Genomic DNA, 57,671 nt, shown 5'->3' with positions numbered 1-57,671 from the left:
AATACGGGTCCCGCAGATTCCGCCGCAGGATCTTGCCGGACGGATTGCGCGGGAGGGCGTCGAGAAAGTCGACGCTCTTCGGCGTCTTGAAGCCGGCGATGCGGGTGCGCGTGAAGTTGATGATGTCGGTCGCGGTCGCCTGCTTGCCGGGCTTCATCACCACGATTGCCTTCACCGCCTCGCCCCATTTGTCGTCGGGAATGCCGATCACGGCGGCCTCGGCGACATCGGGATGGTCGCAGATCGCGCTCTCGACCTCGGCCGGATAGATGTTCTCGCCGCCGGAGATGATCATGTCCTTGATGCGGTCGTGGATGTAGACGTAGCCGTCCTCATCCATGTAGCCGGCGTCACCCGTACGCAGCCAGCCGTCCTTGCCGAGCGTCCGCGCGGTCGCCTCCGGCAGATTCCAGTAGCCCGCCATGTTGGAGCCGGAGCGGGTGGCGATCTCGCCGACCTCGCGCGGCGGCAGCGGGTTGCCGAGCGGATCGATGATGGCGACCTCGACGCCGGGCAGCGGCTTGCCGGCGGAGCGCATCCGCTCGAGGCCCTCGACGTGATCCTCCGGCGGCAGTGCGATGATGGTGCCGGTGGTCTCGGTCATCCCGTACATCTGCACGAAGCCGCATTTGAAGACGTCGATGCATTCCTTCAGCAGCGCCGCGGGGATCGGCGAGGCGCCGTAGAGCATGTATTTCAATCGGGAAAAATCGACCTGCCGCGCACGCGGTTGCCGTACCACGAACTGCATCGCGGCGGGCACCATGAACAGCTTTGTGATCCCGGACTGCTCGAAGAAATCGAGAATCTTCGTCGGATCGAACTCGCGCGCGATGACGCCGCGGGCGCCGTGGTAGAGGCTCATCAGACCCCAGCCGGAGCCGCCGATATGGAAGATCGGCATCGCGATCAGCGAGACATCCTCGGTCGACCATTTGTTCCAGTCCGGCTTCTCATCCGGATTGCCGGTGTTGACCAGGTTGAGGAAGTTCGCGTGCGACAGCATCGCGCCCTTCGGCTTGCCCGTCGTGCCGGAGGTGTAGAGCTGCAGCGCGATGTCCTTCGGTGTGATCGCCACGCCCGGATCATGAGCGTCTTGGGCGTCGCGCCACGGCGTGTAGTCCTGCCATTCCGGTGCGCCGCCTTCGGTGGTGATGATGTGCCGCACGCTCGGCAGCTGGTCGCGGATCTGCCGGATCATCGTGATGAACTCCGGCCCGACGAACAGGGCGGGTGCCTTGCAATCCTCGACAATGAAGGCGACCTCGGGACCAGCCAGCCGCCAGTTCACCGGCGCCATCACGACGTTCGCCTTCATGGCGCCGACCAGCAGCTCGAAATAGCTGTCGCTGTTCTTGCCGAAATACGCGATCCGCTCGTGCGGCTTGAGGCCGAGCGCCTTCAGTGCGTTGGCGACCTGGTTGGTCTTGCGGTCGAACTCGGCGAAGCTGGTGATGCGGCCCTCGAATTCGTAGGCGGTGGCGGAGCCGAGTGCCTGCGCCTGCTTGCGCACGACGTCGACGAGCGTCGACGCTGCCGTCGTGACGGACATGTTTCCCCTCCGATTGTGCCGTATTCTTCGTTTCTATTCGGCTATCTCGCCCCGGATTGCGCCGGAGCGAGTATCGTTCAATCAATCTACAGGTCGCGCCCCGCCGATCAACAGCGCGGTTGCGCGTCAGCTCGTCCGCGTCGCGCGGTCCTTCTCGTTCTGCGCCTTGATCGACTCCTTGGCCTTGGTCCAGTCGTCGTCGCTCCAGTCGCGCAGCTGATAAAAATTGCCGCCCATCGCCAGTGCCTGGGCGCCGTCCATCGCGATGGTCTCGCCGTTGATCCAGTTGCAGCCGCCGGAGATCAGGAACACTGCAAGGTTCTGCAACTCCTCCATGGTGCCGACGCGGCCCATCGGGTTCATCGCCTTGGTCCGCGCGCCGGCCTCGTCGCCCGGCTTGATGCGCTTGCTCATGCCTTCGGTCGGGATCTCGCCGGGCGCGATGGTGTTGAGGCGGATGCCGTAGCGGCCCCATTCGGTGGCGAGCGACATCGTCATGGCGTGAATCGCCGACTTGCTCATCGCCGACGGCACGACGTAGGGCGAGCCGTTGCGTACCCAGGTCACCGTGATCGACACGACATTGCCAGGCTGCTTCGCCGCGATCCAGCGCTTGCCGACCGCATGCGTGACGTAGAACGTGCCGTGCATCACGATGTTGGCGACTGCGTCGAATCCGCGCGGGCTCAATTCCTCGGTGCGGGAAATGAAGTTGCCGGCGGCATTGTTGATGAGATCGGTGAGGCCGCCTTCCTGAAAGATCGCCTCGATCATCTCCTCCACCGCCATCGCATTGCGGATGTCGACGCCGTGGCTCGTGACGCGGCCGCCATAGAGGTCCATCAGTTCGGTCGCGGTCTCGTCGCAGACGATTTTCCGCCGTCCGCAAATATGCACTTCGGCGCCGAGCTGGAGGAAGCGGGCAGCCATCGCCTTGCCGAGGCCAGTGCCGCCGCCGGTCACCAGGATACGCCGACCCTCGAGGAGATTGTCCTTGAACATGGAAGTTTCCCGCCTGACATGTTGTGAGTTAATTGGTCGATTGACTAAACTGCTCCGGCAGCCTTCTGTAAAGACACAAAGACAATCGTGAGGAGACCGCCCGATGGACAACCGCATCGCGATCGAGATCAAGGACGGCGTCGCCGATGTCCGCCTGGTCCGCGCCGACAAGATGAATGCGCTCGATCAGGAGATGTTCGAGGCGCTGGTGGCGGCCACCGAACGGCTGTCGAACGAGAAGGGACTGCGCGCGGTGGTGCTGTCCGGCGAGGGCCGCGCGTTCTGCGCCGGGCTCGACATGGGCCGCTTCGCGGCGATGAAGGAGTCCGGCGGTAACGGTATCGCTGGCGGCGAGAAGCGTGACCTCACCGTTCGCACCCACGGCAAGGCCAATTTCGCCCAGCAGGCGGTGTGGGGCTGGCGGCAGCTTCCGGTGCCGGTGATTGCTGCGGTGCATGGCGTGGCCTATGGCGGCGGTTTCCAGCTCGCGCTCGGCGCCGACATGCGCTACGTCGCGCCCGACACCAAGATGTCGATCATGGAGATCAAATGGGGGCTCGTGCCGGATATGGCGGGCACACCGATCCTGGCGACGTTGATGCGCGACGACATCTTGCGTGAGCTGACCTACACCGGCCGGGTGTTCTCGCCGGAGGAGGGGCAGGCCTACGGTCTCGTGACCCGCATCTGCGCCGATCCGCGCGCGGCCGCGCTGGAGACGGCGCGCGAGATCGCGGGCAAGAATCCGGATGCCATTCGTGCGGCCAAGCGGATGTTGAACAACCTCTCCGTTGATCCGGGCCCGGCGCTGCTCGCCGAATCGGTCGAGCAGCAGAAGCTGATCGGCAGCCCGAACCAGCTGGAATCGGTGCGGGCGAATATTGAAAAGCGTGCGCCGAAGTTTGCCGACTAGCATCCTCCTCGCGGGATGTCCCGAAGGAGCCGAGCCAGACAATCTCGAGATTCCGGGTTCGATGCTGCGCATCGCCCCGGAATGACGGCGGAAACTCAAACCGACACCAGATCGGATACCAAGAAAATGGAAACGTCCTCCCTGTTCTGCGGCATCATCTCCGGCGATCGCCGGCGCAGCCATGCCGAGATCGCCGACCGCGCCGCGCGGATCGCCAATGGCCTCGCGCAGCTCGGCGTCCGCCAGGGCGATTGCGTTTGCATGCTGATGCGCAACGACATCGCCTTCATCGAGGCGGCCTACGGCGCGATGCGCCTCGGTGCGTATGGCGTGCCAGTGAACTGGCACTTCAAGCCGGAGGAGATCGACTACATCCTCAAGGATTCGGCGACGCGCGTGCTGATTGGCCATGCCGATCTGCTGCACCAGCTGCGGGGTCTCATTCCGCCCGATATCACCGTGATCAGCGTTCCGACGCCGCCGGAGATCTTGTCGAACTACAACATCAGTACGGACCTGCTGGAAACGCCGGACTTTGCGATCGAGCTGGAGGGCTGGCTTTCGCAGCACAGCCCTTACGAGGGTCCGCAGGTGCCGCAGCCGCAGAACATGATCTACACGTCGGGCACGACCGGCCACCCCAAGGGCGTCCGCCGCAGCGCGCCGACGATCGAGCAGGCCGCCTCGGCCGAGCGGATGCGGGCGCTGATCTACGGCCTGAAGCCGGGCTCGCGGGCGCTGCTGCCGGGGCCACTGTACCATTCCGCGCCGAATGCCTTCGGCCTCCGCGCCGGCCGCCTCGGCGGTGCGCTGGTGCTGATGCCGCGCTTCGAGCCGGAAGAGTTTCTGGCCGTCATTCAAGCCGAACGGATCGACACCATCTTCATGGTGCCGACGATGTTCATCCGCCTCATGAAGCTGCCGGAGGAGGTGCGCCGCCGCTACGATACGTCGTCGCTGCGCCACGTCATTCATGCCGCCGCGCCATGTCCGGCCGACGTCAAGCGCGCGATGATCGAATGGTGGGGGCCCGTGATCTACGAGTTCTACGGCTCGACCGAATCGGGCGCCGTGACCTTCGCGACCTCGGAAGACGCGCTGAAGAAGCCGGGCACCGTCGGCAAGGTCTCGCCGGGCGCCGAGCTGCGTTTCCTCGGCGAGGACGGCCGCATTTTGCCGCAAGGGGAGGTCGGCGAGATCTATTCGCGCATCGCGGGCAATCCGGACTTCACCTATCACAACAAGCCGGAGAAGCGGACCGAGATCGATCGCGACGGCTTCATCACCTCCGGCGACGTCGGCTACATGGACGCCGAAGGGTATGTCTTCCTCTGCGACCGCAAGCGCGACATGGTGATCTCGGGCGGCGTCAACATCTATCCGGCGGAGATCGAGGCCGTGCTGCACGCCGTCCCGGGCGTGCACGATTGCGCGGTGTTCGGCATCCCCGACGCCGAGTTCGGCGAGACGCTGATGGCGGTGGTCGAGCCGCAGCCCGGCGTGGTGCTGGACACCAACGCGGTCAAGGCGCGGCTGAAGGCGTCGCTGGCCGATTACAAGGTGCCGAGACACATCGAGATCCATGACAAGCTGCCGCGCGAGGATTCCGGCAAGATCTTCAAGCGGCGGCTCCGCGATCCCCATTGGGAGCGAGCGGGACGGAAGATCTGAGCGGAAGCTGCATCTGGGTTCGAGACGAGACGAGCGCCGCATCGAATAGGGCAGGCGACGCCTCTTTCTTGATCTTGCGCTGCAATACAGATACGGCAGACTGACCCGTAAATGGGCAGCTGCTGGAGAGCGCATCCATGTCGCCGCAAGCCATACCAGAGGAAATCCGTCCCAATCGCGCCGCCGAGGCGCAGGCCATGGAGGAGGATGCGCGGCTCCGGGACGATATCCGGCTGCTTGGTCGCATCCTCGGCGACACCGTCCGCGACCAGGAGGGCGCCGATGTGTTCGATCTCGTCGAGCGCATCCGCCAGACGTCGGTGCGCTTCCATCGCGACGAGGACCGCCAGGCGCGCCGCGAGCTGGAGCAGATCCTCGACGGCATGACGACCGCCGAGACTGTCCGCATCGTCCGCGCCTTCAGCTATTTCTCCCACCTCGCCAACATCGCCGAGGACCAGAACAACATCCGCCGCATGCGCGCCAAGAGCGATGGCAATGGCGGCGCCGGCATGCTGGCGGAGACGCTGGCCCACGCCAAGTCGGCCGGATTCGAGGCGGCCGAACTGCGCAAGTTCTTCTCGACCGCGCTCGTCAGTCCCGTCCTCACCGCCCACCCGACCGAGGTGCGGCGCAAGAGCACGATGGACCGCGAGATGGAGATCGCGACGCTGCTCGACCGCCGCGAGCGGATGCAACTGACGCCGGACGAGCGCGAGGCCAACGACGAGGCGCTGCGCCGCGCCGTGCTGACCCTGTGGCAGACCAATCTGCTGCGCCGGACCAAGCTGACGGTGCTCGACGAGGTCACCAATGGCCTGTCGTTCTACGATTACACCTTTCTCCGCGAGGTCCCGCGACTGCTGTGTTCGCTGGAGGACCGGCTCAATGACGGCGCCGAGGTCGCGGGCGATCTGGCGTCGTTCCTGCGCATGGGCAGCTGGATCGGTGGCGACCGCGACGGCAACCCGTTCGTCACCGCCGACGTGATGCGCGGCACGCTCAAGCTGCAGTCCAGCCTTGCTTTGCACTATTACCTCGAGGAGCTGCATCTGCTCGGCAGCGAGCTGTCGATCGCGGCGCATCTGGCCGATGTCTCGGAGGAGCTGCGCGCGCTCGCCGAGCGCTCGCCCGACACCTCGCCGCACCGCCGGGGTGAGCCGTATCGTCTGGCCGTGTCCGGCATCTATGCCCGCCTCGCCGCGACGGCGAAGAAGCTCGGCATCCAGATCAGCCGCCTGCCGGTGGCGGCGGTCGCGCCCTACGACAGCGTCAAGCAGCTGCAGGACGATCTCGACGTGCTGCATCGCTCGCTGATCGCCAACAATGCCGAGGTGATCGCGCGCGGCCGGCTGCGGATGCTGCGGCGTGCGGTCGACTGTTTCGGCTTCCATCTGGCGCGGCTCGACATCCGCCAGAACTCGGCGGTGCATGAGCGCACGGTGGCCGAGCTGATCGATACCGCGATGCCCGGCATGTCCTACATGGCGCTCAGCGAGGACGCGCGCGTCGGCCTGCTGGTCAGCGAGCTGCGCAACACCCGGCCGCTGGTGTCGCAATTCGTCAAATACAGCGACGAGACCGTCGGCGAGCTGGAGCTGTTCCGCGCCGCGGCCGAGGCGCATGCCACCTTCGGCGCCGACGTCATCACCCAGTGCATCATCTCGATGTGCAAGGGCATGTCGGACATGCTCGAGGTCGCGCTGCTCTTGAAGGAGGTCGGCCTGATCGACCCCTCCGGCCGCTGCGGCGTCAACATCGTGCCGCTGTTCGAGACCATCGAGGATCTGCAGGCCTCCAGCGGCATCATGGACCGGATGCTTGCGCTGCATGACTATCGCCGCCTGGTCGACAGCCGCGGCGCCGTTCAGGAGGTGATGCTCGGCTATTCCGACAGCAACAAGGATGGCGGCTTCGTCACCTCGGGCTGGGAGCTCTACAAGGCCGAGATCCATCTGGTCGAAATCTTCGAGCGCCATGGCATTCGGCTGCGCCTGTTTCACGGCCGTGGCGGCTCGGTCGGCCGCGGCGGCGGCCCGAGCTACGACGCTATCATTGCGCAGCCCGGCGGTGCCGTGAACGGCCAGATCCGCATCACTGAGCAGGGCGAGATCATCTCCAGCAAATATTCCAACGCCGAGGTCGGCCGCACCAATCTGGAGATCCTGGCCGCGGCGACGCTCGAGGCCAGCCTGCTGCATCCGCGCCAGCCGGCGCCGAAGCGCGAATACCTGACCGCGATGGACCGGCTTTCCGAGCTCGCCTTCAAGGCCTATCGTGGCCTGGTCTATGAGACCGACGGCTTTGTCGAGTATTTCTGGGCCTCGACCGTCATCAACGAGATCGCGACGCTCAACATCGGCAGCCGTCCGGCCTCGCGCAAGAAAACCCGCGCGATCGAGGACCTGCGCGCGATCCCTTGGGTGTTCTCCTGGGCCCAGTGCCGGCTGATGCTGCCGGGCTGGTACGGCTTCGGCAGCGCGGTCGAGACCTGGATCGCGGAGAATCCGCAGCAGGGCATGCCGTTCCTGCGCGAGCTCTATCAGGAGTGGCCGTTCTTCCGCATGCTGTTGTCCAACATGGACATGGTGCTCGCCAAGAGCTCGATCGCGATCGCCTCGCGCTACGCCGAGCTGGTGCCCGACGAGGCCCTGCGCGAACAGATCTTCGGCCGCATCCGGCGCGAATGGAATCTGGTGATCGAGACCCTGCTCGACATCACCGGCCAGGAGCGCCTTCTGCAGGGCAATCCGCTGCTGGAGCGCTCGGTGCGCAACCGGTTTCCGTATCTCGATCCGCTGAACCACGTGCAGGTCGAGCTGTTGAAGGCGCACCGCGCGCAGAACCCGGACGAGCAGGTGCTGCGCGGGATTCAGCTGACGATCAACGGCATCTCGGCCGGGCTGAGGAATACGGGGTAGCCCCTCTGATAGCAGTCGCAGCCTCGCTGTCGTCCCGGCGAACGCCGGGACCCATACCCCAGGGAGGAGTTTGGGGCAGGCGTGTGGTTGGCATCTCGCACATCACGTCTGCTGCGGCGTATGGGTCCCGGATCGGCGCCATGCCGCGCTGGCGCGCGGCACGGCTTGTCCGGGACGACGGCGGTGGATGCGACGGATTCACGGCTCAAACAGCGGTCGGAAAAAAACGGGACGTAAGCTGACGTTCTCGCGGCACATCATGCCCGAGCTCTTGCGATCAGTTCGTCCCTCGCAAACATGCAAGGGCGCGGGGAATGCCGGGTGAAGGCCTCACCCATGGCCCCCTGCAACACGAAAAGCAGGCGGCAGTCACCACAGGTTCAGCCGAACATCCGGCATTCCCCGCGCGATGTCTTCACGCTTATACGCGATCTCCCCGGTGTGCCGGCTCGTAGACACCGTCGCCCGTGGCATGCGCTGGCACCCTCACGGACTTGACGCCTGCTTCGGGGCGCCAGGACCACGCGATTTCACGTCCGCAACCAAGCCGTTCGTCCGCGCGTCCGTGAAGACACGCTGCGGCTCCATCGCGGTCATCGCATCCCCGCCTCGCGTGTCGTGACGATCGCGCGCTACGCCCCTTGCTTGAGGCGGGATGGGGAGAAGAAAGCATTGTTTCCGAAAAATAGCAAGATGATTTTAATTTTTAGAAAGCACGAGGTCGCATCGGCGACCGACGCTGCCGTCTGGTGGCGACCACCGTCATTCCGGGGCAAGGCCGCAGGCCTTGAACCCGGAATCTCGATGTGGGCTTGCGTCCGTTTTCAACAAGCTCGGGATTCCGGGTTCAATCGTGGAGGCGCCGTCGCTTTGCGACGTCGCCTCCGCGATTGCCCCGGAATGACGGTGAGGTTGCAACGCGCGGGTTGCTTGTTACTCGAAAGGGACGAGGCGTCCCGCTTTCGCAGAGACGCCTCGTGATATCAGCGGCTCCGCGGACTAGCAGATATGCGCGCCCTGCGTCTCCACATACACCGCGTACAGCGACTGGCTCGCCGTCATGAACAGGCGGTTGCGCTTCTTGCCGCCGAAGCAGACGTTGGCGCAGATCTCAGGGAGCTTGATCTGGCCGATGCGCTGGCCGTCGGGCGCGAAGATGTGGACGCCGTCATAGCCTTCGCCGACCCAGCCGGCGCCGACCCAGAGGTTGCCGTCGATGTCGACGCGCAGGCCGTCCGGGAAGCCGGACTTGCCGTCGAGCGTCATGTCGACCAATGGCTTGCCGTTGGCGAGCTTGTCGCCGTTGATGTCGTATTGCCAGACCACGTTCTTGGCATTCGGATAGTGCGTGATGCCGGTGTCGCAGACGTAGAGCTTCTTGTAGTCGTGGCTGAAGGCGATGCCGTTCGGCTTGAACGGCTCGTCGGCGACCTTGGTGACCGCGCCGGACTGCGCGTCGACGCGATACACCGCTTCCTTCTGGAACGGCTGGTTGGAGCCGTTGCGGACGTTCTGGCCTTCGTAGAGGTTGATCGAGCCGTAGCCGGGATCGGTGAACCAGATCGACTTGTCGGCGGGATTGACGACCATATCGTTCGGGCCATTCAGCGGCTTGTCGTTGGCCTTTTCGGCGAGCACCGTCACCGTGCCGTTGTGTTCGAACCGAACGAGGCGGGTGCGCTCGGCCGTGATCTGCCGTCCCTCGTAGTCGAACGTGTTGCCGTTGGACTCGTTGGAGGGCTTGCGGAACTGCTGCGAGATGTGACCGTCATCATCGAGATAGCGCAGCTGACGGTTGTTCGGGATGTCGCTCCAGACGAGGTACTGGCCTTGCGTATTCCACGCCGGTCCTTCGGCCCACAGGCAGCCGGTGAACAGGCGCTTGATGACGGTATTGCCGACCTTGGCCTTGAAGCGCTTCTCGTCGATCACGACGATGTCGGGATCGGGATAGCGCTGCGGCTGCGCGCCCGGTCCGTAGTCACGCGCGATGGCGGGAGAGACGGCCGCTGCTGCCGCCGCAAAGCCTGCCGCGCCCTTGAGGAGCGTGCGCCGGTCGAAGCGATCGGCTTCGGCCGGCGGATCCTTGAGGATGTCTTGTCGTGAGTTCGTCATGGTCTCCTCCAAGTTTTTTGTTGGAAGGCGACCATACGACGAAATCGTGGCGACGTGCGGGTCGGTTCAATAAAAAACAACTTTAGATAGTGTGCGCTGCAATCGAGATTTTGCGCGATGCAGCGCTCATATGGGATCCCAGCCGAACACATCCGCCGAGCGATCGAGTTTGTAGAACGAGGGTTTGAGCGCCGGCATGCCGTGCTCGGCGATCGTCTGCGGCGTCCAGCCTTCGCCGCGATGCACCGAGCGCAGCGGGCGCGACTGGCCCATCAGGAAGATCTCGTTCATGCGCACCGCAAAAATCTGGCCGGTGACGTCCTTCGAGGCATCGCCCAGGAGATAGGCGACGACGGGCGCGATCTTCTCCGGTCCCATCCGCTTCATCCGCTCCACGCGCTCTTTCTCGGCTTCCGTCTCCGCGGGAATGGTGCCGATCATGCGGCTCCAAGCGAACGGCGAGACGCAATTGGAGCGCACGTTGAAGCGGCCCATATCGAGTGCGATCGATTTGGACAGGCCGACGATTCCGAGCTTGGCGGCCGCGTAGTTGGCCTGGCCATAATTGCCGATCAGGCCGGAGGTGGAGGTGAAGTGGACGAAGGAGCCGCTCTCCTGCTCGCGGAACAGCCGCGCTGCGGAGTGGGCGACGTAGAACGAGCCCATCAGGTGCACCTTGATGACGGCCTCGAACGCCTCGATGCTCATCTTGTGGAAGATCATGTCGCGCAGGATGCCGGCATTGTTGACGACGCCGTCGAGCTTGCCGAAGTGATCGGTCGCGGCCTTGACGATCTTGCTGGCGGGGATCGCCTCGGAGACAGACTCGAAATTCGCGACCGCCGTGCCGCCGGCCTTCCGGATCTCCTCCACCACTTCTTCCGCCGGCGCGGCGCTGGTGCCCGAGCCGTCGGAGGCGACGCCAGGATCGTTGACGACGACCTTGGCGCCCTCGGCGGCGCACAGCAGCGCGATCTCGCGGCCGATGCCGCGGCCGGCGCCGGTGACGATGATGACTTTGTCCTGAAGCGATTTGGTCACGAGAGGTTCTCCTTGTTGGGCTCCGTCATTCCGGGATGGTGCGAAGCACCAGACCCGGAATCTCGAAAATCCGGGTTCGGTCCTGCGGACCGCCCCGGAATGACGGAGGCTGACTATCTTTCGTTCGTGAAGATGATCGTGCCAGACGCGGCGAACATGCCGCCGACGCCGTGGCACACGGAAATCTTCGCATTTGGCACCTGCGCCGGGGCGATGCCCCGCATCTGCCGCACGCTCTCTTGCAACGCATACATGCCGTACATGCCCGAATGCATGTAGGACAGGCCGCCGCCATTGGTGTTGAGCGGCAGCTTGCCACCGGGCCGCGTGTGGCCGGCGGCGATGAACGGGCCGGTCTCCTCATGGGGCATGAAGCCGAGATCGCCGAGGCCGAACAGCGGCAGATGCGCGAACGCGTCGTAGATCATCAGGTGATCGACGTCGGCGTGCGTGATGCCGGCTTCCTTGAAGGCGAGCGGGCCCGCGACCTTGAAGGCGCGTGACGAGGTGAAGGTCTCCATCTGGCTGACCATTGGCGTCTCTACGCTCTCGCCGGTGCCGAGAACGTAAACGGGCTTGCGCGGGAAATCCTTGGCGCGATCGGCCGAGGTCAGGATCAGCGCGCCGCCGCCATCGGTGACCAGGCAGCATTGCAGCAGCCGGAACGGGTAGGCGATCATGCGCGAGTTCAGGACGTCGTCGACCGTGATCGGGTCCTTCATCATCGCGCGCGGATTTTTCGCCGCCCATTCGCGCTGCACGACGGCGACCATGGCAAGCTGCTCATGGGTGATGCCGTAGGTCTTCATGTAGCGAAGCACGGGGATCGGGAACATGCTGGGCGGGCCGTAGACGCCGAACGGCGCCTCGAACTGGCCCTGCAGGCTGTCGGCCGGAATCGAGCGCGGCAGCTTGCCGATCATCGACTTGCCGCTCTCGGCATGGGTGATCAGCACGGTCTTGCACAGCCCGGCCTCGATCGCCGCCGCGGCGTGGCGGACATGCAGCATGAAGGAGCAGCCGCCGACCGAGGTGCCGTCGACCCAGGTCGGGGTGATGCCGAGGTAATGACACATCTGCTGCGGCGTCTCGACCGCGGTGGCGAAGCCGTCGATGTCGGAGAGCTTGAGCCCTGCATCGGCGATCGCGTTCAGCGCCGCATCGGCATGCAGCCGGATCTGCGACATGTTCGGGATGACGCCGAGCTCGGTGGTCTCGGCCGCGCCGACGACGGCAACCTGGTTTCTGCGCATCGGCTCAGCCCTTCGCCGGTCGGAACACGGGCAGGGTGATCTGCTCGTCGAGCGGCTCGAACGTGACTTCGAGCGGCATGTCTAGCTCCAGCGCCTCGGGCGTCTGCGGGCAGCCGGTGATGTTGCTCATCATGCGCGGGCCCTCTTCGAGCGCGACGACGGCGATCGCATAAGGCGGCGTGAAGCCAGGCGCGGCCGGGCGATGATTGATCACGTAGCTGTAGAGCGTGCCGCGGCCGGAGGCCTTGAAGATGCTGACCTTGCGGCTGGCGCAGGACGGGCAGAACGGGCGCGGCGGGAAGTAGACGTGGGCGCAGGCGTCGCAGCGCTGCAGGCGCAATTCGCCGGCCTTGGTGCCGTCCCAGAAATGCTGCGTCTCCGGCGTCGGCTTGGGGCGTGCGCGCATCGGCTCGGCCATCCCTCTTGTCCTCCCTGCGGCGGGCTCCGTCGCCCGTTCCTTTGCTTTCCTGATGCGCCATTTGACGCAGAGGCGTCAACGGTCCATCGCGCCGCGCATGCGGCCCTCCTGATGGTGCAGAGGTGCGCTGGTGGCAATTGCCGCCCGATGAAAATTGGTCTTTGATACGATCACATGATCGGAGACGAGATGAAGCTGCGTGATATCGCCCATTCCAGGACCGGCGACAAAGGGGACACCTCGAACATCTCGGTCATCGCCTATGACCCCAGGCACTATCCGCTGCTGCTCGCAGAGGTGACGGCGGAGCGGGTCAGGGCGCACTTTGCCGGCATTGTCCAGGGCGAGGTGGTCCGCTATGAGCTGCCCAACATCGCGGCGCTGAACTTCGTGATGAGCCGGGCGCTGGGCGGCGGGGTGACGCGCTCGCTGGCGCTGGATGCGCACGGCAAGTCGCTGAGTTCCGCGCTGCTCGATCTCGATATTTCGGCTGATGCCGCTGACCCAAATCTAGACCCAAGTTAGGATGCCATGACCGCTGCCAATCCGACCCTCGCCGCGCTCGCTGACGATCTCGCCGCGGGACGCACGACCTCGCGCAAGCTGGTCGAGGACTGTCTCGCCCGCATCGCCGATCCCGCAGGCGAAGGCCAGCGCGCCTTCATTCACGTCGACAAGGACGCGGCGCTTTCGGCCGCCGACGGCATGGACGCGCTGCGCAAGGCCAATGCCGCGCCGTCGCCTTACGCCGGCATTCCCGTCTCGATCAAGGACCTGTTCGACATCAAGGGCCAGGTGACCCGCGCCGGCTCGCGGGCGCTGGAGGATTCGGCGCCGGCCGACGCCGATGCACCGGCGGTGGCGCGGCTGCGCAAGGCGGGCTTCGTCGTGATCGGCCGCACCAACATGACCGAATTCGCCTATTCCGGCATCGGCATCAATCCGCATTACGGCACGCCGAAGAGCGCCTGGAAGCGCGATGTCGGCTACGTGCCCGGCGGCTCGTCGTCGGGCGCGGCGGTGTCCGTCGTCGACCGCATGGCCTATGGTGCGCTGGGCACCGACACCGGCGGCTCCTGCCGCATCCCCGCGGCGTTCAACGGCATCACCGGCTACAAGCCGACGCAGTCGCGGGTACCGCTCGACGGCGGCGTGCCGCTGTCCACCACGCTCGACAGTTTTGGTCCTCTCGCCAACACCGTCGCCTGCTGCGCAGTGCTCGATTCCGTGCTCGCGGATGAGCCGATCCGGCCGTTGGTTGCGCGTCCTGTGAAAGGCCTGCGCCTCGCGGTGCCGACCACGGTCGTGCTCGACGAGCTCGATGCCGAAGTGGCCCAGACGTTCGAGCGCGCGTTGGAGACGCTGGCGCGGCAGGGCGCGCTGATCGAGCGTATCGAATTTCCCGAGTTTCTCGACGTCGGCATCATCGGCATCAAGGGCGGCTTCGCCGCGGCCGAGAGCTATGCCTGGCACCGCTTCCTGCTGACGGCCAAGGGTGACGTCTACGATCCGCGCGTCTCCGTCCGCATCGCGCGCGGCGAGGCGATCACCGTGCCCGACTACATCGAGATGCTCAACGCCCGCCGCTCCCTCGTCAAGCGCGCCGCCGCGCGCATCGCGCCCTATGACGCGCTGGTGATGCCGACTACCGCCAACGCGCCGCCGAAAATCGCGGATCTCGCCGACGACGCAGCCTTCGCCCGCGAGAACATCCGGAGCTTACGCAACTGCACCTTCATCAACATGATCGACGGCTGCGCCATCTCGCTGCCCGCCCATCGCCACGGCGAGGTCCCGGTCGGCCTGATGCTGGCGCAGTCCGGCGTCCAGGACCGCAAGCTGCTGGAGATCGCGGCGGGCGTCGAGGGCGTGGTGAGGGGGTGAGCCACAAGGCTAGCGCATATGAAGGTGCGCGCCTTTAGTCACTCCGTCATGCCCGGGCTCGTCCCGGGCATCCACGTCGTTCTCAGCATGCCAGATGACGTGGATGGCCGGGACAAGCCCGGCCATGACGATGGCGAGAAAAACGGGTCCAAAACAGCGTTCGTCAATCCGAAGGTCCTGGCTAAGCGTGGGACCGCTCAGGGATTGCGCGGCGCGCCATAGATCGCGGGCAGCGGCGCGGCTCTGGCGGCTGTCGCCTGAGCATGGTCGATCAGACCGGCGGCGAGCATTTTGTCGAGAAAGAAATTGCGCCGCTCGCTGTCGCGTTCAGAGGGCCTTGGCATCTGGAAACGCGCGATGAGCAGGGCGACCTCGCCGATATCGAGGTCTGCCAGAGGCTTGCCGAAATGTGCGGTTGCCGCGGCGGCGACACCATAGGCGTTGCGGCCGAGATAGCTGTCGTTCAGGTACGCGTCCAGGATACGCTCGCGCGACAAGGTTCGTTCCAGACGGCCCATGAAGACCGTGCTTCCGATGTGCCAATCCAGGCCGCGGCAACAGTCTGGAGCTCGGACATGCAGGCAATGGCGGGTGACCGCAAACGTGATCCTGGTATCGGGCCGTCCGTCACCCTTGATAATCGCTGCCGCCATCGCCGGAAGAAAGAGATTGGGCCGCGTCTGAAAGTCTGGGCCGGTCGATGCGATGACAGCCTGGCGCAGCAGCAGAGGCATATCGGCCAGCGCGACGTAGGGCGATCCCGCTTCGAGCGGACAAAGATGGCCGGTGGCAGGAAGCGCTGCGATCTCGGCTTCAGTGGGGACGCCGAGATGATATTCGGCATACCATATTGCGTAGGCTTCGACGTAGAGCAGCAGAGCGACGGCGAGCGAGAGCACGGCCAGGATCGACGTGCCGAGCAGGATGAGGAAGCGCCGGGTGCGTGGACGTTGCATCGTCAGAAGATTGGTTCCGTCCGAAGCGTTTCGGTTCATCCGGGCGTTCCGGCGCGATGACCCACAGCGTCCAGGAAACGGGTGGCTGACGCTGGCCCTTCTGTCGCATCCTCGTCATTCCGGGATGCGCGCCCTTGCGCGCAGGCCCGGAATCCATAACCACCATCGTGAGTATGGATTCCGGGCTCGTCGCTGCGCGCCGCCCCGGAATGACAGCTGGGATCAAGTTTATGACCAGACTCGAGCAGGCAGTGCCCGACCTCAATCCGGCCGTCGCGACCGGGATCGATGCGATCGACTGGGTGGCGGCTGAACGCGACCTCGACGCCAGCGGCTGCGCCGTGTTGCCGCAACTGCTCTCGGCCGACGCGTGCCGCACGCTGGCATCGTTGTATGCGGACGACAGCCGTTTCCGCAGCCGCGTGATCATGGCGCGGCACGGCTTCGGACGCGGCGAGTACAAATATTTCAGCTATCCGTTGCCGGATCCGATCGCGCAGTTGCGGCCGCTTCTTTATGCGCATCTCGTTGCGGTCGCCAATCGCTGGAATGCGACCATGGGCATCGACGTGCAATATCCCGAGGATCATGCCACGTTTCTTGCCCGCTGCCACGACGCCGGCCAGATCAGGCCGACGCCGCTGCTGCTGCAATATGTCGAAGGCGACTACAATTGCCTGCATCAGGATCTCTATGGCGAGCACGTGTTTCCGCTGCAGGTCGCGATCCTGCTGTCGGAGCCGGGGCGCGATTTCGAGGGCGGCGAGTTCGTGCTGACCGAGCAGCGGCCGCGCATGCAGTCGCGGGCCGAGGTCGTGCCGCTCAGGCAGGGCGATGCCGTGGTGTTCGCGGTCCACAATCGGCCGGTGCAGGGCACGCGCGGCAGCTACCGCGTCAACATGCGCCATGGCGTCAGCCGGCTGCGTTCCGGCCGGCGACATACGCTCGGCGTGATCTTCCATGATGCGAAGTGAGGCGCATGACGGCTGATCTGTTCGACGCTCTGCGAAGTCCTGGGCCTGCGCGCGAGCCGCTCGCGCCGGGTGCCATGTTGTTGCGCGGCTTCGCGCGGCCTGATGAGGCGGAGCTGATCGCCGCGATCGAGACGATTATCCAGCGGGCGCCCTTCCGCCGCATGATCACGCCGGGCGGCCATCAGATGTCGGTGGCGATGACCAATTGCGGCCCGTTCGGCTGGGTGACGGATCGCAGCGGCTATCGCTACGATGCCGTCGATCCCGAGAGCGGCGCGCGGTGGCCGGCGATGCCGCCGCTGTTTCGCGAGCTTGCGGACAAGGCTGCGACCGAGGCCGGCTTTGCCGGCTTCGCCCCCGATGCCTGCCTGATCAATCGCTACGAGCCCGGGGCAAAGATGTCGCTGCACCAGGATCGCGACGAGCGCGACATCGGTGCGCCGATCGTCTCGGTGTCGCTGGGCCTGCCCGCGACCTTTCTGTTCGGCGGGCTCAAGCGCACCGACAAGACGCAGCGCCATCGGCTCGTTCATGGCGACGTCGTCGTCTGGGGCGGGCCGGCGCGGCTCGCCTTTCATGGCGTGGCGCCGCTTGCCGAGGGCGAGCATGCTCTGCTCGGCCGCCGGCGCATCAACCTGACGTTTCGCCGGGCGCGGTAGTCCCGGCCGCCCTGTGACCTCGCGCATTTTGCAATGGGCCGCCCTGGCTCTATGCTGCGTGCGGGAGAGGGGCCATGACGACTGTCGACCTTGCGGAGGAGCGCGCGCCCGCGGCGACGCGGCTCGGACTTCACCTCGCGCTGCTGCAGCTGGTCTTCAGCCTGCTGTGGACCACTTATGTGATCTATCTGCCCAAGCTCGCGGCGCAGGCCGGCATCGCGCCATCAGCCGTGATCCTGATCCTGATGCTGGACCAGGCAGTCTTTACGCTGTCGGATACGGCGATGGGCATCGCCGCCGATCGCATCGGGCCGCTCGCCAGCCGCTTCGGCGTCTTCATCGCACTTGTCACGGCGGTATCCTGCGCCGCTTTCGTCGCGCTGCCGTTCGTGGCGGCCTCGGCCGGTCCGGCCGTCTTCATCGGACTGATCGTGGTGTGGGCGCTGACGTCTTCAGTGCTGCGCGCGCCGCCCTTGACCCTGCTCGGGCGTCACGCGGCGCGGCCGGCCATTCCGTTCCTGATGGCGCTGGTGATGCTGGGTTATGGCGTGGCCGGCGCGGTGTCGCCGTATCTCGGCGTAATCATGCGCGACTACGACGCGCGGCTGCCCTTCATCATCTCCTCCGCCGTGCTGTTGCTGACAGCGCTCGGACTCTCACGCGTGGCGCAGGCCGGCGGCCCGGCTGCAGCGCCGGTGGCGATCAAGGCCGAGCCGAAGCCGCTGCGGGGACTGCCGCTCCTGTTCATCGGCGCGATGGTGATCTTGGCGCTCGGCTATCAGCTGCATTTCAGCATCAACAGCTCGGCGTTCTATCTGCGTTTCGCGAAGCTGGAGGATCTGCCCTGGCTGATGCCGGTGTTCTGGATCGGCTTCAATCTCGTGCTGTTTCCCGCCAGCGTCGTCGTCAAGCATCGCGGCGGCCTGATCGTCATGGGCATCGCGGGGCTGCTCGGCGCGCTCGCGATCGTGATTGCCGAGCTTGCGGGTGCGCTGACGGTGCTGATCGTGGCGCAGTTCATTGCCGGCGCGGCCTGGGGCTGCATGATGATGAGCGCGATCTCGGCGGCGCTGGCGATCGGGACGACCGGCGCCGAGGGCAAGGTGACGGGGCTCGTGTTCTCGGCGCTGGCGCTCGCGACCTTCGCGCGGATCGCCGCCGTCGCCGGCGGCCTGCAGAAGCTGCCGGACTATGCGCCGCTGGTGCAATGGGCGCCGGTGGCCTGCTGGCTCGTGGCCGGCGCCGGGCTCCTGGCGATGGCGGCGGCGGGACTGCAGGGACGGCAGGCATCGGCCTGACGCCCCCGCGCTCAACGCCCTCGGCTCTAAGGCTTGGCCGGATGAATGAAGGCCCAGGGCGAGACCTCGGAGTCCCTGGGCACCTCGACGTCGATCAGGTACGGCCCTCCATGCGCCAGCGCCTTCTCCAGCGCTGATCTGAACTGATCCGGCGCCGTGACACGGCTCGCGGCGACTCCGAAGGATTCGGCGAGCCTGACGAAATCCGGGTTGACCAGATCCGAAGCCACGACGCGTCCGTCGAAGCGCTCGCGCTGGTCGCGCCGGACATTGCCGTAGGCGTTGTTGTTGAACACCAGCGTGACGACGCCGATATTGTATTGCACGGCGGTTGCCAGCTCCTGCACGGCGAACATGAAGCCGCCGTCGCCGGTGATGGCCACCACCGGCTTGTCGGGATGCGCGACCTTGGCGCCGAGCGCGGTCGGGAAGCCCGCGCCGAGCGTGCCCTGATAGCCTGACGTAATGAAGCTGCGCGGCTCGTAGACCGGGAAGCCGTACCACGAGGCGAAGCCGACCTGCGACAATTCGTCGGTGACGATGGCGTCATGCGGCAGCACCTCGCGCAGCACGTTCAGATAGGCCATTTGCGGCTGCACTTTCTGGATCTCCTGCAAGGTGGCCGCGGTGGCCTCGCGAATGGTCGCGCGGCGCCCCGACGTCTTGCGATAACCGGCCTTGCTCACGGCGGCGGTCAGCGCGGCTGTTCCAGCCTTGGCATCGGCGACGATGCCGGCGTCGACGACGAGGCGCCGCATCTCGGCCGGATCGATGTCGATGCGGATCGACTTCAAACCGTCCGGCTTGAATGGCCAGCGGAACGTGGTCGGCAGTTCCATGCGGGTGCCGATGCCGATCATCAGATCGGTGGTCGGCCAGAGCTTGTAGGCGGCGGCCATGGTGAGCCCGAGCTCATGCGCATTGGAGACGATGCCGCGCCCCGAACGAAACGCGACGACCGGCGCGTCGATCATCTCGGCGAGCTCGAGGATCTCCTCCCGTGCCTCGATCGCGCCGGAGCCGACGAAGATCATCGGCGCCTTGGCCCCAGCGATCAGTGCAGCGGCCTTGGCGATGCGGTCGGGGTCGGGCTGCGGCGGCGTGAACGGGGGCAGCGGATTGGGCGCTGATGTCCCGGCCTTCTGCGTGAACACGTCCCACGGCATTTCCAGCGCGGCCGGACCGCGGCGCCCCGACAGCATCTCCTGGAAGGCGCGCGACACGAGCGTTGGCGCACTGTCGGGATATTCGATGCGCTCGGCCCATTTGACGAAGGTGCGCAGGGTCGCGAGCTGGTCGGGCATCTCGTGCAGATGGCCGCGGCCGCGGCCGAGATAGTCGGTCGGCACCTGGCCGGTGAGGCACAGCACCGGCTCGTTGCAGCCGAAGGCGGTCAGCAGCGCAGCACCTGCATTGAGTATGCCGGGGCCGGGCACGACGCTGAACACGCCGGGCTTGCCGCTGGCGCGGGCATAGCCGAACGCCATGTAGCCGCAGGCCTGCTCGTGGCGGGCGCCGACGACCTTGAGCTGCGCCTGGTGGAAGGCATCGAACAGGCCGTAGACCTGCGCGCCTGGCAGGCCGAACACGGTGTCGACGCCGTGGGCGACGAGCCCGCTGACGATGGCTTCGCCGCCGGTCATGGTGGTCATGCTGCTCTTCCGTTTCTATGATGCTTCGTCGACGACGCCGTTGCGCAAGGTGCCGACGCCTTCGGCCGCGATCTCGATGACATCGCCGGGCTTGAGATAGCGCGGCGGATCGAACCGCGCACCGGCACCGGTCGGTGTGCCCGTCACGATCACGTCACCTGGCACCAGCGTCGTGAAGGTCGAGATGTAGTTGATGAGATAGCGGAAGCCGAAGATCAGTCGCGACGTGCGGTCGTCCTGGCGCAGCTCGCCATTGACGCGCGTTGTCAGGCGGATGTCTGCGATCTGGCTCTCGCTGGTGTAAGGCACGATCCACGGCCCGAGGCTGCCGGTCGAATCGAAGTTCTTGCCCTGCGTCACGTTGAACTTGGCGTGCCGCACCCAGTCGCGGATCGTGCCTTCGTTACACAGCGTGAGCGCGGCGATGTGATCCAGCGCCTGCGCTTCCGGGATGTGCCGGCCGGCCTTGCCGATGACCAGCACCAACTCGCCCTCGTAGTCGAGCTGCGGCGAGGCGCGCGGGCGCACCAGCGGCGTCTCGTGGCCGACGAAAGAGCGCGGCGTGCGCATGAACATCGACGGATATCTCGGCGCGTCCTGGCCGTCTTTGTATTCGGCGTTGCGGTCGGGATAGTTGACGCCGATGCAGATGATCTTCTCGGGCGATGGGATCGGCGGCTGCCAGGTGATCGCATCGAGGCCGTGGTCCGGCGTGAGGCCGGCCGCGGCATCGACGAGCCGGGACAGGGCGCCAGCCGCGATCACCTCGCGCAAGGTCGGATAATCCTTGCCGAAGCGCGCGGAGAGATCGACGACGCCCGTGTCGGTCACGAGCCCGTAGCCAACGGAGCCATCGGCGGCATAGGTGGCGAGGCGAGGGGAGGTCATGCGCGCTTCTCCTTTATACGCCGAGCCGCTGGATCTTGTGGGTGCCGCGCGCGAGCGAGACGTGCTTGGTCTCCATGTAGAAGTCGAACGAATAGTCGCCGCCATCGCGGCCGATGCCCGACGCCTTCATGCCGCCGAACGGCGTCGGCAGATGTCGCACGTTCTCCGAGTTCAGCCAGATCATGCCGGCCTCGAGCGCATCCGCCACGCGCAGCGCGCGGCCCATGTCGCCGGTCCAGACATAGCCGGTGAGGCCATATTGCACGTCATTGGCGATCGCGATCGCGTCGGCCTCGTCGCGGAATGGGATCACCGTCAGGAACGGCCCGAACACCTCCTCCTGCGCCACGCGCATCGTCTGGTTCGCGCCTGTGACCAGCGTCGGCTCCACATAATGGCCGCCGCCGGGGCCTGCGAACGGCTTGCCGCCGACGGCGATGATCGCGCCGTCCTGGCGCGCCACGTCGGCATAGGAGCAGACCTTGGCGAGATGCCGCTCATGGATCAGCGGTCCGATTTCGGTCGCGGGATCGAGCGGATGGCCGACCTTGAGCGCGCGCACGCGCGCGGCAAGCTTGGCCGTGAAGGTCTCGGCAATGCTCTGCTGCACAAGCAGGCGGCTGGAGGACGTACAGCGCTCGCCGTTGAGCGAGTAGATCATGAACACGACGGCATCGAGCGCACGGTCGAGATCGGCATCGTCGAACACGATCACCGGGTTCTTGCCGCCGAGCTCGAAATGCACGCGCTTCAGGGTCGGCGCGCCCTGCGCCATGATCGCAGATCCCGTCGAGCTTTCGCCGACGAAGCCGATCGCCTTGATCGCGGGATGCTCGGTCAGCGCCTTGCCGGCCTCCTCGCCGAAGCCGTGCACGGTGTTGAGCACGCCGTCGGGAATGCCAGCGTCCTTGGCGAGCTTGGCCAACCATTGCGCCGTGATCGGCGACCACTCCGCGGGCTTGTGCACGACCGTGCAGCCGGCAGCGAGCGCCGGTGCGATCTTCCAGGTCGACAGCATGAACGGCGTATTCCACGGCGTGATCACGCCGACCGGCCCGATCGGCACCCGCGTCGAGACGTTCCAATGCTCATCGCTCGGCGTGCTCAGCCCATCCCGCGCCTCGGTGCATTTGTCGGCGAAGAAGCGGAAATTTTCGGCGGCGCGGATTGCCGCCTTTGCCATGAAGCGATACGCCTGCCCGGTGTCGATGCATTCGAGCACCGCGATGTCGTCGGCATGATCCTCGATCGCATCGGCCACGCGGTGCAGCAGCTTGCGCCGCATCGCCGGCGCCATCTCGCGCCAGGACTTGAAAGCGAGGGCGGCCGAGGTCGCCGCGCGATCGATGTCCTCGGCATTGCCGCGCGCGACGCTGGCGAGCACGGCATTGTCGATCGGTGACTTCGTCTCGAACGTTGCCCCCGAAATCGCCGGCACGACCTTTCCATCAATGAAATGGCCAATGCCCTCGTCCTTCAGCTTCGCGAGCAGGGGAGCGACGCGATCGAGATTGGCCTTGTAGATGTCGGCTTTGGGAGTGGCCTTATCCATGGGATACCTCCGCTTTCAGGGCGTCGTGAATGTTGTTGCGCTTCCAGCTGGTGGCGGCGTCGTTGATCTGCATATCGAAGGACAGCGCGAACTTGGTGCTCGCGAACACCGGATCGAGATAGTCCGAGAGCACCTTGAACACGTGCTCGCCGGCCTTCTGGCGCGCCGCGAGGTCGCGGCCCTCGCCGAGCCGCAGCAGCATGGCGAGGAAGGCGGCGTCGGGCTTGCCGTCGGCAATCGCGTAGTGCTCGCAGCGGATCGCGCGCACGCGGATGCCGCCGATGGGAAAGATCCCGGTCTCGGTCGCTGCCTTGCGGACCACTTCGCAGACGTTGCCCATCATGACAAACCCGTCGAGATTGGCGGAGTATTCGATGCTGAAATGCGGCATGGGATGGTCGCTCCGGTGCAGGCGTCAGGCGAAGTAGCAGCTCACCGTTCCATAAGGGCCATAGTCGGCCTGGATCGTGTCGCCCTTGCGCGCCTCGATCGGCCGGATGAACGAGCCGGCGAGGACCACTTGGCCTGGCTCGAGAGCAAGGCCTTGCGCTGAGATCTTGTTGGCGAGCCAGGCGACGGCTGTCGCTGGGTTGTTCAGGACGCCGGCGGCCAGTCCGGTCTCTTCCAACTGGCCGTTCCTATAGCAGAGCGCGCCGACCCAGCGCAGGTCGGTGTCGAGCGGCCGCAACGGCCGGCCGCCGAGCACGATGCCGGCGTTCGCCGCGTTGTCGGCGATCGTGTCGAAGATCTTGCGCGTCGCCTTGGTCTGCGGATCGACCCGCTCGATCCGCGTATCGAGGATTTCGAGCGCCGGCACGACGAAGTCGGTTGCGTTGAGCACGTCGAACAGGGTGCAGTCCGGTCCAGCGAGCCGGTGCTTCATGACAAAGGCGAGCTCGGCCTCGATCCGCGTCGCGATGAAGCGGTCGGACGGCACGAGACCGCCGTCGGCAAAGAACATGTCGTCGAGCAGCACGCCGGAGTCCGGCTCGTCGATGTTGAGCGCGCTCTGCATCGCCTTCGAGGTCAGCCCGATCTTGTGACCCTTGATGACGCGCCCCTCGGACACCTTGATCTCGATCCACGCCTTCTGGATCGCGTAGGCGTCGGCGATCGTGATGTCCGGATGCTCCTGGGACAGCTGCCGGATCTGACGGCGAGATTTTTCCGCTTGATCCAGGCGAATGGCGCAGCTGTGAATCTGATCGCTCGACAGCGGCATGAGACGTACCCCCGCAGGAAAAAGGATGGCGGCAGTTGATTAACATGTTAAGTTTCTGGCGGCAAACCGAAACCGTGATTGCTGCAGTGCAAATAATCGGGGCCTGCCAGAGGGGATGATGAGCGAGAGCAAGGCGAAGGGCACGAAGGATGCGCGCAAGGTGCCGATGCGCGACTTCTCGCAGTCGCTGCCGATGGCGCTGCTGAGGGCGCGCGAGGCGGTCATGCGGCAGTTTCGTCCCAATCTGCGCGCGCACGGGCTGACCGAGCAGCAGTGGAGGATTCTGCGCGCCTTGGCAGCGGTCGATGCCATCGAGGTGACGGAGTTGGCGCGTGTCGCCTTCCTGCTCGGTCCCAGCCTGTCGCGAATCCTGCGGGATCTCGAGGCACGCGGCCTGATCGCGCGCGAAACAGACGCGCGCGACCTGCGCAGGGGCGTGCTGTCGATTTCAACAAAAGGTTTGAAGCTGATTGCGCAGGTCGCGCCGAACTCCGAGGCAATCTATGCCTCGATTGCCCGCCGTTATGGCGCGCGCAAGCTTGCCGCGCTGCACAAAATGCTGGACGAGCTGGAGCAGAGCATAGGGACTGATGGCGAGACGGATGTGGATGCCGATGAATGACATCGTGCAGACCCCGCGCAAATTCGGGCCTGATCAGTCCTCGTGCTTGGCAGTCACTTCAACAGTTTGATAAGAAGCGATGCAGTCGAGCGGAGAGGGCGTGCGTCGCAGGCATGGCAATCCATGCTAACTCTGCTTCGCATGCTGATCGAACCCGCGAGTTGCCATGGTCACAATCAAGGTTGAACGTCTAATCGATTTCGTTGCCGACGTCTTCGAACATGCTCACTCCTCACCCGAGGAGGCTCGCCGGATCGCCACATACCTTACGACAGCGAATCTGACCGGGCATGACAGCCATGGTGTGATCCGGGTGCCGGTGTACATCCGCTGGCAGAAGATGGGTTCGGTCGTGCCCAACCAGACCGCCGAGGTCGTGGTCGATACACCCTCGCTGGTGGTGGTCGACGGCAAGTTCGGCTACGGCCAGACCGTGACGCCACAGGCCGTGAAGATCGGCATCGAGCGCTGCAAGAGAAGTGGCCTGGCTGCGCTGGCGTTGCGCAATTCGGGCCATCTCGGCCGCGTCGGCGACTGGGCCGAAATGGCCGCGGCGGAAGGCCTGGTGTCGGTCCATTTCGTCAACGCTGCGGGCTCGCTGCTGGTGGCGCCCTTTGGCGGTGTCGAGAAGCGATTCTCCACCGCGCCATACTGTGTCGGCATTCCGCGGCAGGGCCAGGACCCGATCGTGCTGGATTTCGCGACCTCGATCGTCGCCGAGGGCAAGGTGCTGGTGGCAAGCCGCGGTGGCAAGAAGCTGCCGAAGGGCGCGTTGGTCGATGCCGACGGCACGCTGAGCGAGGACCCGGCGGTGCTCTACGGACCCTATGAGGCGGAAGGCCCCCGCGACCACACCAAGGGGACCGGTGCGATCCGCGCCTTCGGCGAGCACAAGGGCTCTGGCCTCGCCTTCATTTGCGAATTGCTGGGCGGCGCCCTGACCGGCACCGGTGCGACCTCATCCGGCCGCCGCTTCGCCAACGGCATGCTTGCGATCTACATCGATCCGAAGGTGGTCGATCCGGCCAACGTCTTCGATGGAGAGATCACCCGCTACACGGATTTCATCCGGGAGACGAAGCCAGTGGCCGGCGTCGATCAGGTGCTGGTGCCGGGCGACGTCGAGCGCAAGATGCGGGCCGATCGTACCGCCAACGGCGTGCCTCTGCCCGACGATACCTGGGCGGCGATCGTGAGCACCGCGCGCGAGGTGGGGGTCAGCGAAGCAAGCATTCAGCGGGCGGCCTCGTGATGGAATCGTGATCTTCAAACGCGACGGAGTGCAACTGCGGCTGGTCCATGTCGCAGCATTGCCGTCGTGGTCAGAATCGATAGACATCGATCAATTCAGTTCGATCTGAACAACAAGGGAAGGAAACGCAGTCGTGGCGAACAATAAGGTCAAGCAGCTCTGGGCCGAAGGCAAAGCGGTGGTGAATGCCTGGCTCGCGATCCCCTCGGGGTTTTCCGCGGAGGTCGTGGCGCAGTGCGGCTTCGACAGCGTCACCGTGGACATGCAGCATGGCGTCCAGGACTATCTGTCCATGGTGCAGTGCTTCCAGGCGATGCACGGCCATCCGGTCACACCGATGGTGCGCGTGCCGTGGAACGAGCCCGGCATCATCGGCAAGGTGCTCGACGGTGGCGCCTATGGCGTGATCTGCCCGATGGTCAACACGCCGCAGGAAGCGCGCAATCTTGTGTCTTATTCCAAGTATCCGCCGAAGGGCGTGCGCTCGAATGGACCGATCCGCTCGGGCATGTATGGCGGCGCGGGCGAGTACCAGAAGACCGCCAATGACGAGATCGTGCTGCTGCCGATGATGGAGACCAAGACGGCGGTCGAGAACATGGAGGCGATTCTCGACGTCGAGGGCATCGACGGCGTCTATATCGGCCCGTCCGATCTCGGCTTTTCCTACGGTCTCGTGCCGAAGCTCGACCGCGATGAGCCGGAGATCCTCAAGATCTACGAGAAGATCGTCAAGGAATGCGGCAAGCGCGGCCTCAATCCCGGCATTCATTGCAGCGGCGCCGAGGGTGCGGCACGTGCCATCAACATGGGCTTCAAGCTGGTGACCTTGTCGAACGAGGTCGGCCTGATGCAGGTCTATGCGCGTCAGCAGGTTGCCCAGACGCGCAAGGACTCCGGCGGCAAGGCCTGAGGGTGAATGGTGAATAGGGAGTAGCGGATAGGAGATCCATTCCTATCCGCCACCCGCTATTCGCAGGTCTGTTTGCGATCGATCTGTTCAAACGAGAGAAACTGCCATGGCTCCCGCCCCCGTGATCCGGCTCCATCCCGAAGACAGCGTGCTGATCGCGCGCGCCAGTCTGCCGCCCGGGCTCGCCGTGGCCGACGGCGTGGTCACGCTCGACCGCATTCCGGCGGGGCATAAGGTCGCAGTGCGGCCGATTGCGCAGGGCGAGCCGATCCGCCGTTACGGTCAGATCATCGGCTTCGCCACCGCGCCGATCGCTCCGGGGCAGCATGTTCATACGCAGAACTGCGAGATGGGCGATTTCGCCAAGGACTACGCCTATGGCGTCGACGTCAAGCCGACGCCCAATTTCGATCTCCCCGCGACCTTCGAGGGCATTCGACGGCCCGACGGCCGCGTTGCGACCCGCAACTACATCGGCATTCTGACCTCGGTGAACTGCAGCGCGCATGTCGCGAGCCTGGTCGCCGACGTCTTCAAGAAGAATCCGTTCACCGGGGACAATCCGCTCGCCGACTATCCCAATGTCGACGGCGTCGTCGCGCTCACGCACAAGACCGGCTGCGGCATGACGCTCGATGAGCCGCTGAAGCTGTTGCGGCGAACCCTCGGCGGCTACGCGCGGCACGCGAACTTTTCCGCGGTGATCGTCCTCGGGCTCGGCTGCGAGGTCAATCAGATCGGCGGGCTGATGGAGGAGCAGAAGCTCGCCGGCCGCCTGCGCGCGCTGGACATCCAGGAGGTCGGCGGCACCCGAAAGACCGTCGAGGCGGGCATCGCCTTCGTCAAGGAAGCACTGGCTGACGCCAACAACGTCCGGCGCGAGACCGTCCCGGCCAGCGAGCTCACGGTCGCCCTGCAATGTGGCGGCTCCGACGGCTACTCGGGCATCTCGGCCAACCCGGCGCTCGGTGCGGCCAGCGATCTCGTGGTACGACATGGTGGCACGGTCATCTTGTCGGAAACACCCGAGACGTACGGCGCCGAGCATCTGCTGACCCGGCGTGCCGTCAGCCGCGAGGTCGGCGAGAAGCTGGTCTCCCTGATGCGCTGGTGGGAGGACTATACCGCGCGTGAAGGCGCGGAGATGAATGCCAACCCGAGCCCGGGCAACAAGGCCGGTGGTCTGACCACCATCCTCGAGAAGTCGCTCGGCGCGATGGCCAAGGCCGGCAGCACCAATCTGGTCGATGTGCTGCATTATGCCGAAGCCGTCACCAAGAAGGGCTTCGTGTTCATGGATACGCCCGGCTACGATCCCGTCGCCGCGACGGGGCAGGTGGCCGGCGGCGCGAATCTTGTCTGCTTCACCACCGGCCGCGGCAGCGTGTTCGGCTGCAAGCCGGCGCCGTCGATCAAGCTCGCCACCAACACGCCGATGTACAAGCGGATGGAAGACGACATGGACGTCAACTGCGGCACGATCCTCGAAGGTCAGGAGAGCGTGCAGGAGTGCGGCCAGCGCATCTTCGATCTGATCTTGAAGACCGCGTCGGGCCAGCCGACCAAGAGCGAGAGCTTCGATTTCGGCGGGGCCGAGTTCGCCCCCTGGGTGCTCGGCGCCACGATGTAGCTGATTCAGCTCTTCGCCTGTGGAACCCGCCGATGCCGGCTGCTTTGCGGCCGGCATCTGATCACAGCTGAGATCACACGTAGCTGAGACTGGATCGCAACTGCGATCAGATGACAGGTGGTGCGCCGCCATTTGCTGGCAGCGCGGACGGTTGGCAGCGCCTGCGGCCAGCCGCGCCGACGCGCGCGACAGCGGCGCCGAACGATTTTACCGCTGGTGGCCGAGCCCGATGCCCAGCGCCAGAGCCTTCTGACGCAGCGAGCCCTCGGTTCGCTTCATCGCCTTGGCGATCTTGGCAACCGGGGTCTTGGACTTCGAGTGCTGCTTCAGCAGCTTGATGTCGGCCGGCGTATAGGGCTTGCGCGCCAACTTCTTGGTAGCTGCCTTCTTAGCTGTCTTCGCCACTTGATTCTCCTTTTGGCAATGGGCGTCCTAAATAGCACGTGTAGTCGAGCTATCAAGCGATTGCGGCGGGTGCAACGCTATTAGTTCTTGTTAGTTCAATTTTCGGGGTTAACCCCAGATATGGCAAAGTGGTCAATCTTCCGTGAGCATTTGTATGTCTACCTGTGGACAACTCCCAGGGAACGGGGAGCGAATGAGTTGTTTGTTCTTCTCCCGTTCTTCACGACGCGGCGGGATTGGGTCGCGTTGCCGTCGAAAAAGCGACCGGTGCGTGCAGTGGGGACACTTGATCGGGGCGGGATGGGAGCGGAAGTCGTCCTGAATGACGGGTTTCGGGCTTAGGATAGTTCAATAGGCAGCTGTGCCCTTTGTTAGTGCTTGATCCCTGAGCACGGCAATGTTCTGCTCAAAAAAGTTGCTGGAGCTCCGAAGCCACGTGTCAATCTACGTCGCATTACATCACGTCACCCATTACAAGTATGATCGTCCGGTCGGACTCGGCCCACAGACCATCCGTCTCCGTCCTGCACCACATACCAGGACGCCGGTTCTGAGCTATTCGCTCAAGGTCACGCCATCCAACCATTTCGTGAACTGGCAGCAGGATCCGCAGGGCAACTGGCTGGCGCGCTACGTTTTTCCTGAGAAGGTGAACGAACTCAAAATCGAGGTGGATTTCACGGCGCAGATGACCGTGATCAATCCGTTCGATTTCTTCGTCGAGCCGTATGCCGACAGCTTTCCCTTCGCCTACCCGGAGGGACTGAGAACGGAACTCGCGCCCTATCTCGAAACGATCGAGCCGGGGCCCTTGTTCGCGGAGTACTTGAAGTCTGTTCCGCGCGCGGCCGACAACACCGTCAACTACCTGGTCGATCTCAATGCCCAGTTGCAGAAAAAGATTCGTTATATCATCCGTATGGAGCCTGGCGTTCAGACGCCGGAGGAGACGCTGTCCTCCGCCGCGGGCTCCTGTCGCGACTCCGCCTGGCTGCTGATCCAGACGCTGCGCCATCTTGGGCTCGCCGCGCGCTTCGTCTCCGGCTATTTGATTCAACTCCGACCCGACATCGATCCGGTGGAGGGGCCGGTCGAGGTCGAGAGCGACTTCACCGACCTGCATGCCTGGGCCGAGGTCTATCTGCCCGGTGCTGGATGGATCGGCTTTGACGTCACGTCCGGCATGCTCGCCGGCGAAGGCCATATTCCGGTGGCGGCGACGCCGCATTATCACTCGGCCGCGCCAATCAGCGGCAGTGCCGGAATTGCCGAGGTTGACTTCGCGTTCGAGATGAACGTGAAGCGTATCCGCGAAGCGCCGCGGATCACGCGGCCGTTCTCCGATGAATCGTGGGACAAGCTCGACCGTCTCGGCGAAGCGGTCGACGCCGACCTCGCGGCCCATGACGTCAGGCTGACGATGGGTGGCGAGCCGACCTTCGTCTCGATCGACGACATGGAGTCCGCAGAATGGAATACGGCCGCGGTGGGGCCGACCAAACGCGGCCTCGCCGACAGCCTGATCCGGCGGCTGCGCGCGCGCTTCGCGCCGGGCGGTCTGCTGCATTATGGTCAGGGCAAGTGGTATCCCGGCGAAAGCCTGCCGCGCTGGGCGTTCGGACTGTATTGGCGCAAGGACGGCGAGCCGATCTGGCGCAATGCCGACCTGATCGCCAGCATCGATGGGCCGCGCATGGCCACCATCGCGGACGCGGAGCGTTTTCTGGATACGACCGCCGAAACGCTCGGCCTCGAGCCGGACTACGTGCTGCCCGCCTTTGAGGATCCCGCGCATTGGCTGCAGAAGGAGGCGGCGCTTCCCGAGAATGTCGATGCCATCGACTCCAAGCTCGCTGATCCGGAAGAACGCGCGCGCATGGCCCGCGTGTTCGACGAAGGACTGCACATTCCGCGCGGCTTCGTGCTGCCGATCCAGCGCTGGAATGCACAGCCAAAGCGCTGGCGCAGCGAGCGCTGGGGCCTGCGGCGTAAGCGATTGTTCCTGATCCCCGGCGACTCGCCGCTCGGCCTGCGGCTGCCGATCAACTCGCTGGTCTATATTCCACCGGAAGATTTCCCGTATATTCACGAGCAGGATCCGATGGAGCAGCGCGGCCCGCTGCCCGTCTACGCGCAGGGACGGCCCGTCATCGTGCCGCAGGTGCCGCCGCTGAAGGCGCTCGATCGGCCGCCGCAGCCGCAGCAGGACGTTCAGTATCAGTACTGGGGCGGGCTCGGCGTGCGCACCGCGATGTCGGTGGAGATCCGCGACGGCATTCTCTGCGTGTTCATGCCGCCGGTCGAAACCATCGAAGATTACCTCGAGCTGATCGCCACGGTTGAAGCGACGGCCGAGGCGATGCAGATCAAGGTTCATGTCGAAGGTTATGCGCCGCCGTTCGATCCGCGCATCGACGTGATCAAGGTGACGCCCGATCCGGGCGTGATCGAGGTCAACATCCAGCCGGCGCAGAGCTGGCGGCAGGCGGTGGACATCACCTTCGGTCTGTATGAGGACGCCGCCAAGGTGCGGCTCGGCGCCAACCGCTTCCTGATCGACGGCCGTCACACCGGCACCGGCGGCGGCAATCACGTCGTGATCGGCGGCTCGTCGCCACCGGACTCGCCGTTCCTGCGCCGGCCCGATCTGTTGAAGAGCCTGGTGCTGTATTGGCAGCGCCATCCCGCGCTGTCTTATTTGTTCTCCGGCATGTTCATCGGGCCGACTAGCCAGGCGCCACGCATCGACGAGGCACGGCACGACAGTCTTTATGAGTTGGAGATCGCACTCGCGAATGTGCCACCCGTAGGGCAAAGCGTGCCGCTGTGGCTGGTCGACCGTCTGTTCCGGCATCTGCTGGTCGACATCACCGGCAACACGCATCGCTCGGAGATCTGCATCGACAAGCTGTATTCGCCGGAAGGACCGACGGGTCGTCTCGGTCTGGTCGAGTTCCGCGCGCTGGAAATGCCGCCCGATCCGCGCATGTCGCTGGCACAGCAACTGCTCATCCGCGCGCTGATTGCCAAATTGTGGCGCGAGCCGCAGGAGGGCAGGTTCGTGCGCTGGGGCACGGCGCTGCATGACCGTTTCATGCTGCCGCACTTCATCTGGGAAGACTTTCTTGATGTGCTGGATGAGCTGCGCTCGTCCGGCTACGACTTCTCGCCGGAATGGTATCAGGCGCAACTCGAGTTCCGTTTTCCGACCTTCGGCCGCGTGCAGCATGGCGGCGTGACCCTGGAGCTGCGCCAGGCGCTGGAGCCGTGGCATGTGCTGGGCGAGGAGGGCATGGCGGGCGGCACCGTGCGCTATGTCGATTCCTCGGTGGAGCGACTTCAGGTGAAGGCTGAAGGCTTCATCGAGGGACGTCACCTCATCACCTGCAATGGTAGGAGGATGCCGATGACCTCGACGGGCCGTTCTGCGGAGGCGGTTGCGGCGGTTCGGTTCAAAGCATGGCAGCCGGCCTCGGGCCTGCATCCGACCATTCCGGTGCATTCGCCGCTGACCTTCGACCTGATCGACACCTGGAATGGCCGTTCGCTCGGCGGCTGCGTCTATCACGTGGCCCATCCCGGCGGTCGCAACTACGACACCAAGCCGATCAACTCCTACGAGGCGGAGGCGCGGCGGCTCGCACGATTCCAGGATCACGGCCACACTCCCGGACGAATCGCGATGCCGCCGGAGGAACGCACAAATGAATTCCCGATGACCCTCGACTTGCGCAGGCCGCTCCTGCATTGATGGAACGGAGTTTGTGCGGAGGACCAGGGTATGGACGGCCCGAGCGGCCAGGACCAGGGAGCGAGCGCCGCCGGTCGGCCGGCGGCCCGTCCTCCCTTGCGCCGCGCCGCGCAATGGGCCCGCGACTATGCCCGGCTGCCGGGAATTCCCGATGAGTTCATTGGCGCCGACGGGCAGCCGCGCCCGGTCTGGACGCGATTTGCCGACACTTTCGCGGCGCTCGCGCCGACCGACGTCGACCGCCGCTTTGCCTCTGCCGACCGCCATCTCCGCGAGGCCGGCGTCACCTACCGCTCGCCCGGCGACAATGCCGAGCGATCCTGGCCGCTCAGCCATCTGCCGCTGCTGATCGACGAGGCCGAGTGGGCGCAGCTGTCCCAGGGCATCGTGCAGCGCGCCGAATTGCTCGAGCGGGTTCTGCAGGACATCTACGGTGAGGGCCGGCTGATCGCGAGCGGCGCGCTGCCGGCCGCGGCCGTTGCCGGCTCGAGCGAATATCTGCGTCCGGTGTGCGGCATCAAGCCGCCGGGCGGCCGCTTCCTCAGTGTGTATGCCGCCGACATCGGCCGCGGTCCCGACGGGCGCTGGTGGGTGCTCAGCGATCGCACCCAGGCGCCGTCGGGCATGGGCTACGCGCTGGAGAACCGGCTGGTGCAGTCGCGCGCCTTCTCCTCGATCTACAAGTCGATGAATGCCGAGCGGCTCGCGCCGTTCTTCGAGGCGTTCCGCGATGCGCTGCGCGCCAGCGCCGATCGCGACGAGCCGCGCATCGGCGTGCTGACGCCGGGCACCTTCAGCGAGACCTATTTCGAGCACGCGACGCTGGCACGCTATCTCGGCTTCCTGCTGGTCGAGGGCGACGATCTCGCCGTCAGCGGCGACCGCGTGCACATCCGCACCGTGGCCGGCCTGAAGCGCGTCGACGTACTGCTGCGCCGGCTCGATTCCAACTCGCTCGATCCGCTCGAGCTCGATGCCGCCTCGCGGCTCGGCGTCGCCGGACTGATGGACGTGGTGCGCAAGGGCGGCGTCGTGATCGCCAACATGCCGGGGTCCGGCGTGCTGGAGGCGCGCGCATTGCTCGGCTTCCTGCCGAGCTTGTCGCGGCGCGTGCTCGGCGAGGACCTCAAGATCCCGCACATCGCGACCTGGTGGTGCGGCCAGAAGTCCGCGCGCGACGAGGTGCTGTCGCGGCTCGAGGAGTTCGCCATCGAAGGCGCCTATGGCCGCGCTGTGCCCGGATTTGCAAGCAGCGGGCCGCTGCTCGCGGCCGAGCTCTCGGCGGCCGAACGGGAGTGGCTGCGCGCCGCGATCCTCCAGCGCGGTATCGACTATGTCGGCCAGGAGGTGGTGCGGCTGTCGACCACGCCGGTGTGGGAGGACGGCAAGATCGCGCCACGTCCATTCGTGCTGCGGGTGTTTGCAGCGGCCACGCCGGACGGCTGGACTGTCATGCCCGGCGGCTTCTGCCGCATCGCCGACAAGCTCGATGCCCGCGCGGTGTCGATGGGCGACGGCGCAAGCGCTGCCGATGTCTGGGTCGTCGGCGACAAGGCGGTGGCGGCGCGCAGCCTGCTGCCGGGCTCCGACAATGTCCGCATCCGCCGCATCGCCGGCGTGCTGCCGAGCCGCGCCGCCGACAACCTGTTCTGGCTTGGCCGCTATCTCGAGCGCGCCGAAGCCACGCTGCGACTGATCCGCGCGCTCGCGGCCCAGCACCGCGATCCCGGCAAGGGCTCGCCGGCGCAGCTCAACACCGCCGAGCGCATCCAGCGCTTGCTGCTGTCCTGGGGCGCGATCGCGCAGACCTCGCGCACCCAGGGGGCGCGCGTCGCCGACGAGGCGCTGCAGGCCGAGGATCAATTCGGCTCGGCGCTGTCGCTGTTGAAATCGGCGCAGCGCACCGCGATATCGCTGCGCGAGCGGCTGTCGCCGGATGCGTGGCAGGTCATCACTGAGATGTCGAACCGGCTCGCCCAGGACGTCGACGATGACGATGCCGTCGTCAGCACGGCCGAGCTGCTGCTCGAAAAGCTCGCGAGCTTTGCCGGTCTTGCCCAGGAGAACATGAACCGCGCCGCCGGCTGGCGCTTCCTCGACATCGGCCGCCGCGCCGAGCGCGCCATCAACACCGCGCGGTTCGCGCGGCAGTTCGGCTATGACGAGGCGACGCCGGAGGATCTCGACGTCCTGCTGACGCTGGTCGACTGCCAGATCACTTATCGGTCGCGCTATCTGATCGGCCCGTCGCTGGCGCCGATCCGCGATCTCGTCGTGCTCGACACCTACAATCCGCGCTCGGTCGCGTTCCAGATCGAGGTGCTGAGCGAGCACATCGCCAGCCTGCCGGTGCTGAAGGAGAACGGGCTGATCGAGCGTCCGCAGCGGCTCGCCGTGTCGCTCGGCGCGCGGCTGACCGCGGCCGAGGCCGCGCATCTCGACGGCCGCACGCTGTTCGCGCTGGAGCAGGATCTGCTCAATCTGGCGGAGGCGATCGGTCAGCATTACTTCCCGCACGGCCCGAATGCGACGCGGCCGGAAAAGCTCACGGGCCTCGCGTGATCTACGACATCCGGCATGTCACCACCTACGAGTATGAGAGCGCGGTCAGCTTCGCGCGCTGCTCGCTCCGGCTCGAGCCGCTCAGTGGCGACGGCCAGGAGCTGATCTCGCACAGCGTCGACATCCGGCCGCGCCCGTCGGAGCGCACCGCGCGGCGCGATTTCTTCGGCACCCTGACCGAAAGCATCGTCATCGACACCCAGCACCGTCATCTGCGCATCGACTCGCGCTCGCGGGTGAAGCTGTCGCGCAAGCCGCCGGAGCGCGACGCGGCGAGCGCGACCTGGGAGCAGGTGCGCGACGCCGCGTTCGAAGCCACCAGCCTCGGCCCGTCGTCGCCGATCGGCTACGTGTTCGCCAGCGCGCTGGTGCCGGTGCTCAAGCCCGTGACGGACTATGCGGCCGCGGGCTTTCCGGCCGGCACAGGCATCGTGGCCGGCGCTGCGGACCTGATGCGGCGCATCCGCAAGGAGTTCAAATACGATCCCAAGGCGACGGTGATCTCGACGCCGCTGCGCGAGGTATTCGACAATCGCCACGGCGTCTGCCAGGATTTTGCCCATGTGATGATCGCGGGACTGCGTGGGCTCGGTCTGCCCGCGGCCTATGTCAGCGGCTATCTGCGCACCATCCCGCCCGAAGGCCAGCCGCGGCTGCAGGGCGCCGATGCGACTCATGCCTGGGTGTCGCTGTGGTGCGGCGAGACGCTCGGCTGGATCGGCTTCGATCCGACCAATGATCTCGTGGTCGGCAATGATCACATCATCCTCGGCATGGGCCGCGACTTCTCCGACGTCTCGCCGGTGGACGGCATCATCGTCGGCTCGCCCAAGCAGAAGCTCGGCGTCGCCGTCGACGTCGTGATGGTGGAGTAGGGCGGTTCCCGCGACGGGAACGACCGGAACGTTTTTCTCGCATCGCACTTGATCCGCCCGAGGGGCTTGAATGGGGGCTGGCTGACCCTTTCGAGCGATGGAGTGATCGACATGAAGCGTGTTGCAATCATCATTGGCCTCGTCGGCGCCTGTGTCGCCGGCACCGCTTCGGCCCAGCCGAGTGTGAACCTGACCGGCACCTACCGCTGCATCCAGATGTGCCGCGACGGCATGATCGGCGCGCCGGCTTTCGTCACGCAGAACCGTGATTCCGTGAACCTGACCACCGAGACCGGCGAGTCCCTGCAGGCCTGGCCGGATTGGAACGCGCCGAACAGCCGGCTCTGGATCGATGCCCGTGACGAAAGCGCGGTGTATTCGCCCGACGGCATGCGCATCCAGTTCGACGACGGCCGCGTCTGGCAGCGCGACCTGCCGCCGCCGCTGATCGTCGAACGCGGGCCGGTGGTGTACGGGCGGTAAGTCATCATTGTTTTCAGGAAGGCCCTCGCGCATGCGGGGGCTTTCCGCTTCGAGTGAGTTGGAATGCACGCGGCCAAACAGCCTGTGTCGTCCCGGCGAACGCCGGGACCCATAACCCCAACTGTTTGTTGGGCGGCACGCTGTTAGTAACACCTCGCATATCACTCCTGCTGCGGAGTATGGGTCCCGGATCGGCGCCGCGCCAACGCTGTCGCATCGGCGCAGCTTGTCCGGGACGACGACGAATGTGTGGCACGTCTGTTCCCCATCGGACTGATGGATTTGCAGCTGCGTTCTCGCGACACGATGTGTCCGAGTCATGATGTGCAGCTCGTCCCTCTTGATCGAAGAGGGCGCAGGGAATGCCGGGTGATGGCCTCACCCATGGCCCGCCTGCAAACAAAAAGCAGGCGGCAGGTACCACAGGTGCAGCCGGATCGACCCGGCATTCCCCGCGCGATGGGTTGACGGCTTATACGTGGTCTCCCTGGTGCGCCGGGCTTTCTGGCCACCATCCCCCGCGCGATCGCATTGCGCCAGGTTGACACCAGCATCGGGGTGTCAGGACATCACGACTTCACCGTGCGCATGATGCCGTTCGTCCGCGCGACCAAGCACGCTGCAGCACCACACGCCCACCGCTCCCCAGGCTCCACGTTCGTGACGATCGCGATCCGCCCCTCTCACGAGCCCGGGATGGCCGGAAACATCCGCCTGATTTGCCCGACAGCGCAAGAGGCAAGTGTGCGGCAAACTGGCACGACGGGCAGTTCGGGCATGATAGATATGTGATTGATGCGAGCCCGAGTGAGAAACTAATTCGCCGGCGCTGAGCGACGTGGGATGGCCGGGACAAGCCTGGCCATGATGGCCGAGAGAGCGAGTCCACTCAATTCCATTATTCAGCGGCCGAAGCTCAGCACTTCCGCATCTGCAGACAATGCTCGCGCCCTTCGATGTCGGTGCGAAACGATTCGATGAAGCCGCCCTGGCGCTGGGTCACGTACACCGTCTTGCCGTCGCTGCCGCCGAAAGCGAGATTGGTCGGCTCCTTGGCTTTCAGGGCGATATCCCTGATGACGCGCCCGTCGGGTGCGAGCATGGCGATCGTGCCCTTCAGGATGCGGGCGACCAGCAGGCGGCCGCTGGCGTCGGTGCGCAGGCCGTCGATGGTGTTCGGCTCGAAGGTCTTGATCAGCTTCGGCCGCGTCAGCGCCTCGCCCTCGATCGCGTAGGACCAGATCTCGCCACTGTTGGATTCGCCGACATAGAGCGTGCGGCCGTCCGGGCTGAGATCGATGCCGTTGGTGGTGCCCATGGCGCGCGGCGCGGTCATCGCGACGCCCTGCAGCGCGCCGTCGGCTCCCTTCGCGATCCGCCAGATGCGGCCGCTACGCGCCTTCCAGGCCGGATCGCTCGCATAGATCACGCCGTCGCGCGCCAGCGTGATGTCGTTGGGCTGGCTCATCTCGTCGGCGTGGAAGACGAGGCGGGGCTCGGTGGTGCCCGCCGCGATCGCGAAGATGTTGTGCTTCTTGTAGTCGGCGACGAACAAGGTGCCGGTGGCGTCGATGCGGATCGCGTTGCCGATGCTGCCGTCGGGGAGCTCGGTGAACTTCTCCGAGGCGGCCGCCTCAGGCGCTAGCCGGCCGATGGTGCCGGCCTTGCCGAGATTGACGACGTAGAGATTGCCCTGGGGATCGACGGCGGGGCCCTCGATGCCGAAGGTGTATTCGCCTGACGGTGTGAGCTGGGTGCTTTCGAACAGTTTTGGCCCGGCAAGGGCGGGTGCGATCGCGAGCATCGCCAGGAGCGAGATGCGTAGGGCGGGCAAAGGCGCAAGCCGACGCATCCAGCGTCCGACAATGGTCTCGTGTGCGCCGCGCACACCATGACGCGCACCGGTGCCCGCGGCCGGTAAGCACGCGCCGCCTGCGGCGGCCGCTTTGCCCACCCTGCGGTCTTGCTTAGAGCGGCACCAGGAACTGCTGTTGGATGTAGTAGCCATTGTCGTCCGTGCAGGCGCCGTTGAGATGAGTGTCGGCCGGCCGGAAGAAACGGCTGAAGCCAGGCTTATTGACGGCAAAGCGCTCCGTCACCACGACGACCTTGCCGAACGGGATGTCGCCGCAGTCGCGGCCGTCGGCGGCGAAGAATTTTCGATGCGGCGGGCCGCCGGGCTTCACCCGCATGCGGCTGCCCGGAACCATGCGCGCGACGAGATCGTCGGCGACATCAAGCAGCTTGGCGTAGCCGGGTTCCGTCTTGATGAGATTTGCACCCGGCGGCATCTGCCGCTCGCTGCCGAGACCGCGCAGGCGCTGCCGCAGCCGGCCTGAATCGGGATCGCCGGGATAGATCCAGCCGTCCTGCGCCAGCAGGAAGCGCAGCATGGCCTTGTCCTTTTCGGTGTCGGATTGTCCGGCCTTGAGGCCGAAATCCGAATGGCAGCCGCTGCAGCGCTTCTCGACCAGATCCCTGCGCACCGTCGTGAGTCGCGCGCGGCTCGCGGCATCGTCCATCACGAGGGCGGCCAGCCGCTCGATCAGCTGATCGCTCCTGGTCTCGCAAGGCAGCGGCTCGGGCACGGACTCGCTCGATCGGTCGATGCGGATCACGGTCTGGTTCTTGTCCTCGACCAGCCAGAGTGCGCCGTCATCGGCGACGGTCATGCCGACCGGCGCGCCTTGCGGGCGGATGCCGTTGACGCGGTGCCAGCCGGCGATGATCTCGTCGAACGCGGCAGCCGGCGCGGGGCCTGCTGCGGTCTGGAAGGCGCGGGTCGGCTCGGCGGCGCAGCTGACGTGATAGCGCACCGGCGCGGGGCTCACCTTCGGGTAGCCGCGCTCGTCGACCTCATAGGCCAGCAGCCGGCTGCCGGTCGGACGATAGCCGTGCAGGCCGACCAGCAGCTTGCCCTTCAGCTCGGCCAGACGATCGGCGGTGTAGTAGAGCATGCCGAGCGGTGCGCCATGCGGCGGCAGCAGCGACCAGGGCTGCTTGTAGAGAGCGCTGTCGGTGCAGAAGCCCCTCAGCGGGCCGCCCTGCAGCACGCGCTTGAACTCCGCGCTTGGGGTCGCGAGATCGTAGCAATACGGCCAGCCGTAGTGGCGGCCCTGTTCGATGGCATTGATCTCCTCGTTCGGCGCGAACACATCCTGCAGGTCGCGGGCATTCTCCGCTTGCAGGAAGGCCATGCCGGGATCGGGAAAGCGCGGATGCAGCACCAGCGCCATCGAGTTGCGCAGGCCGCGCGCGAACACCTGGTGCGGCGGATCGGCATCGCCGGATTTCAGCGCCGGGAAGATGCCGCCTGCCGGTGGCGTGAAAAGCCAGATCGCCGCCAGCGCAGAGGCGCCTTCAGCGGCGGCGCAGGGCCCCGGGACCGCCGCGGGGGAGAGGCAGTTGTCGCTGTGCGATCCGATGTTGACGAACAGCCGTCCGGTGCGGTCGAAGGCGAAGGCTTTCAGCGGATGGGCGCTCTCCGACAGGCGGGTGCCGTCGGGCAGCGTGAGACGACGGCCGGGCAGGCCGCGGATGATGGTCTCGACCGTGGCCTTCGNTCGGAAGAGAGCGGATCGAAACGGAAGATCGTCGTATCGGTCGAGGCGTAGATCCGGCCATCCGCGCCTGCGGCGAGGCCGAACGGATAGGACAACCGCGTGATGGCTTCGCGCACGCGCTGGCCTGCGGGCGCTGCGGGATCCAGGATCAGCAGCCGGCCGTCATCATGGCCCCAGCCGCCCATGTCGGCGACCACGAACAGCTGACGGCCCGGGATCTGCACGATGCTGCGGGGAAACCTGAGGCCGTCGTCGCGGCTCGCCACGAGGCCTGCGCAGAAGCCGGCCTTCATGTCGATCCGCAGCCGCGGAAAGGCGAGGTCGCCGTCGCCGCATTTGGCCTGGCCGAGCGCGTAGCCGCTCCTGACCGTCACGTCGTCGGCGCGGCCGTGGGATGCGCCGAGCAGCACGGTCGCGATCACGGCCATGATGCGCCACGACCAGCTCATGCGATCCGATCCCGCCTAGTGCATCAGATTGTATTGCACGATGTAGGCCGCGGCGCCCGCGAAATAGCCGAGCAGAGCGATGCCGCTGATGCGGCGGACGTACCAGAAGAAGTGGATGTTCTCGAGCCCCATCGCGGCGACGCCGGCCGCCGAGCCGATGATCAGGATCGAGCCGCCGGTGCCGGCGCAATAGGCGACGAACTCCCACAGGAAGCTGTCCGGCGGATACTGGCTGAGGCTGTACATGCCCATCGACGCCGCGACCAGCGGGACGTTGTCGATGACCGCGCTGGCGAGGCCGAGCACGACCACGATCAGGTCGAGGCGGCCGACGGTGCGGTCGAGCCATTGCGCCAGCGCCTGCAGGATGTGGGTGTGCTCGAGGGCCGCGACCGCGAGCAGGATGCCGATGAAGAACACGATCGAGGGCATGTCGATCCGGGTCAGCGCATGCACCAAGGTCAGCCGCTGCTTCTGCTCGGAGGCCTTCTCGCGATGGATGATCTCGCCGACCATCCACAACAGGCCGAGGCCGAACAGGATGCCCATGAACGGCGGCAGATGCGTCACGGCCTTGAACAAGGGCACCGCGACCAGGATGCCGAGGCCCATGAAGAACATCAGGTTGCGCTCGAACGGCAGGATCGGGCTGATCGAGGCGAGGCCGGCGCTCGCTGGCGGCACCAGCTGCTTGCCGCGCAGAGTGAAGCTGACGGCGGCAAGCGGCACCACGAGGTTCAACAGCGAGGCAATGAACACCGATTTCATGATCGCGAGCGGCGTGATCTGGCCGCCGATCCACAGCATCGTCGTGGTGACGTCGCCGATCGCCGACCACGCGCCGCCGGCATTGGCGGCGATGACGATGATGGCGGCGAACACCAGGCGGTCCCCGTCGCGGCCGGACAGCTTCTTCATCAGCGACACCATCACGATCGCCGTGGTGAGGTTGTCGAGCATGGCGCTGAGGAAGAAGGTGACGAAGCCGACCAGCCAGACCAGCGTCACCTGGTTGCGGGTGCCGATCAGCGAGGTCACGACCTCGAAGCCGTTATGCGCGTCGATCACCTCGACGATGGTCATGGCGCCGATCAGGAAGAAGATGATTTGCGCCGTCGAGGCCACGGAGTCGTTGAGCTGGGAGGCCACCTCCGACGCCGTGGCGCCCATCACCGCGTAGATCGTCCACATCAGCCCGGCGCCGACCAGGGCGGTCGCCGCCTTGTTGATCCGGAACGGATGCTCCAGCGCCACCACAGCATAGGCAAGCGCGAACACGGCGACGATAGCGGCGGTCATGGGCGGGGCATTCCGGGCTGAGGAGCGGCGGGCGGGAGGAACTGCCCAAGATATGACCGATCGGCCGCCCGCCAGCAAGCCGTGAGCGTCGTTCAAGACGGGGGGGGACTCAGATCATCGCCGCGGTGATCGTCTCGGCGTGGCTGCGGATGGCGCGGATCTCCGCGGGGCTGCGGCGCTCGAGATTGACGTACTGGTTGCGCATCCGGCCATTGTTGGCGAAGCGGCGGCGGTGCTTGGCGAGGAAGCTCCAATACAGCGTCGTGAACGGGCAGGCCTTGTCGCCGGTCGCCTGCTTGGGATCGTAGCGGCAGTTGCGGCAATGATCGCTCATGCGGTCGATGTAGTGGCCGGAGGCCGCATAGGGCTTGGTGCCGACCACGCCGCCGTCGCCATGCTGGCTCATGCCGAGCGTGTTCGGCAGCGAGACCCAGTCGATGGCGTCGTGGAACATCGACATGTGCCACAGGTGCACGTCGTAGGGCTTCACCCCGAGCAGCATCGCGAACAGGCCGAGCACCATCAGCCGCTCGATGTGATGCGCATAGGCGTGATCGATGGTGTGGCCGATCGCCTGCGACAGGCAGCGCATGTCGGTCTCGCCGGTCCAATAGAAGCGCGGCATCGGCAGGTTGGCCTCGAGCGCGTTCTCGTCGGCGTAATGGGGCATGCGCTGCCAGTAGATGCCGCGCACGAATTCGCGCCAGCCGATGATCTGGCGCACGAAGCCTTCGAGCGCGTTGAGCGGCGCGTTGCGGTTGGCGAGCGCGGCGTCCAACACCTCGCGCGGATTGAGCATGTGCAGGTTGAGCGCGCCGGAGAGCCGCGAATGATACAGGAACGGCTCGTCGCTCAGCATGGCGTCCTGATAGGTGCCGAACAGCGACAGCCGCCAGGCGACGAAGTCCGACAGCTCGGTCAGCGCGTCGACGCGCGACACCGGCAGATCGAACCGTTCGAGCTTGCCGGGACTGTTCGAAAACCGCGCCGCCACCAGCTTGAGCACGTCGCGCGTGATCGCATCAGGCGGATAGGAGCGGGGGACGGGAATGGGCGGGCGCGACCTGCCGAAACCCTTGCGGTTCTCGGCATCGAAATTCCAGCTGCCGCCGATCGGCCGGCCGCTCTCGTCGAGCAGGAGACCGGTCTTGCGCCGCATCGCGCGGTAGAACGTCTCCATGATCGGGCGTGGATGGCGCTCGGTGAAGGCGTCGAACTCGTCGGCCGTGCACAGGAAGTGGCGGTCGAGCCTGATTTCGGGGCGCTGCGGCAGCTTGCGCAAGCTCTCGCGCACCCGGAAGTCGCCGGGCTCGAGCACGATCGTGGCCTCGGGCTGCAGCAGAGCCTGGTGACGCGCGATCTCGCTGTCGAGCGCGCCAGTGTTGGCGGGATCGTCGAGCCGCACGTAATGCACGGCGCGGCCGCGCGATTCGAGATCGGCATGGAAGTGGCGCATCGCCGCGAAGAAGAACGCGATCCGCATCTTGTGCTGCGGCACGTAGGCCGCCTCGTCGGTGACCTCCATCTGCAGCACGACGTCCTGCGCCGGATCGAAGCCGTCGAACGCAGCCGAATCCGCATCGAGCTGGTCGCCCAGCACGATGACGAGATGTCTGACGGCCCTTGCTTTCGTCATCGCGTCCCGCAGCAGATCAGGCCGCCACCGCGGTGACGGTGGTGGCACGGCCGAGGCATTCCTTGCGCACTGCGACCAGGCTGCGATGCAGCCAGGTCTTGATGGTGCCGACCGGCACGCCGAACCGCTCCGACAGCCGCGTCCGGCTTTCGCCTTCGAGATAGGCCAGCGCGAGCAGTTGCCGCCGCTCCTCCGGCAGGCGCTCGAGCGCCTTGCGGGCGATCGGTTCCGCCTGCGCGTAGTCGAACTCGTCGTCGGTGTGGACGGCGGCGGGATCGGCGATCGAGAGCGCCTCGTCCAGCTCCGAGGTCGGCACGCCGGTCGCGCGCAGGCTGTCGATCGCCGTGTTGCGCATGATGGTGCACATCCAGGTGATGGGCGAAGCGCGCGCTGGATCGAAGCTCGCGGCGTGACGCCAGATCTTCACGTAGCCGTCCTGCAGGATATCGTCGAGGTCGGCCGAAGAGGGCAGCATGGCGCGGACGGTCTTGCGCATCTTCACCCGGGTTGCGGCGTGGAGTTCGGCAAAAGCCTGCTCGTCGTTGCGTCCGGCGCGGGCCAGAAGGCCGCTGAGATGCGCGACGTAGCTCTTTTGATCCGCGCTTGCTGATCGCATCCTTCTCCTCCATCCGCTTCCTGGATTGAAACGGGGCAGGGGCTGATGCGGATCACCGCGAGCGTGCAGTCGTCATCGTGGCAGCGCAACTGGCGGATCGTCCAGACGATCGAACTCGCCTGGACGGCCTGATGTCGCCTGCAGTGATGTTCAGAGCCGGACGAACGGGCTGATGATGCGGCCCAGCAGGCCATGCATGCGCAGGTCGCCCGTCATCGCCACCAGGCACAGGCAGGGCCCTTCGTCGCCGACCACGGGACGATGATCGACCTCGTCGTCGCCATAGTCGAAATCGCCGGGGCCGTAATAGCCGCCGAGATGGCTGAAGCTGCCCTTCAGCACGCAGGTCAACTCATTGCCGGAGTGGGTGTGCTCCAGCATCCGCGCGCCGGGCTCGGAGCGCAGCAGGAAGGCGCGCGACTTGCCGGTGCCGGACAGCATGATCGGACGCATGCTGATGCCCGGCGCGACGCGGCGGCGCTTGCCGATCTTGCAGCGCTTCACCATCTCGGGCAGGTCGGCGAGCTCCGGATCGACCTCAGCCACCTCTCTGACAACAGGTGCCGACTGGGGGCGGCGGTCGATCCGTGCCATGACGGCGTCGAAGGCGCCGGCTCCCATGGCAACCGGCTCGGCCTGATCGAGCGAGGCACCGGCCAGTTGCTCGACGGCGCGCACGAAGCGCCGGCAGCGATGGCAATCGGCGACGTGGACGCCGACGACAAGCCGCTCGGCCTCGTCGAGCGCACCAGTGGCGAAGTCGGCCAGCAGGTCTTCCGGCGGGTGATGGCTGATCGTCATGTCGCGTCGTCCAACAGGTCTCTCAGGCGATTCATCGCCAGTCTGATTCGAGATTTTACCGTACCGAGCGGCAGTCCGAGCACTGCCGCGATTTCCGAATGGGGTCGTTCCTCGATGAACGACAGGCGGATCACGGTGGATTGCTCCACCGACAATCTTTCGATTGCAGCCGCCACGCGCGTGGCATCTTCGACACGCGAGACGATCTGGTCGGCTGCGAGCGTCGGATCGGCTTCCTCGTCGAGGACGATCTCCTTGCTCAACCGGCCCTCGCGGGTCGCCTTGCGGGCCGCGTCAATGCGCTGGTTGCGCGCGATGGTGAAGATCCAGGCCGCTGCGCCCGCCGTCGACGGGTCGAATTGGGCCGCCTTGGTCCAGACCGATACCATCGTCGATTGGGCGATCTCCTCGGCCTCGTCCGGATTGCAGCCCGTCTTGATCAGGAAGCCTTTGATGCGCGGCGCAAAATGCTCGAACAGGGCCTTGAACGCCTCGCGGTCGCCGCGCGCGGCGACGCGTCCGATCAATTCCGCCCAGTCCACAGTTGCCTTCGGCCCTCTGCTCGCACTCGCCATGACGCGGACACCGGAGCCCCGCGCAAATCTCTGGCGGGACGATGCCACGTTCCATGACGCTAATCTAGCCGCTCTCAGTCGCGTGGTCATGATCCCCGGCACGCCTCTTCGATACCGGGGAACGCGTGGAACATCTGACTGGATCACTGCGAGTCGCGATTTTTCCGCCGACATCAATCCTTGAGGTCGGAATTGACCATCGCCAGGAACTCCTGCCGGCTCATCGGGTCGGTGCGGAAGCAGCCGAGCATGCGGCTGGTGGTCAGGTCGACCCCGTGCTTCTTCACGCCGCGCGAGCTGATGCAGTGGTGGGCGGCCTTGATGACGACGGCCACGCCTTGCGGCTGCAGCACCTCGTTGATGATGTTGGCGATCTCGGCCGTCATCCGCTCCTGGATCTGCAGCCGGGCTGCATAGGCCTCGACCACCCGGGCGAGCTTGGAAATGCCGACGACGCGGCTGCGCGGCACGTAGCCGACCCAGGCGCGGCCGATGATGGGCGCCATGTGGTGTTCGCAATGGCTCTGGAACGGAATGTTCCGCAGCAGAACCATCTCGTCGTAGCCCGCGGTCTCCTCGAACGTCTTTCGGAGGTAGTCCTCCGGATTCTGATCATAGCCGGCGAAGTAGCTCTTATAGGCACGGGCGACGCGGGCCGGCGTCTCGGAGAGGCCCTCGCGCGAGGGATCCTCGCCGATCCAGGTCAGGATGGTGCGGATCGCGTCCTCGACGTCGTCCTGGGTGACCGTCACGGGATCGCAGACGAAAGGCAGTTTCTTGGCGGTGTTGCGCACGGCGGGCTCTCCGAAAGCAGGGAAACGGAACCCCTGTGCCCGTGGATCACCGCGCGGCGGACATTTGCACGTCCGCCGCGCCGGCGTGGATCGGCTCGATCAGAGAGGGATCAGCGGCGTCAGCTCGCCTTGCGCAGCCTGGTTTCGGCCGCAGGGCCCGAGCGCAGGTTCTGGAAAAATTTCTCGACCTCATGCGCCAGGGTCTGCGCCGTCGAGTTGAGGTCGCCGGACGCCGAGAGAACGGAGGCGGCGGCGGTCGAGGTTTCGCCGATCGCGTCGCGCAGCGAGCCGATGTTCATGACCAGCGTCTGATTGCCGTGCGCGGTCGACTGCGCGTTGGCCGAGATCTCGCGGGTGGCCTGATCCTGCTGCTGAATGGCGTTGGAGATGTTCGAGGTGATCTCGTTGATGCCGCGCACCGCATCTCCGATCTCGCGGACCGCGTCGACCGCGGTCTTGGTCGAGGACTGGATCAGCCCGACGTTCTGGCTGATCTCCTCGGTCGCCTTGGCGGTCTGCCCGGCCAGCGCCTTGACCTCGTGGGCGACGACGGCAAAGCCGCGGCCGGCCTCGCCGGCGCGGGCGGCCTCGATGGTGGCGTTCAAGGCCAGCAGGTTGGTCTGCTCGGCGATGGTCTGGATCAGGGTCAAAACGCCATCGATGCGCTGCGTAGCGGCGGCGAGGCCCTCGATCTCGGTGATCGATTTCTCGGTGCGCTGGCCGGTCTGCTCAACGGCGCCGGCGGACTGGCGGATCTGACGGCCGATCTCCTCGACGGACGCGGACAGCTCCTCGGCGGCGCTGGCCACGGCGGAGACGTTGGTCGAGGCCTGCGACGTGGCGCCGGCTGCGGTGACGGCGCGCTCATTGGCATCCGCGGTGAGCCGCGTGATGGTCTCGGCGGTGTTGCGCATGGCGGCCGCGTTCTCGGTGACGGTGCGCATCACGCTGCCGATGGCGGTCCGGAAATCCTCCACCGCGGATTCGATGTGCCGCGCGCGCGCCTCGCGGATCTCCGAGTCCTGCGAGACCTGGACGTTGAGGTCGCGGTTGTGGGCCATCGCCTGCTGGAACACGCCGATGGCGCGGGCGAGCTCGCCGACCTCGTCGGCACGGCCGGCATGCGGCACCTCGACGTTCTCGGTGCCGGTCGCGACCTGGCGGATGGTCTCGGTGATCTGCGACAGCGGGCGGGCGATCGAGCGTGCGATGATCACGATGCCGGCGACGACGAGCAGCATCATGGCGCCGCCGAGCACGGTGAGCACCAGCGAGAGCTTGCGGTTGATCTCGGTGTCCTCGCCGATCCTGCGACCGCGCTCCAGATAGACCTTGGAGAGCTCGTCGAGATCCTTGTTCAGGGCCGAGCGCACCGAACGGTTGGCGTCGTTGTCGCCCCATTCGCGTCCCGCGGCGGGGCTGATCTCGTTGGCGCGGCGCACCAGCTCTTTGCGGAACTCGACGAATTGCTCGATCCGCTTCTTGAAGGTGCCGAATTGCTGTGCGTCGTCGGCCTGCACGATCGCCTGCCACTTGTCGACGACCTTGAGGATCTCGGCGTTGAACTTCAGCAGTCCGTCACCATAGCGCTTCACGACCGCCGGATCGGTCGACATGTAGACACCGCGCGACTCCATCACCACGGCGTAGACGAGGCCGTTGACAAGCTGAACATTGAGGGCAGCGAGATTCGAGGTCTCGATCGCCTTGGTGAGCTCAGCGCCGCGGCGCGAGTTGTAGTCCGACAGCCAGGTGATCGCAGCCGTGAGCAGGGCAAACAATGCGAAGATGGCGTAGAGCTTGACCGCGATGGAATGGCGTGAGGCCGTCTTCGTTGACGTCGGACGTGTGGTCATGAGGTGGACTACCGGCGGGTGATAGGCTGCGACGCGGGACGATTGATCATTAATAGTTATGCAAAAGCTTCATGGAGAAAGCGTTAAGTGGACACTATCAGTATGATGCAACCCCTGCGCACTTCGTGTTGTTTTTCAATCAATTAGCCCGCGGCTCGCCGCCGTTGAAGCTGCGCCGCATCCGCTTGACTACGGAGACCGCCAGCGGCCGGCGGCTACCGTTGCCGTGCAAATGCGTCGCAACTGGTGGCCGGCGCGGGCTCGCCCGATCTGTCGGCGAGACCGCCACGGCCGTGTCACTCGAACCGAGATCACGGTCGAGAATCGGAACCTCGGGTTCGCCGCTCGGAAGCGTTCGAAGCCGCCGCAGCGGCTCAACTTTTCCGGAAGTGGTAGCGAAGGGCAGGGCGTCGCCGTAAGGTACCCCGATAGCAGGTTGTTGCGAGGACGATCGATGAGATTCGAAGGCATCGAAACGATACGCCGCATACTCTGTGTGTTTCCGCGCTACACGTCTTCGTTCGGAACGTTCGAGTACGCCTACCCGCTGACGGACGGCATCCAGGCGTTCATGCCGCCGCAGGGACTCTTGCTGATCGCGGCCTATCTGCCGAGTTCCTGGCAGGTGCGCTTCATTGATGAGAACATCCGTCCTGCGCGCGATGAGGATTTTGCCTGGGCGGAGGCGGTGTTCGTCAGCGGCATGCACATTCAGCGCCAGCAGATGAACGACATCTGCCGGCGCGCCCACGCCTTCGATCTGCCGGTCGCGCTCGGCGGCCCCTCGGTGAGCGCGTGTCCTGATTATTATCCCGACTTCGACTATCTGCATGTCGGCGAGCTCGGCGACGCCACTGACCAACTGATCGTGCGCCTGGCGCGCGACGTCTCACGTCCTGCGAGCCAGGTCGTGCTGCGCACGGCGGAGCGCGTCGCGATGACCGATTTCCCGGTGCCTGCCTATGAGCTGGCGGAGGTCAGCAAGTACTTCCTCGGCAGCATCCAATATTCCAGCGGCTGTCCGTATCAGTGCGAGTTCTGCGACATCCCCGGTCTCTACGGCCGCAACCCGCGCATCAAGACGCCGCAGCAGATCATCGCCGAGCTCGACAAGCTCAGGGAGTGCGGCGTCACCGGCTCGGTGTATTTCGTCGACGACAATTTCATCGGAAACCGCAAGGCCGCGATGGACCTGCTGCCGCATCTGATCGAATGGCAGAAGCGCACCGGCTATGTGATGCGGCTCGCCTGCGAGGCCACGCTCAACATCGCCAAGCGGCCCGAGATCCTGGAGAAGATGCGCGAGGCCTACTTCATCACCATCTTCTGCGGCATCGAGACGCCGGATCCGGATGCGCTGACGGCGATGCAGAAGGACCACAACATGATGGTGCCGATCCTGGAGGGGGTCAGGACCATCAACAGCTACGGCATGGAAGTCGTGTCCGGTATCATCATGGGCCTCGATACCGACACGCCGCAGACCGCGGATGCACTGCTGCAGTTCGTCGAGGAGAGCCGGATCCCGCTGCTCACCATCAATCTGCTGCAGGCGCTGCCCAAGACGCCGCTGTGGGACCGGCTCGAGCGCGAGGGCCGGCTGATGCAGGACGACAGCCGCGACTCCAACGTCAAGTTCCTGATGCCCTATGACGAGGTGGTGTCGGCGTGGCGGCGCTGCATGGATGTGGCCTACGAGCCGGAGCGGCTCTACGCCCGCTACCAGCATCAATGCGACCACACCTATGCCAACCGCATCAAGGTACCTGTCAGCGACGAGATGAAGAGCTGGCCCAACATCCGGCGCGGCCTGGTCATGATGGGCAAGATCTTCTGGAAGGTCGGGGTGCTCGGCGACTACAAGCGGCCGTTCTGGCGCTTCGCCTGGAGCCAGCTGAGGCGCGGCCAGATCGAGAACTTCATCGCGGTCGCGATCATCGCCCACCACCTGATCATGTTCGCTCGTGCCGCCTCACGCGGCCATCAGAACGCATCGAACTACTCGATCCGGTTGCGCGAGGCGGCTGTTCCGGCGGGGTGACGACCGTCGTCGCCCGGAGCTTGCGAGTGGGCGGACCGTGCGGTCCGCGTGATCGGCGGTTGTTGAGCGAGTCAGGTTTTTGGGCACCCGCGGGCCCCGCGCGCGCGAGGTCTTTTCAACCACGGCAGAATCGTGGCGTCATCGCCCGCGCGGCCGGCTCGCCGTCTTGTGTGGCGCGCATGGTTGCGGGTGGGGTGTGAACCCTGCTAGACCCGGACGCGACAAATTTCTGCGTATTTTCAAGGATTAGCTTCGGCTGCGGGCCACAATGCGGTCATGTCAGCTTCGCTGAGCGGCCTTATTTCTGCCCTATGCGCTCAAGCCTCCGAATGGGCCGCGCCTCAACATTGGACCCCCGCATGCTGGACGTCAGGCACGACAACGAAGTTCATGTCGAAAAGGTCGAACAACGGCCGGCCGACAGCATCGCCTTCGGGCTGGAGCGCCTCGGGCTGCTCGCCGTCAAGGTGCCGGTGCTGTCCTGCATCGTCCTGCTGCTTTTGATCGTGGCCGCGGTGTTCGGCATCAAGCGCATCCAGATCGATGATTCGCTGAGCCAGCTGTTCCGCTCGGACAGCAAGGAATTCCATCAGTACGAGGAGGTCACGAAGAAGTTCCCGGCTGAGGAATTCGACGTCCTCGTCGTCGTCGAGGGCAAGACGCTGCTCGCCCGGCAGAACCTCGAGAAGCTCCGCGACTTCGTCACCGACCTGCAACTGGTCGAGGGCACCCGCGGCCTGGTGTCGCTGTTCTCCGCCCGCCAGGCGCCGGCGCCCGGCAAGCTGCCGGCAGCGCTGTTTCCCTCCGACCTGCCGGAGGGCGAGGCCTATGACAAGTTCATCGAGACGGTGAAATCCAACGAGATCATCCGCGGCAAGCTGCTGTCGGAAGACGGGACGCTGGCGCTGATCGTGCTGTCGCTCGAGCCCAAGGTGGTCGCCTCCAACGATCTCGGCAAGGTCGTGGGCGACATCCGCAAGCTGATGACGGACGATCTCGCCGATACCGGCCTGAACGTGCAGCTGTCCGGCGTGCCGGTCATGCAGCTCGAGATCCGCAACGCGGTCGAGCGTGACGGCCTGACCTACAACGTGCTCGGCATTCTCGCCGGCTGCATCATCGCCATCATCTTCTTCCGCAAGATCTCCTTCATGATCGTGGCGGCCTTCCCGCCGCTGATCGCGATCATGCTCGCGCTGGGCGCGCTGGGATGGGCTAACTTCAACCTCAACATGTTCCTGAACGTGATGACCCCGCTGATCATGGTCATCAGCTTCTCGGATTCGATGCAGCTGACCTTCGCCGCCCGCGACCGCCTGATCGCCGGACAGGACAAGGTGACGGCGTTCAAGAACGCGGTGCTGGTGGTCGGTCCGGCCTGCGTGCTGACCCACGCCACCGCGGGCATTTCGTTCATCGCCCTGCAGTTCTCGGACAGCGACCTGATCCGCAAGTTCGGCGAGGCGGGGCTGGCAGCCACCGTCATCGCGCTGCTCGCGGTGCTGTCGCTGGTGCCGGTGTTCGGCGTGCTCCTGGTGCGCAACGAGAAGACCTTCGCGGTCAAGTTCCAGGGCGCCGATGCCGGCGTCCAGGCGCTGCGCAATTTCTGCTACTGGATCGCGGTGCGCATGGTCGGCCGTCCCGGCCTGTTCAGCCTGATCGCGGTCGTGTTCGTCGGCTCGCTCGCGGTGGTTTATGCGAGCCTCGAGCCGCGCTATCGCCTGGCCGACCAGGTGCCCGACAAGCGCCAAGCAGTCGCTGCGAGCAACCGTCTCGACGCCAAGCTGACCGGCGCCAATCCGGTCAACGTGCTCATCCAGTTTCCGAAGGGCGCCTCGCTGTATGCGCCGGAGACGCTGCAGACGATCGCCGATGTCCACGCCACGGTCGAGAAGACCGCCGGGGTCGGCAACGTCTGGTCGGTCGAGACGCTCAGGCGCTGGCTGGCGGAGAAGGCCGGCTCGTCGGATACGGCGACCCTGCAGGAATACGTCAACCTGATCCCCGAGCATCTGGTGCGCCGCTTCATCGACAAGGAGCAGGATGCGGTGGTGGTCGCCGGCCGCGTCCCCGACCTCGATTCCAGCCAGCTGCTGCCCGTGGTCGACAAGCTCGATCGGGAGCTCGATGCTGTCAGGAAGAAGCACCCGGGCTTTGAGGTCGCGGTCACCGGCCTCGCCGCGATCGCCGCGCGCAACTCGGCGAGCATGATTCAGAAGCTCAATCACGGCCTCACCATCGAGTTCGCGCTGGTGGCGATGTTCATTGGTCTGGCGTTCCGCTCGTGGGTGGTGATGCTCGCCTGCATCCTTCCCGGCATCTTCCCGGTGGTGATGTCCGGCACCTTGCTGTGGGCCATGGGAGAGGGGCTGCAATTCGCCAGCGTGGTGGCGTTGACGGTCTCATTCGGTCTCGGCCTGTCCGCCACCATCCACTTCCTCAACCGGTTGCGCATGGAAAGCGCGCCGGGAATCAGCGCAGCCGTCGCGGTCGAGCGCGCCACCGTGCTGGTCGGCCCGGCGCTGATCCTCACCACGGTGGTGCTGGCCTGCGGCCTCGTCGTCACCGTGTTCTCAGACCTGCCGTCGCTGCGGCTGTTCGGCTGGCTCAGCGCGTTCTCGATGGTGGCGGCCCTGTTCGCCGATCTGTTCATCCTCCGGCCGACCGCGATGTTCCTGATCAACCTGTCGCAGAAGCTGAAGCGCAAGCCGGTGTGACGTGAAGGGGGGGCTGGTCCTAGCCACACCCACAACTGTCATCGCCTGGAAAAGCAGGCGGTGTGGATCCCACACACAACTGTCATCGCCCGGCTTGACCGGGCGATCCAGTACGCCGCGGCCATCGGCTCTATCACGACCGCCTCTGGAATACTGGATCGCCCGGTCAAGCCGGGCGATGCCAGCGGAGATGATGTCAGGCGCTGATTGCTGCGGAGGCCATCGCAAAACAAAACGGCCCTGACATCGTCAGGGCCGTTCGCGTCGTCAGAAGCTGCTAGAGTCGCTCAGGTCTTCGACATTGTGATGTTGACGCCGCGGATCTCGCCCTTGGAGGAGATCTGCACGACCTGCTTGTTGCCGCTGGTCTTCAAGGTGATGCTGGCGGCGAAGCCGGCGGCTTGCACGAACACGTCGATCTGGCCGTTGCCAGCGGTGCCCTGCAGCTCGCCGTTCACGTTGCGGCTGGATTCGCTCCAATTGCCGGAGATGCGGTCGCCCTGGCTGGTGACGTCGCTGGACAGCAGGAACTTGTAGCTGTCGCTGGCGCATTGCAGGCTCTGCTTGAGATTGGCGCCGGCCACCTTGTAGCTCGCCTTGCAGCGGATCCGCTCGGTGGTGCCGTCCGACAGCGCGACCGTGCCGTTGCCGGCCCAGGAGCCGTCGAAGCCGGCGAACGGGCCCGACTGTGCATGGACTGCCGTCGCGGTCAGAATCAATGCTGCGCCGAGACCGGCGGCCTTGACGACGCGCCCCGAGAAAGATGAGCCGAACAGTTTCATATCGAGTTTCCCATCCAAAATGACACCGCTGTGCCGGCGTGTGTCGCCGCTTCGAACACTTTGGTGTCCTCGCCGAAGGTTAGGTTCAAATGACGGCCGGCCGGGCGCTGCGACCGGATGTCATGATTCATATCGGAATTCCCATCGGCACCCTGCGACGGACCGGCGCCGAACCGCCTTCCGCGCAAAACTGCTGCACCCCCGCAGCCCCGACGGCGCCGCATCTAACGGTCCCCGCTGCATGCTTGCAACAGCCAAATGCGAAAAACGTCCCTCGAGAATAACGCCCTAGTATCAAAGCCTTGTTTATGCCAAAGCTGTGGAGGTCCGAGCATGATCGCTCGGCATCATAGGGCGCGAATTTGGCCGCATTTGGCAGCGTACCTCCGGCGCTGGGGGGCTTGCGGTCCTTGCCAAACCAAACAGGTGTTTCCCGGTCCGCATCGGCGATCCCGGGAGGTGGCCTCTGCTGTCAAAATGAAGGAACACGATGCGTAAGATTTGCCTGGCACTTTCCCTGCTGTCGCTGACCGTTTCCACCGCCGCCTTCGCGCAAGGCGGGCGTGGCACCGCCGAGGAGCAGGCGGCCTGCACCCGCGACGTTCAGAAGTTCTGCCGTTCCGTGATCGATCAGGGCGACTTCACCATCCTGGCGTGCCTGAAGGAGAACCGCTCCAAGATCAGCGCCGATTGCGACAAGGTGCTGAAGACCCACAACCAGTAAGCGGTTGCCGTTCGGAACGGCTGTTTCCGGACGCTCTTGGTTAACGGCCGTCGGCCCCCTGTCACAGGGCGTCCGGCGGCCCGACCGCATTTGTTGCCCCATATCGATTGCATTGGTTTTGGCTGGATCTTCGCCTATATGGAGGCCAGCAATCCGTTCGCATAAGCGAAGCGGCGGGCATTGTTTTCGGTAGCGCCCTTTCAACCTGATAGCTGTTTCGTCCATGACCACCGCGAGCGATTTGCGATCCGGCAAGACACACCGGGACGAGAACTTTCCGGTCGCCTCGTGGATCATCCGTCCCGAGCACCGTGCGCTGATTCTCGCCTTCTACAATTTCGTGCGCACGGCCGACGACATCGCCGATCATCCGAGCCTGCCGGGTGACGAGAAGCTGCGGCTGCTCGATCTGCTCGAGGCCGAGTTGACAGGGGCGGGCGAGACCCAGGACGTCGCGGTCAGCCTGCGCCGGGCGCTCGCCGCGCGCGGCATGCCGCCGCGCCACGCGCTCGATCTGCTGGTCGCGTTCCGCATGGACGTGACCAAGCTGCGCTACGAGAACTGGGACGAGGTCATCCACTACTGCCGCTACTCGGCGATGCCGGTCGGCCGCTTCATGCTCGACGTGCATGGCGAGTCCACGGCGACCTGGCCGGCCTCGGACGCGATCTGCGCCGGCCTGCAGATCAACAACCACCTGCAGGACTGCGGCAAGGACTACAAGGCGCTGAACCGCGTGTATCTCCCGCGCGATGCGCTCGCTGAAGCCGGCGCGACGGTGGAGATGCTCGGAGCGGCCAAATCGTCGCCGCAGCTCCTGAGCTGCCTGCAGAAGCTCGCGGTGCGCAACGCGGCGCTGCTCGATGAGGGCAGGGACCTCAACAGCGGCGTGAAGGATTTCCGCTTCGGGCTCGAGATTGCGGTCATCCAGGCTTTCGCCGATCGCATCGTGGCGCTGCTGCAGGCGCGGGATCCGCTCAGCGAGCGCGTGCACCTTTCGCCAACCGGCATGCTCGGCCTCACCTTCACGTCGGTGATGGGCGAGATCGGCCGCCGCGTGGCCGGCCGTCATCCCCAGACCAAATCGGCGGGCGCATGACCCTCGAAGCAACCGCAGACACGATCGATCACGGCACGGCGGCGTCCGGCAGCTCGTTCTACGCCGCGATGCGCATCCTGCCGCGCGCCCAGCGCGATGCGATGTTCCAGGTCTACAGCTTCTGCCGCGAGGTCGACGACATCGCCGATTCCGACGGCCCGCGGCCCGAGCGGCTGGCGGCGCTGCAGAAATGGCGCGACGACATCGACGCGCTGTACCAGGGCAATCCGCCGCCGCGGCTGCGCGACTACGTCGGCTCGGTGAAGACGTTCGGCCTGAAGCGCGAGGATTTCCTCGCCATCATCGACGGCATGGAGATGGACGTGCCGGCGGAGATCCGCGCGCCGGATCTCGCCACGCTCGACCTCTATTGCGATCGCGTCGCGAGCGCGGTCGGCCGTCTGTCGGTGCGCATCTTCGGCATGCCCGAGGAGGACGGCATCCTGCTCGCCCATCATCTCGGCCGTGCGCTGCAGCTTACCAACATCCTGCGCGACATCGACGAGGACGCGGCCATCGGCCGGCTCTATCTGCCGCGCGAGGCGCTGCTGTTCGCCGGCATCACCGGTGACGATCCGGCCAAGGTGACGCAGGAGCGCGCGCTGCCCAAGGTCTGCAATTCGGTGGCCGTCCGGGCCAAGACGCATTTCGAGAAGGCCGACGAGATCATGCGGCGCAACCGCCGCCGCGCCGTGCGGGCGCCGCGCATCATGTCGAAATACTACCGCGCCGTGTTCGATCTCCTGATGGACCGTGGCTTCGCGCCGCCACGCGAGCCCGTCCGCGTGAGCAAGCTCACGAAGATCGGCATCATCCTCCGTTACGCTATCATCTGATGACCAAGACCGCTCACATCATCGGCGCCGGAATCTCCGGCTTCTCCGCCGGCGTGCGGCTCGCGAATGCGGGCTACGTCGTGCATGTCCACGAGGCCACGCAGCAGCTCGGCGGCCGTTGCCGCTCCTATTACGATGCGGCGACTGATCTCGTGATCGACAATGGCAACCATCTGCTGCTGTCCGCCAACCACCACGTGCTGGATTATGCCCGCACCATCGGCTCGGAGGCGGGGCTGGTCGGGCCCAAGCAGGCGCAATTCGCCTTCGTCGACATCAAGACCGGGCAGCGCTGGCTGCTCGATCTCGGCAGCGGCCGGTTGCCGCTCTGGGTGCTCGACGAGGGCCGCCGCGTGCCCGATACCAAGCTCGGCGATTATCTGGCGCTGTCGCCGCTGATCTGGGCTCCGACCTCGAAGCTCATCGGCGACAGCATTCCCTGCAAGGGCACGCTGTATGATCGCCTGGTGCAGCCGCTGCTGCTGGCCGCGTTGAACTGCGATCCGCCGGAAGGCTCGGCCGGGCTTGCCGGCGCCATCGTCCGCGAAACCCTGCTCGCTGGAGGCCAGGCCTGCCGTCCGCTGATTGCGCGTGACGGTCTGTCCGGCGTGCTGATCGATCCCGCCGTGAAATTCCTCGAGGGCAAAGGCGGCAGCGTCCGGATCGGCCGCGAGCTGCGCGCGCTGGAGAGCGCGGGCGGTCGCGTGACCGGGCTGAAGTTCGGCGGCGACGAGACCGTCGCGCTCGGCGCCTCCGACGTCGTCGTGCTGGCGGTGCCGCCGCGGCCGGCGATGGCGCTGCTGCCGGGCCTGACGGGGCCGACCAAATATCGCGCCATCGTCAATGCCCATTTCCGCATCACGCCGCCGAAGGATTCGCCGGCGCTGCTCGGCGTTGTCGGCGGCCTCATCGAGTGGCTGTTCGCCTTCCCGCAGCGGCTGTCGGTCACCATCAGCAATGGCGATCGTCTGGTCGACATGCCGCGCGAGGAGCTGGCCGCGGCGATCTGGGCCGACGTCTGCAAGGCCGCCGGCATTTCGGCCGAGCTGCCGCCCTGGCAGATCGTGCGCGAGCGCCGCGCCACCTTCGAGGCGACGCCCGAGCAGAACGCGCTGCGTCCGGGCGTGAAGACGGCTTTCGGCAATCTTGCTCTGGCCGGCGACTGGACCGACACCGGCCTGCCGGCGACGATCGAGGGCTCGGTCCGCTCCGGCGACCGCGCCGCCGATCTGCTGCTGGGGTAGAGGTGACCTCGTCGGCTCTTCTGAGCGTAGTAGACGCCGCCACGCTTCGGAGATGCCGAGCAGGGCGCCCCAACACCAGTGTCGTCCCGGCCTCCGCGCCGGGACCCATGCGCCGCGGCGGTTGTGGTTCGCCTACGATGCCGGTCGAGCGGGTTCAACCAACGGGCGTCTCGGC

The 57,671-nt window shown here is 65.7% G+C and carries 44 protein-coding genes and 1 pseudogene (1 of these 45 running past the window's edge); 22 read left to right on the top strand and 23 right to left on the bottom strand.

Features of this window, described 5'->3' with window-relative positions; translation table 11 throughout:
• Together BRAO375_RS08110 and BRAO375_RS08105 are read right to left on the bottom strand one after the other, a co-directional pair.
• Nucleotides 1-1,552 carry the 5' portion of a fatty acid--CoA ligase gene (locus tag BRAO375_RS08110; RefSeq protein ID WP_009026977.1) on the bottom strand. The gene continues 29 nt to the left of window position 1, outside the view, so only the first 1,552 of its 1,581 coding nucleotides appear in the window; its start codon is at nt 1,550-1,552; the stop codon falls past the left edge of the window.
• 126 nt (nt 1,553-1,678) lie between these two features.
• The gene (locus BRAO375_RS08105; protein ID WP_006613814.1) at nt 1,679-2,554 is read right to left on the bottom strand and encodes an SDR family oxidoreductase; all 876 of its coding nucleotides are present in this window, start codon (nt 2,552-2,554) and stop codon (nt 1,679-1,681) included.
• Nucleotides 2,555-2,657: 103 nt separating this feature from the next.
• Here BRAO375_RS08105 and BRAO375_RS08100 point away from each other — a divergent pair, with 103 nt between their 5' ends.
• From BRAO375_RS08100 to ppc, 3 genes are all read left to right on the top strand, one after another.
• Entirely contained in the window at nt 2,658-3,467 is an 810-nt protein-coding gene (locus tag BRAO375_RS08100; RefSeq protein WP_009026976.1) for a crotonase/enoyl-CoA hydratase family protein, read from the top strand.
• Between the two features lie 126 nt (nt 3,468-3,593).
• Entirely contained in the window at nt 3,594-5,138 is a 1,545-nt protein-coding gene (locus BRAO375_RS08095; RefSeq protein WP_035639548.1) for an acyl-CoA synthetase, read from the top strand.
• Between the two features lie 137 nt (nt 5,139-5,275).
• Nucleotides 5,276-8,059 carry a phosphoenolpyruvate carboxylase gene (gene ppc / locus BRAO375_RS08090; protein ID WP_009026974.1) on the top strand — a complete coding sequence of 928 codons (2,784 nt, stop codon included), beginning with the start codon at nt 5,276-5,278 and terminating at the stop codon, nt 8,057-8,059.
• 999 nt (nt 8,060-9,058) lie between these two features.
• Here the strand turns inward: ppc and BRAO375_RS08085 are convergent.
• The 4 genes from BRAO375_RS08085 to BRAO375_RS08070 all read right to left on the bottom strand — a co-directional run bounded on the left by BRAO375_RS08085 (nt 9,059) and on the right by BRAO375_RS08070 (nt 12,886).
• Nucleotides 9,059-10,174 (bottom strand): SMP-30/gluconolactonase/LRE family protein, encoded by a 1,116-nt coding sequence (locus BRAO375_RS08085; protein WP_009026973.1) that lies wholly within the window; start codon nt 10,172-10,174, stop codon nt 9,059-9,061.
• A gap of 126 nt (nt 10,175-10,300) precedes the next feature.
• Entirely contained in the window at nt 10,301-11,215 is a 915-nt protein-coding gene (locus BRAO375_RS08080; RefSeq protein ID WP_009026972.1) for an SDR family oxidoreductase, read from the bottom strand.
• Nucleotides 11,216-11,328: 113 nt separating this feature from the next.
• Nucleotides 11,329-12,468, bottom strand: coding sequence for a thiolase C-terminal domain-containing protein (locus BRAO375_RS08075; protein WP_009026971.1), 1,140 nt, complete (start codon nt 12,466-12,468; stop codon nt 11,329-11,331).
• 4 nt (nt 12,469-12,472) lie between these two features.
• Nucleotides 12,473-12,886, bottom strand: coding sequence for a Zn-ribbon domain-containing OB-fold protein (locus tag BRAO375_RS08070; RefSeq protein ID WP_009026970.1), 414 nt, complete (start codon nt 12,884-12,886; stop codon nt 12,473-12,475).
• 189 nt (nt 12,887-13,075) lie between these two features.
• On the opposite strand from BRAO375_RS08070, the gene BRAO375_RS08065 reads away from it, so the two are divergent.
• Nucleotides 13,076-13,411: an AtuA-related protein gene (locus tag BRAO375_RS08065; RefSeq protein WP_009026969.1), complete on the top strand. Its 336-nt coding sequence runs from the start codon at nt 13,076-13,078 to the stop codon at nt 13,409-13,411.
• Between the two features lie 6 nt (nt 13,412-13,417).
• The gene (locus tag BRAO375_RS08060; protein ID WP_009026968.1) at nt 13,418-14,770 is read left to right on the top strand and encodes an amidase; all 1,353 of its coding nucleotides are present in this window, start codon (nt 13,418-13,420) and stop codon (nt 14,768-14,770) included.
• Between the two features lie 197 nt (nt 14,771-14,967).
• Here the strand turns inward: BRAO375_RS08060 and BRAO375_RS08050 are convergent, their stop codons facing one another.
• Nucleotides 14,968-15,669, bottom strand: a complete 702-nt coding sequence (locus BRAO375_RS08050; protein ID WP_244423135.1) for a transglycosylase domain-containing protein — start codon at nt 15,667-15,669, stop codon at nt 14,968-14,970.
• Nucleotides 15,670-15,956: 287 nt separating this feature from the next.
• On the opposite strand from BRAO375_RS08050, the gene BRAO375_RS08045 reads away from it, so the two are divergent.
• From BRAO375_RS08045 to BRAO375_RS08035, 3 genes are all read left to right on the top strand, one after another.
• The gene (locus BRAO375_RS08045) at nt 15,957-16,700 is read left to right on the top strand and encodes a 2OG-Fe(II) oxygenase (RefSeq protein ID WP_009026965.1); all 744 of its coding nucleotides are present in this window, start codon (nt 15,957-15,959) and stop codon (nt 16,698-16,700) included.
• A gap of 5 nt (nt 16,701-16,705) precedes the next feature.
• The gene (gene alkB / locus BRAO375_RS08040) at nt 16,706-17,359 is read left to right on the top strand and encodes a DNA oxidative demethylase AlkB (protein WP_009026964.1); all 654 of its coding nucleotides are present in this window, start codon (nt 16,706-16,708) and stop codon (nt 17,357-17,359) included.
• A gap of 74 nt (nt 17,360-17,433) precedes the next feature.
• Entirely contained in the window at nt 17,434-18,657 is a 1,224-nt protein-coding gene (locus tag BRAO375_RS08035; RefSeq protein WP_009026963.1) for an MFS transporter, read from the top strand.
• Nucleotides 18,658-18,683: 26 nt separating this feature from the next.
• Here the strand turns inward: BRAO375_RS08035 and BRAO375_RS08030 are convergent, their stop codons facing one another.
• Genes BRAO375_RS08030 through hpaH form a run of 5 tightly spaced genes read right to left on the bottom strand, consistent with a single transcriptional unit; the run spans nt 18,684 to nt 23,971 of the window.
• Nucleotides 18,684-20,309, bottom strand: a complete 1,626-nt coding sequence (locus BRAO375_RS08030; RefSeq protein ID WP_009026962.1) for a thiamine pyrophosphate-dependent enzyme — start codon at nt 20,307-20,309, stop codon at nt 18,684-18,686.
• 15 nt (nt 20,310-20,324) lie between these two features.
• A complete protein-coding gene (locus tag BRAO375_RS08025; RefSeq protein ID WP_009026961.1) occupies nt 20,325-21,197 on the bottom strand; it encodes a fumarylacetoacetate hydrolase family protein in 873 nt (290 codons plus the stop codon).
• A gap of 13 nt (nt 21,198-21,210) precedes the next feature.
• A complete protein-coding gene (gene hpaE, locus BRAO375_RS08020; RefSeq protein ID WP_009026960.1) occupies nt 21,211-22,749 on the bottom strand; it encodes a 5-carboxymethyl-2-hydroxymuconate semialdehyde dehydrogenase in 1,539 nt (512 codons plus the stop codon).
• A complete protein-coding gene (locus BRAO375_RS08015) occupies nt 22,742-23,140 on the bottom strand; it encodes a 5-carboxymethyl-2-hydroxymuconate Delta-isomerase (RefSeq protein WP_009026959.1) in 399 nt (132 codons plus the stop codon). Before BRAO375_RS08015 ends, hpaE begins: the two co-directional genes overlap by 8 nt.
• Nucleotides 23,141-23,164: 24 nt before the next feature.
• Nucleotides 23,165-23,971: a 2-oxo-hept-4-ene-1,7-dioate hydratase gene (gene hpaH, locus BRAO375_RS08010; protein WP_009026958.1), complete on the bottom strand. Its 807-nt coding sequence runs from the start codon at nt 23,969-23,971 to the stop codon at nt 23,165-23,167.
• A gap of 118 nt (nt 23,972-24,089) precedes the next feature.
• Here hpaH and hpaR point away from each other — a divergent pair, with 118 nt between their 5' ends.
• The 4 genes from hpaR (at nt 24,090) to BRAO375_RS07990 (ending at nt 28,388) form a co-directional block, all read left to right on the top strand.
• Nucleotides 24,090-24,593 (top strand): homoprotocatechuate degradation operon regulator HpaR, encoded by a 504-nt coding sequence (hpaR, locus tag BRAO375_RS08005; RefSeq protein ID WP_009026957.1) that lies wholly within the window; start codon nt 24,090-24,092, stop codon nt 24,591-24,593.
• Nucleotides 24,594-24,759: 166 nt separating this feature from the next.
• Nucleotides 24,760-25,845 carry a malate/lactate/ureidoglycolate dehydrogenase gene (locus BRAO375_RS08000; RefSeq protein ID WP_009026956.1) on the top strand — a complete coding sequence of 362 codons (1,086 nt, stop codon included), beginning with the start codon at nt 24,760-24,762 and terminating at the stop codon, nt 25,843-25,845.
• A 133-nt stretch (nt 25,846-25,978) separates the two neighbouring features.
• Nucleotides 25,979-26,758: an HpcH/HpaI aldolase family protein gene (locus tag BRAO375_RS07995; protein WP_009026955.1), complete on the top strand. Its 780-nt coding sequence runs from the start codon at nt 25,979-25,981 to the stop codon at nt 26,756-26,758.
• A 106-nt stretch (nt 26,759-26,864) separates the two neighbouring features.
• Nucleotides 26,865-28,388 (top strand): UxaA family hydrolase, encoded by a 1,524-nt coding sequence (locus BRAO375_RS07990; RefSeq protein WP_009026954.1) that lies wholly within the window; start codon nt 26,865-26,867, stop codon nt 28,386-28,388.
• Nucleotides 28,389-28,595: 207 nt separating this feature from the next.
• On the opposite strand, the gene BRAO375_RS07985 is transcribed toward BRAO375_RS07990, so the two are convergent.
• Nucleotides 28,596-28,793 carry a hypothetical protein gene (locus tag BRAO375_RS07985; protein ID WP_008964013.1) on the bottom strand — a complete coding sequence of 66 codons (198 nt, stop codon included), beginning with the start codon at nt 28,791-28,793 and terminating at the stop codon, nt 28,596-28,598.
• 436 nt (nt 28,794-29,229) lie between these two features.
• Here BRAO375_RS07985 and BRAO375_RS07980 point away from each other — a divergent pair, with 436 nt between their 5' ends.
• The 4 genes from BRAO375_RS07980 to BRAO375_RS07965 all read left to right on the top strand — a co-directional run bounded on the left by BRAO375_RS07980 (nt 29,230) and on the right by BRAO375_RS07965 (nt 36,464).
• Nucleotides 29,230-32,544 (top strand): transglutaminase family protein, encoded by a 3,315-nt coding sequence (locus tag BRAO375_RS07980; RefSeq protein WP_009026952.1) that lies wholly within the window; start codon nt 29,230-29,232, stop codon nt 32,542-32,544.
• Between the two features lie 30 nt (nt 32,545-32,574).
• On the top strand, nt 32,575-35,106 hold the full coding sequence (locus tag BRAO375_RS07975) for a circularly permuted type 2 ATP-grasp protein (RefSeq protein WP_009026951.1): 2,532 nt from the start codon (nt 32,575-32,577) through the stop codon (nt 35,104-35,106).
• Nucleotides 35,103-35,981, top strand: coding sequence for a transglutaminase family protein (locus BRAO375_RS07970; RefSeq protein ID WP_009026950.1), 879 nt, complete (start codon nt 35,103-35,105; stop codon nt 35,979-35,981). Before BRAO375_RS07975 ends, BRAO375_RS07970 begins: the two co-directional genes overlap by 4 nt.
• Before the next feature lie 102 nt (nt 35,982-36,083).
• Complete coding sequence (locus BRAO375_RS07965) at nt 36,084-36,464, top strand: hypothetical protein (RefSeq protein WP_009026949.1); 381 nt, start codon at nt 36,084-36,086, stop codon at nt 36,462-36,464.
• A 916-nt stretch (nt 36,465-37,380) separates the two neighbouring features.
• Here the strand turns inward: BRAO375_RS07965 and BRAO375_RS07960 are convergent.
• The 9 genes and pseudogenes from BRAO375_RS07960 to BRAO375_RS07920 form a co-directional block, all read right to left on the bottom strand.
• Nucleotides 37,381-38,316: an SMP-30/gluconolactonase/LRE family protein gene (locus tag BRAO375_RS07960; protein WP_052536072.1), complete on the bottom strand. Its 936-nt coding sequence runs from the start codon at nt 38,314-38,316 to the stop codon at nt 37,381-37,383.
• A 115-nt stretch (nt 38,317-38,431) separates the two neighbouring features.
• Nucleotides 38,432-40,476, bottom strand: a pseudogene (locus BRAO375_RS07955) (PQQ-dependent sugar dehydrogenase).
• 15 nt (nt 40,477-40,491) lie between these two features.
• On the bottom strand, nt 40,492-41,775 hold the full coding sequence (gene nhaD, locus BRAO375_RS07950; RefSeq protein ID WP_009026944.1) for a sodium:proton antiporter NhaD: 1,284 nt from the start codon (nt 41,773-41,775) through the stop codon (nt 40,492-40,494).
• 109 nt (nt 41,776-41,884) lie between these two features.
• A complete protein-coding gene (locus BRAO375_RS07945; RefSeq protein ID WP_009026943.1) occupies nt 41,885-43,411 on the bottom strand; it encodes a cryptochrome/photolyase family protein in 1,527 nt (508 codons plus the stop codon).
• Between the two features lie 16 nt (nt 43,412-43,427).
• The gene (locus BRAO375_RS07940; RefSeq protein WP_009026942.1) at nt 43,428-44,027 is read right to left on the bottom strand and encodes an RNA polymerase sigma factor; all 600 of its coding nucleotides are present in this window, start codon (nt 44,025-44,027) and stop codon (nt 43,428-43,430) included.
• A 150-nt stretch (nt 44,028-44,177) separates the two neighbouring features.
• Nucleotides 44,178-44,828: a ChrR family anti-sigma-E factor gene (locus tag BRAO375_RS07935; RefSeq protein ID WP_009026941.1), complete on the bottom strand. Its 651-nt coding sequence runs from the start codon at nt 44,826-44,828 to the stop codon at nt 44,178-44,180.
• Nucleotides 44,825-45,370, bottom strand: coding sequence for a sigma-70 family RNA polymerase sigma factor (locus tag BRAO375_RS07930; RefSeq protein WP_009026940.1), 546 nt, complete (start codon nt 45,368-45,370; stop codon nt 44,825-44,827). Before BRAO375_RS07930 ends, BRAO375_RS07935 begins: the two co-directional genes overlap by 4 nt.
• A 206-nt stretch (nt 45,371-45,576) precedes the next feature.
• Nucleotides 45,577-46,197: a GTP cyclohydrolase I FolE gene (gene folE, locus BRAO375_RS07925; RefSeq protein ID WP_009026939.1), complete on the bottom strand. Its 621-nt coding sequence runs from the start codon at nt 46,195-46,197 to the stop codon at nt 45,577-45,579.
• Between the two features lie 119 nt (nt 46,198-46,316).
• Nucleotides 46,317-48,053, bottom strand: coding sequence for a methyl-accepting chemotaxis protein (locus BRAO375_RS07920; RefSeq protein ID WP_009026938.1), 1,737 nt, complete (start codon nt 48,051-48,053; stop codon nt 46,317-46,319).
• A gap of 454 nt (nt 48,054-48,507) precedes the next feature.
• On the opposite strand from BRAO375_RS07920, the gene BRAO375_RS07915 reads away from it, so the two are divergent.
• Together BRAO375_RS07915 and BRAO375_RS07910 are read left to right on the top strand one after the other, a co-directional pair.
• Nucleotides 48,508-50,094 carry a B12-binding domain-containing radical SAM protein gene (locus tag BRAO375_RS07915; RefSeq protein WP_009026937.1) on the top strand — a complete coding sequence of 529 codons (1,587 nt, stop codon included), beginning with the start codon at nt 48,508-48,510 and terminating at the stop codon, nt 50,092-50,094.
• A gap of 359 nt (nt 50,095-50,453) precedes the next feature.
• A complete protein-coding gene (locus tag BRAO375_RS07910; RefSeq protein WP_009026936.1) occupies nt 50,454-52,811 on the top strand; it encodes an efflux RND transporter permease subunit in 2,358 nt (785 codons plus the stop codon).
• 287 nt (nt 52,812-53,098) lie between these two features.
• Here BRAO375_RS07910 and BRAO375_RS07905 read toward each other — a convergent pair whose 3' ends face one another.
• On the bottom strand, nt 53,099-53,593 hold the full coding sequence (locus BRAO375_RS07905; RefSeq protein WP_009026935.1) for a hypothetical protein: 495 nt from the start codon (nt 53,591-53,593) through the stop codon (nt 53,099-53,101).
• Between the two features lie 490 nt (nt 53,594-54,083).
• Between BRAO375_RS07905 and BRAO375_RS07900 the strand changes: the two genes are divergently transcribed.
• The 4 genes from BRAO375_RS07900 (at nt 54,084) to hpnE (ending at nt 57,496) form a co-directional block, all read left to right on the top strand.
• Nucleotides 54,084-54,317, top strand: a complete 234-nt coding sequence (locus BRAO375_RS07900) for a hypothetical protein (RefSeq protein WP_008962864.1) — start codon at nt 54,084-54,086, stop codon at nt 54,315-54,317.
• Nucleotides 54,318-54,540: 223 nt separating this feature from the next.
• Nucleotides 54,541-55,416: a squalene synthase HpnC gene (hpnC, locus tag BRAO375_RS07895; RefSeq protein ID WP_009026933.1), complete on the top strand. Its 876-nt coding sequence runs from the start codon at nt 54,541-54,543 to the stop codon at nt 55,414-55,416.
• On the top strand, nt 55,413-56,252 hold the full coding sequence (gene hpnD / locus BRAO375_RS07890; protein WP_009026932.1) for a presqualene diphosphate synthase HpnD: 840 nt from the start codon (nt 55,413-55,415) through the stop codon (nt 56,250-56,252). Before hpnC ends, hpnD begins: the two co-directional genes overlap by 4 nt.
• Nucleotides 56,252-57,496, top strand: a complete 1,245-nt coding sequence (gene hpnE, locus BRAO375_RS07885; RefSeq protein WP_009026931.1) for a hydroxysqualene dehydroxylase HpnE — start codon at nt 56,252-56,254, stop codon at nt 57,494-57,496. The genes hpnD and hpnE overlap by 1 nt, the downstream gene beginning before the upstream one ends.
• Nucleotides 57,497-57,671: the final 175 nt, after the last annotated feature.

It is taken from the genome of Bradyrhizobium sp. ORS 375 (assembly GCF_000239775.1).
In the GTDB taxonomy this organism is placed as follows: Bacteria; Pseudomonadota; Alphaproteobacteria; order Rhizobiales; family Xanthobacteraceae; genus Bradyrhizobium.
Note: the sequence above shows the minus strand (reverse complement) of the source record. Positions and strands in the feature narration are given on the sequence as shown.

Excerpts from the sequence above, each read along its gene's own strand:
- BRAO375_RS08105 (WP_006613814.1), bottom strand. The coding sequence starts at position 2,554 with ATGTTCAAGGACAATCTCCTCGAGGGTCGGCGTATCCTGGTGACCGGC.
- BRAO375_RS08100 (WP_009026976.1), top strand. The coding sequence starts at position 2,658 with ATGGACAACCGCATCGCGATCGAGATCAAGGACGGCGTCGCCGATGTC.
- BRAO375_RS08095 (WP_035639548.1), top strand. The coding sequence starts at position 3,594 with ATGGAAACGTCCTCCCTGTTCTGCGGCATCATCTCCGGCGATCGCCGG.
- ppc (WP_009026974.1), top strand. The coding sequence starts at position 5,276 with ATGTCGCCGCAAGCCATACCAGAGGAAATCCGTCCCAATCGCGCCGCC.
- BRAO375_RS08085 (WP_009026973.1), bottom strand. The coding sequence starts at position 10,174 with ATGACGAACTCACGACAAGACATCCTCAAGGATCCGCCGGCCGAAGCC.
- BRAO375_RS08075 (WP_009026971.1), bottom strand. The coding sequence starts at position 12,468 with ATGCGCAGAAACCAGGTTGCCGTCGTCGGCGCGGCCGAGACCACCGAG.
- BRAO375_RS08070 (WP_009026970.1), bottom strand. The coding sequence starts at position 12,886 with ATGGCCGAGCCGATGCGCGCACGCCCCAAGCCGACGCCGGAGACGCAG.
- BRAO375_RS08065 (WP_009026969.1), top strand. The coding sequence starts at position 13,076 with ATGAAGCTGCGTGATATCGCCCATTCCAGGACCGGCGACAAAGGGGAC.
- BRAO375_RS08060 (WP_009026968.1), top strand. The coding sequence starts at position 13,418 with ATGACCGCTGCCAATCCGACCCTCGCCGCGCTCGCTGACGATCTCGCC.
- BRAO375_RS08045 (WP_009026965.1), top strand. The coding sequence starts at position 15,957 with ATGACCAGACTCGAGCAGGCAGTGCCCGACCTCAATCCGGCCGTCGCG.
- alkB (WP_009026964.1), top strand. The coding sequence starts at position 16,706 with ATGACGGCTGATCTGTTCGACGCTCTGCGAAGTCCTGGGCCTGCGCGC.
- BRAO375_RS08035 (WP_009026963.1), top strand. The coding sequence starts at position 17,434 with ATGACGACTGTCGACCTTGCGGAGGAGCGCGCGCCCGCGGCGACGCGG.
- BRAO375_RS08030 (WP_009026962.1), bottom strand. The coding sequence starts at position 20,309 with ATGACCACCATGACCGGCGGCGAAGCCATCGTCAGCGGGCTCGTCGCC.
- BRAO375_RS08025 (WP_009026961.1), bottom strand. The coding sequence starts at position 21,197 with ATGACCTCCCCTCGCCTCGCCACCTATGCCGCCGATGGCTCCGTTGGC.
- hpaE (WP_009026960.1), bottom strand. The coding sequence starts at position 22,749 with ATGGATAAGGCCACTCCCAAAGCCGACATCTACAAGGCCAATCTCGAT.
- BRAO375_RS08015 (WP_009026959.1), bottom strand. The coding sequence starts at position 23,140 with ATGCCGCATTTCAGCATCGAATACTCCGCCAATCTCGACGGGTTTGTC.
- hpaH (WP_009026958.1), bottom strand. The coding sequence starts at position 23,971 with ATGCCGCTGTCGAGCGATCAGATTCACAGCTGCGCCATTCGCCTGGAT.
- hpaR (WP_009026957.1), top strand. The coding sequence starts at position 24,090 with ATGAGCGAGAGCAAGGCGAAGGGCACGAAGGATGCGCGCAAGGTGCCG.
- BRAO375_RS08000 (WP_009026956.1), top strand. The coding sequence starts at position 24,760 with ATGGTCACAATCAAGGTTGAACGTCTAATCGATTTCGTTGCCGACGTC.
- BRAO375_RS07990 (WP_009026954.1), top strand. The coding sequence starts at position 26,865 with ATGGCTCCCGCCCCCGTGATCCGGCTCCATCCCGAAGACAGCGTGCTG.
- BRAO375_RS07975 (WP_009026951.1), top strand. The coding sequence starts at position 32,575 with ATGGACGGCCCGAGCGGCCAGGACCAGGGAGCGAGCGCCGCCGGTCGG.
- BRAO375_RS07960 (WP_052536072.1), bottom strand. The coding sequence starts at position 38,316 with ATGCGTCGGCTTGCGCCTTTGCCCGCCCTACGCATCTCGCTCCTGGCG.
- nhaD (WP_009026944.1), bottom strand. The coding sequence starts at position 41,775 with ATGACCGCCGCTATCGTCGCCGTGTTCGCGCTTGCCTATGCTGTGGTG.
- BRAO375_RS07945 (WP_009026943.1), bottom strand. The coding sequence starts at position 43,411 with ATGACGAAAGCAAGGGCCGTCAGACATCTCGTCATCGTGCTGGGCGAC.
- BRAO375_RS07940 (WP_009026942.1), bottom strand. The coding sequence starts at position 44,027 with ATGCGATCAGCAAGCGCGGATCAAAAGAGCTACGTCGCGCATCTCAGC.
- BRAO375_RS07935 (WP_009026941.1), bottom strand. The coding sequence starts at position 44,828 with ATGACGATCAGCCATCACCCGCCGGAAGACCTGCTGGCCGACTTCGCC.
- BRAO375_RS07920 (WP_009026938.1), bottom strand. The coding sequence starts at position 48,053 with ATGACCACACGTCCGACGTCAACGAAGACGGCCTCACGCCATTCCATC.
- BRAO375_RS07915 (WP_009026937.1), top strand. The coding sequence starts at position 48,508 with ATGAGATTCGAAGGCATCGAAACGATACGCCGCATACTCTGTGTGTTT.
- BRAO375_RS07910 (WP_009026936.1), top strand. The coding sequence starts at position 50,454 with ATGCTGGACGTCAGGCACGACAACGAAGTTCATGTCGAAAAGGTCGAA.
- BRAO375_RS07905 (WP_009026935.1), bottom strand. The coding sequence starts at position 53,593 with ATGAAACTGTTCGGCTCATCTTTCTCGGGGCGCGTCGTCAAGGCCGCC.
- BRAO375_RS07900 (WP_008962864.1), top strand. The coding sequence starts at position 54,084 with ATGCGTAAGATTTGCCTGGCACTTTCCCTGCTGTCGCTGACCGTTTCC.
- hpnC (WP_009026933.1), top strand. The coding sequence starts at position 54,541 with ATGACCACCGCGAGCGATTTGCGATCCGGCAAGACACACCGGGACGAG.
- hpnD (WP_009026932.1), top strand. The coding sequence starts at position 55,413 with ATGACCCTCGAAGCAACCGCAGACACGATCGATCACGGCACGGCGGCG.
- hpnE (WP_009026931.1), top strand. The coding sequence starts at position 56,252 with ATGACCAAGACCGCTCACATCATCGGCGCCGGAATCTCCGGCTTCTCC.